This window comes from Delftia sp. PX-1 (genome assembly GCF_055797465.1).
On the sequence record NZ_CP184763.1, the window covers coordinates 2,758,634 to 2,812,859 of the forward strand.

Annotated in this window: 55 protein-coding genes (2 of these 55 cut by a window edge); 31 read left to right on the top strand and 24 right to left on the bottom strand. The window is 68.8% G+C overall.

Features of this window, described 5'->3' with window-relative positions:
- The 4 genes from hemN to ACN20X_RS12785 form a co-directional block, all read left to right on the top strand.
- Positions 1 to 616, top strand: the final stretch of a protein-coding gene (gene hemN / locus ACN20X_RS12770) for an oxygen-independent coproporphyrinogen III oxidase (RefSeq protein WP_016445206.1). The gene continues 767 nt to the left of window position 1, outside the view; the window shows 616 of its 1,383 coding nt (coding positions 768-1,383); the start codon falls outside the window, past its left edge; it ends in the stop codon at positions 614 to 616.
- Between the two features lie 5 nt (positions 617 to 621).
- Entirely contained in the window at positions 622 to 1,347 is a 726-nt protein-coding gene (locus ACN20X_RS12775; RefSeq protein WP_016445207.1) for a sulfite exporter TauE/SafE family protein, read from the top strand.
- 173 nt (positions 1,348 to 1,520) lie between these two features.
- Positions 1,521 to 2,765: an HD-GYP domain-containing protein gene (locus ACN20X_RS12780; protein WP_016453077.1), complete on the top strand. Its 1,245-nt coding sequence runs from the start codon at positions 1,521 to 1,523 to the stop codon at positions 2,763 to 2,765.
- Positions 2,762 to 5,248, top strand: a complete 2,487-nt coding sequence (locus tag ACN20X_RS12785) for a bifunctional diguanylate cyclase/phosphodiesterase (protein WP_016445209.1) — start codon at positions 2,762 to 2,764, stop codon at positions 5,246 to 5,248. Before ACN20X_RS12780 ends, ACN20X_RS12785 begins: the two co-directional genes overlap by 4 nt.
- Here the strand turns inward: ACN20X_RS12785 and ACN20X_RS12790 are convergent.
- The 3 genes from ACN20X_RS12790 to ACN20X_RS12800 form a co-directional block, all read right to left on the bottom strand.
- Positions 5,212 to 6,030, bottom strand: coding sequence for a sulfite exporter TauE/SafE family protein (locus ACN20X_RS12790; protein WP_016445210.1), 819 nt, complete (start codon positions 6,028 to 6,030; stop codon positions 5,212 to 5,214). The genes ACN20X_RS12785 and ACN20X_RS12790 overlap by 37 nt on opposite strands.
- 391 nt (positions 6,031 to 6,421) lie before the next feature.
- On the bottom strand, positions 6,422 to 6,823 hold the full coding sequence (locus ACN20X_RS12795) for a cell division protein ZapA (RefSeq protein WP_016445211.1): 402 nt from the start codon (positions 6,821 to 6,823) through the stop codon (positions 6,422 to 6,424).
- A 32-nt stretch (positions 6,824 to 6,855) separates the two neighbouring features.
- The gene (locus ACN20X_RS12800; RefSeq protein WP_012204637.1) at positions 6,856 to 7,065 is read right to left on the bottom strand and encodes a hypothetical protein; all 210 of its coding nucleotides are present in this window, start codon (positions 7,063 to 7,065) and stop codon (positions 6,856 to 6,858) included.
- A gap of 255 nt (positions 7,066 to 7,320) precedes the next feature.
- On the opposite strand from ACN20X_RS12800, the gene ACN20X_RS12805 reads away from it, so the two are divergent.
- The 17 genes from ACN20X_RS12805 to ACN20X_RS12885 all read left to right on the top strand — a co-directional run bounded on the left by ACN20X_RS12805 (position 7,321) and on the right by ACN20X_RS12885 (position 21,529).
- Positions 7,321 to 8,718 (top strand): cobyrinate a,c-diamide synthase, encoded by a 1,398-nt coding sequence (locus ACN20X_RS12805; protein WP_473210660.1) that lies wholly within the window; start codon positions 7,321 to 7,323, stop codon positions 8,716 to 8,718.
- Positions 8,718 to 9,311, top strand: a complete 594-nt coding sequence (locus tag ACN20X_RS12810) for a bifunctional adenosylcobinamide kinase/adenosylcobinamide-phosphate guanylyltransferase (protein WP_016453073.1) — start codon at positions 8,718 to 8,720, stop codon at positions 9,309 to 9,311. Before ACN20X_RS12805 ends, ACN20X_RS12810 begins: the two co-directional genes overlap by 1 nt.
- Positions 9,308 to 10,186: an ABC transporter substrate-binding protein gene (locus tag ACN20X_RS12815; protein WP_047217632.1), complete on the top strand. Its 879-nt coding sequence runs from the start codon at positions 9,308 to 9,310 to the stop codon at positions 10,184 to 10,186. Before ACN20X_RS12810 ends, ACN20X_RS12815 begins: the two co-directional genes overlap by 4 nt.
- A 41-nt stretch (positions 10,187 to 10,227) precedes the next feature.
- The gene (locus ACN20X_RS12820; RefSeq protein ID WP_016445215.1) at positions 10,228 to 11,211 is read left to right on the top strand and encodes a FecCD family ABC transporter permease; all 984 of its coding nucleotides are present in this window, start codon (positions 10,228 to 10,230) and stop codon (positions 11,209 to 11,211) included.
- Positions 11,208 to 12,011 carry an ABC transporter ATP-binding protein gene (locus ACN20X_RS12825; protein ID WP_473210661.1) on the top strand — a complete coding sequence of 268 codons (804 nt, stop codon included), beginning with the start codon at positions 11,208 to 11,210 and terminating at the stop codon, positions 12,009 to 12,011. The genes ACN20X_RS12820 and ACN20X_RS12825 overlap by 4 nt, the downstream gene beginning before the upstream one ends.
- Positions 12,012 to 12,027: 16 nt before the next feature.
- Positions 12,028 to 12,840: an aminoglycoside phosphotransferase family protein gene (locus tag ACN20X_RS12830; protein ID WP_016445217.1), complete on the top strand. Its 813-nt coding sequence runs from the start codon at positions 12,028 to 12,030 to the stop codon at positions 12,838 to 12,840.
- A gap of 85 nt (positions 12,841 to 12,925) precedes the next feature.
- Positions 12,926 to 13,717 (top strand): phytanoyl-CoA dioxygenase family protein, encoded by a 792-nt coding sequence (locus ACN20X_RS12835; RefSeq protein WP_473210662.1) that lies wholly within the window; start codon positions 12,926 to 12,928, stop codon positions 13,715 to 13,717.
- Between the two features lie 225 nt (positions 13,718 to 13,942).
- Positions 13,943 to 14,188, top strand: coding sequence for a DUF6364 family protein (locus ACN20X_RS12840; RefSeq protein ID WP_016453068.1), 246 nt, complete (start codon positions 13,943 to 13,945; stop codon positions 14,186 to 14,188).
- On the top strand, positions 14,185 to 14,622 hold the full coding sequence (locus ACN20X_RS12845; RefSeq protein WP_133072894.1) for a TA system VapC family ribonuclease toxin: 438 nt from the start codon (positions 14,185 to 14,187) through the stop codon (positions 14,620 to 14,622). The genes ACN20X_RS12840 and ACN20X_RS12845 overlap by 4 nt, the downstream gene beginning before the upstream one ends.
- A 29-nt stretch (positions 14,623 to 14,651) precedes the next feature.
- A complete protein-coding gene (locus ACN20X_RS12850; RefSeq protein ID WP_013803211.1) occupies positions 14,652 to 15,308 on the top strand; it encodes an aspartate/glutamate racemase family protein in 657 nt (218 codons plus the stop codon).
- 63 nt (positions 15,309 to 15,371) lie between these two features.
- Complete coding sequence (cobO, locus tag ACN20X_RS12855) at positions 15,372 to 15,941, top strand: cob(I)yrinic acid a,c-diamide adenosyltransferase (protein WP_013803210.1); 570 nt, start codon at positions 15,372 to 15,374, stop codon at positions 15,939 to 15,941.
- A gap of 39 nt (positions 15,942 to 15,980) precedes the next feature.
- Positions 15,981 to 16,688: a 5,6-dimethylbenzimidazole synthase gene (gene bluB / locus ACN20X_RS12860; protein ID WP_016453065.1), complete on the top strand. Its 708-nt coding sequence runs from the start codon at positions 15,981 to 15,983 to the stop codon at positions 16,686 to 16,688.
- Positions 16,685 to 17,767 (top strand): adenosylcobinamide-phosphate synthase CbiB, encoded by a 1,083-nt coding sequence (gene cbiB, locus ACN20X_RS12865; protein WP_016445223.1) that lies wholly within the window; start codon positions 16,685 to 16,687, stop codon positions 17,765 to 17,767. The genes bluB and cbiB overlap by 4 nt, the downstream gene beginning before the upstream one ends.
- Entirely contained in the window at positions 17,764 to 18,807 is a 1,044-nt protein-coding gene (locus ACN20X_RS12870) for an aminotransferase class I/II-fold pyridoxal phosphate-dependent enzyme (protein WP_473210663.1), read from the top strand. The genes cbiB and ACN20X_RS12870 overlap by 4 nt, the downstream gene beginning before the upstream one ends.
- Entirely contained in the window at positions 18,794 to 20,299 is a 1,506-nt protein-coding gene (locus ACN20X_RS12875) for a cobyric acid synthase (RefSeq protein ID WP_016445225.1), read from the top strand. Before ACN20X_RS12870 ends, ACN20X_RS12875 begins: the two co-directional genes overlap by 14 nt.
- 142 nt (positions 20,300 to 20,441) lie before the next feature.
- Positions 20,442 to 20,873, top strand: a complete 432-nt coding sequence (locus tag ACN20X_RS12880) for a hypothetical protein (RefSeq protein ID WP_016445226.1) — start codon at positions 20,442 to 20,444, stop codon at positions 20,871 to 20,873.
- Positions 20,874 to 21,157: 284 nt separating this feature from the next.
- Positions 21,158 to 21,529, top strand: a complete 372-nt coding sequence (locus tag ACN20X_RS12885; RefSeq protein ID WP_016453062.1) for a hypothetical protein — start codon at positions 21,158 to 21,160, stop codon at positions 21,527 to 21,529.
- Between the two features lie 18 nt (positions 21,530 to 21,547).
- Here ACN20X_RS12885 and ACN20X_RS12890 read toward each other — a convergent pair whose 3' ends face one another.
- From ACN20X_RS12890 to ACN20X_RS12920, 7 genes are all read right to left on the bottom strand, one after another.
- Positions 21,548 to 23,425, bottom strand: a complete 1,878-nt coding sequence (locus ACN20X_RS12890; RefSeq protein ID WP_464181672.1) for a TRAP transporter large permease — start codon at positions 23,423 to 23,425, stop codon at positions 21,548 to 21,550.
- Positions 23,422 to 24,438 (bottom strand): TRAP transporter substrate-binding protein, encoded by a 1,017-nt coding sequence (locus tag ACN20X_RS12895; protein ID WP_047217644.1) that lies wholly within the window; start codon positions 24,436 to 24,438, stop codon positions 23,422 to 23,424. Before ACN20X_RS12895 ends, ACN20X_RS12890 begins: the two co-directional genes overlap by 4 nt.
- A 62-nt stretch (positions 24,439 to 24,500) precedes the next feature.
- Positions 24,501 to 26,177: an acyl-CoA synthetase gene (locus ACN20X_RS12900; protein WP_473210664.1), complete on the bottom strand. Its 1,677-nt coding sequence runs from the start codon at positions 26,175 to 26,177 to the stop codon at positions 24,501 to 24,503.
- Positions 26,174 to 27,340 (bottom strand): acetyl-CoA acetyltransferase, encoded by a 1,167-nt coding sequence (locus ACN20X_RS12905; RefSeq protein ID WP_016453058.1) that lies wholly within the window; start codon positions 27,338 to 27,340, stop codon positions 26,174 to 26,176. Before ACN20X_RS12905 ends, ACN20X_RS12900 begins: the two co-directional genes overlap by 4 nt.
- Before the next feature lie 28 nt (positions 27,341 to 27,368).
- Entirely contained in the window at positions 27,369 to 28,214 is an 846-nt protein-coding gene (locus tag ACN20X_RS12910; protein ID WP_016453057.1) for an SDR family NAD(P)-dependent oxidoreductase, read from the bottom strand.
- Positions 28,211 to 28,639 (bottom strand): PPC domain-containing DNA-binding protein, encoded by a 429-nt coding sequence (locus ACN20X_RS12915; protein ID WP_017406556.1) that lies wholly within the window; start codon positions 28,637 to 28,639, stop codon positions 28,211 to 28,213. The genes ACN20X_RS12910 and ACN20X_RS12915 overlap by 4 nt, the downstream gene beginning before the upstream one ends.
- A complete protein-coding gene (locus ACN20X_RS12920) occupies positions 28,632 to 29,186 on the bottom strand; it encodes a PCC domain-containing protein (protein WP_016453055.1) in 555 nt (184 codons plus the stop codon). The genes ACN20X_RS12915 and ACN20X_RS12920 overlap by 8 nt, the downstream gene beginning before the upstream one ends.
- A gap of 143 nt (positions 29,187 to 29,329) precedes the next feature.
- Between ACN20X_RS12920 and ACN20X_RS12925 the strand changes: the two genes are divergently transcribed.
- On the top strand, positions 29,330 to 30,241 hold the full coding sequence (locus ACN20X_RS12925) for a LysR family transcriptional regulator (protein ID WP_047327144.1): 912 nt from the start codon (positions 29,330 to 29,332) through the stop codon (positions 30,239 to 30,241).
- Here the strand turns inward: ACN20X_RS12925 and otnI are convergent.
- The 9 genes from otnI to ACN20X_RS12970 form a co-directional block, all read right to left on the bottom strand.
- The gene (otnI, locus tag ACN20X_RS12930) at positions 30,201 to 30,998 is read right to left on the bottom strand and encodes a 2-oxo-tetronate isomerase (protein ID WP_016453053.1); all 798 of its coding nucleotides are present in this window, start codon (positions 30,996 to 30,998) and stop codon (positions 30,201 to 30,203) included. The two genes, ACN20X_RS12925 and otnI, sit on opposite strands and share 41 nt — an antisense overlap.
- Positions 30,999 to 31,033: 35 nt before the next feature.
- Complete coding sequence (otnK, locus tag ACN20X_RS12935; protein ID WP_016453052.1) at positions 31,034 to 32,317, bottom strand: 3-oxo-tetronate kinase; 1,284 nt, start codon at positions 32,315 to 32,317, stop codon at positions 31,034 to 31,036.
- Positions 32,314 to 33,234 (bottom strand): L-threonate dehydrogenase, encoded by a 921-nt coding sequence (gene ltnD / locus ACN20X_RS12940; RefSeq protein WP_016453051.1) that lies wholly within the window; start codon positions 33,232 to 33,234, stop codon positions 32,314 to 32,316. The genes otnK and ltnD overlap by 4 nt, the downstream gene beginning before the upstream one ends.
- A complete protein-coding gene (denD, locus tag ACN20X_RS12945; protein WP_310038988.1) occupies positions 33,231 to 34,214 on the bottom strand; it encodes a D-erythronate dehydrogenase in 984 nt (327 codons plus the stop codon). Before denD ends, ltnD begins: the two co-directional genes overlap by 4 nt.
- A gap of 43 nt (positions 34,215 to 34,257) precedes the next feature.
- Positions 34,258 to 35,589 (bottom strand): MFS transporter, encoded by a 1,332-nt coding sequence (locus ACN20X_RS12950; RefSeq protein ID WP_016453049.1) that lies wholly within the window; start codon positions 35,587 to 35,589, stop codon positions 34,258 to 34,260.
- A gap of 114 nt (positions 35,590 to 35,703) precedes the next feature.
- Positions 35,704 to 36,342, bottom strand: coding sequence for a 3-oxo-tetronate 4-phosphate decarboxylase (otnC, locus tag ACN20X_RS12955; RefSeq protein ID WP_016453048.1), 639 nt, complete (start codon positions 36,340 to 36,342; stop codon positions 35,704 to 35,706).
- 146 nt (positions 36,343 to 36,488) lie between these two features.
- Positions 36,489 to 37,256, bottom strand: coding sequence for a FadR/GntR family transcriptional regulator (locus ACN20X_RS12960; protein WP_473210665.1), 768 nt, complete (start codon positions 37,254 to 37,256; stop codon positions 36,489 to 36,491).
- 108 nt (positions 37,257 to 37,364) lie between these two features.
- The gene (locus tag ACN20X_RS12965) at positions 37,365 to 37,991 is read right to left on the bottom strand and encodes a phage tail protein (RefSeq protein ID WP_473210666.1); all 627 of its coding nucleotides are present in this window, start codon (positions 37,989 to 37,991) and stop codon (positions 37,365 to 37,367) included.
- Between the two features lie 35 nt (positions 37,992 to 38,026).
- Positions 38,027 to 38,527, bottom strand: coding sequence for a DUF7151 family protein (locus tag ACN20X_RS12970; RefSeq protein ID WP_034363095.1), 501 nt, complete (start codon positions 38,525 to 38,527; stop codon positions 38,027 to 38,029).
- Positions 38,528 to 39,533: 1,006 nt separating this feature from the next.
- Here ACN20X_RS12970 and cobT point away from each other — a divergent pair.
- On the top strand, positions 39,534 to 40,640 hold the full coding sequence (gene cobT, locus ACN20X_RS12975; RefSeq protein WP_338496999.1) for a nicotinate-nucleotide--dimethylbenzimidazole phosphoribosyltransferase: 1,107 nt from the start codon (positions 39,534 to 39,536) through the stop codon (positions 40,638 to 40,640).
- A gap of 20 nt (positions 40,641 to 40,660) precedes the next feature.
- Here cobT and pdxR read toward each other — a convergent pair whose 3' ends face one another.
- The gene (pdxR, locus tag ACN20X_RS12980; protein ID WP_473210667.1) at positions 40,661 to 42,124 is read right to left on the bottom strand and encodes a MocR-like pyridoxine biosynthesis transcription factor PdxR; all 1,464 of its coding nucleotides are present in this window, start codon (positions 42,122 to 42,124) and stop codon (positions 40,661 to 40,663) included.
- A gap of 105 nt (positions 42,125 to 42,229) precedes the next feature.
- Between pdxR and ACN20X_RS12985 the strand changes: the two genes are divergently transcribed.
- Positions 42,230 to 42,976, top strand: coding sequence for a GNAT family N-acetyltransferase (locus tag ACN20X_RS12985; protein ID WP_473210668.1), 747 nt, complete (start codon positions 42,230 to 42,232; stop codon positions 42,974 to 42,976).
- Here the strand turns inward: ACN20X_RS12985 and ACN20X_RS12990 are convergent.
- Positions 42,952 to 43,857 carry a LysR family transcriptional regulator gene (locus tag ACN20X_RS12990; protein ID WP_473210810.1) on the bottom strand — a complete coding sequence of 302 codons (906 nt, stop codon included), beginning with the start codon at positions 43,855 to 43,857 and terminating at the stop codon, positions 42,952 to 42,954. The genes ACN20X_RS12985 and ACN20X_RS12990 overlap by 25 nt on opposite strands.
- Positions 43,858 to 44,000: 143 nt before the next feature.
- Here ACN20X_RS12990 and ACN20X_RS12995 point away from each other — a divergent pair, with 143 nt between their 5' ends.
- A complete protein-coding gene (locus ACN20X_RS12995; protein WP_473210669.1) occupies positions 44,001 to 45,008 on the top strand; it encodes a tripartite tricarboxylate transporter substrate binding protein in 1,008 nt (335 codons plus the stop codon).
- 12 nt (positions 45,009 to 45,020) lie between these two features.
- Here the strand turns inward: ACN20X_RS12995 and ACN20X_RS13000 are convergent, their stop codons facing one another.
- On the bottom strand, positions 45,021 to 45,791 hold the full coding sequence (locus tag ACN20X_RS13000; protein WP_046988006.1) for a helix-turn-helix transcriptional regulator: 771 nt from the start codon (positions 45,789 to 45,791) through the stop codon (positions 45,021 to 45,023).
- 187 nt (positions 45,792 to 45,978) lie between these two features.
- On the opposite strand from ACN20X_RS13000, the gene ACN20X_RS13005 reads away from it, so the two are divergent.
- Both ACN20X_RS13005 and ACN20X_RS13010 read left to right on the top strand, forming a co-directional pair.
- The gene (locus tag ACN20X_RS13005; protein WP_473210670.1) at positions 45,979 to 46,467 is read left to right on the top strand and encodes a DUF3237 domain-containing protein; all 489 of its coding nucleotides are present in this window, start codon (positions 45,979 to 45,981) and stop codon (positions 46,465 to 46,467) included.
- Between the two features lie 46 nt (positions 46,468 to 46,513).
- Positions 46,514 to 47,521: a Bug family tripartite tricarboxylate transporter substrate binding protein gene (locus ACN20X_RS13010; protein ID WP_154834716.1), complete on the top strand. Its 1,008-nt coding sequence runs from the start codon at positions 46,514 to 46,516 to the stop codon at positions 47,519 to 47,521.
- 3 nt (positions 47,522 to 47,524) lie between these two features.
- Here the strand turns inward: ACN20X_RS13010 and nth are convergent, their stop codons facing one another.
- Positions 47,525 to 48,178 carry an endonuclease III gene (gene nth / locus ACN20X_RS13015; RefSeq protein WP_016445245.1) on the bottom strand — a complete coding sequence of 218 codons (654 nt, stop codon included), beginning with the start codon at positions 48,176 to 48,178 and terminating at the stop codon, positions 47,525 to 47,527.
- A 210-nt stretch (positions 48,179 to 48,388) separates the two neighbouring features.
- Here nth and ACN20X_RS13020 point away from each other — a divergent pair, with 210 nt between their 5' ends.
- On the top strand, positions 48,389 to 49,459 hold the full coding sequence (locus ACN20X_RS13020) for a PDDEXK nuclease domain-containing protein (protein ID WP_016445246.1): 1,071 nt from the start codon (positions 48,389 to 48,391) through the stop codon (positions 49,457 to 49,459).
- A gap of 62 nt (positions 49,460 to 49,521) precedes the next feature.
- On the opposite strand, the gene ACN20X_RS13025 is transcribed toward ACN20X_RS13020, so the two are convergent.
- Complete coding sequence (locus ACN20X_RS13025) at positions 49,522 to 50,430, bottom strand: LysR family transcriptional regulator (RefSeq protein WP_016445247.1); 909 nt, start codon at positions 50,428 to 50,430, stop codon at positions 49,522 to 49,524.
- Positions 50,431 to 50,546: 116 nt separating this feature from the next.
- On the opposite strand from ACN20X_RS13025, the gene ACN20X_RS13030 reads away from it, so the two are divergent.
- The 3 genes from ACN20X_RS13030 to ACN20X_RS13040 form a co-directional block, all read left to right on the top strand.
- Positions 50,547 to 52,034 carry an amidase gene (locus ACN20X_RS13030; RefSeq protein ID WP_016445248.1) on the top strand — a complete coding sequence of 496 codons (1,488 nt, stop codon included), beginning with the start codon at positions 50,547 to 50,549 and terminating at the stop codon, positions 52,032 to 52,034.
- A 73-nt stretch (positions 52,035 to 52,107) separates the two neighbouring features.
- Positions 52,108 to 53,094 (top strand): Bug family tripartite tricarboxylate transporter substrate binding protein, encoded by a 987-nt coding sequence (locus tag ACN20X_RS13035; RefSeq protein ID WP_473210671.1) that lies wholly within the window; start codon positions 52,108 to 52,110, stop codon positions 53,092 to 53,094.
- A 179-nt stretch (positions 53,095 to 53,273) separates the two neighbouring features.
- On the top strand, positions 53,274 to 54,226 hold the 5' portion of the coding sequence (locus ACN20X_RS13040; protein WP_016445250.1) for an aminotransferase-like domain-containing protein. The gene runs 244 nt beyond the window's last position; only the first 953 of its 1,197 coding nucleotides appear in the window; its start codon is at positions 53,274 to 53,276; its stop codon lies beyond the right edge, outside the window.

A 54,226-nucleotide genomic window follows, 5' to 3' on the forward strand; every position in this document is an offset into this window, starting at 1 on the left:
GCGCATCGCGGCCGAGGACCTGCCCCAGGGCGCCGACAAGCTGGCCATGCTCTCGCGCTCCATCGCGGCCTTCATGGACGGCGGCTATGTCTACGTGGGCATGGACCACTTCGCCTTGCCCGAGGACGCGCTGGCCGTGGCCAAGCGCCAGGGCCGGCTGCATCGCAACTTCCAGGGCTACAGCACCCAGCCCGACTGCGACCTGATTGCGCTGGGCGTGTCGGCCATCGGCAAGGTGGGGGCCAGCTACAGCCAGAACGCCAAGACGCTGGAGGAGTACTACGACGCCATCGACGCCGGCCACCTGCCCGTGGTGCGCGGCCTGGCACTGTCGCGCGATGATCTGGTGCGGCGCGCCGTCATCATGGCCATCATGTGCCAGGGCGCCGTGCTGTTCGAGCCCATGGAGCAGGCCTGGCTGCTGGGCTTTCGCGAGTACTTCGCCCCCGAGCTGGCGGCGCTTCAGGACCTGCAGGCCAAGGGGCTGGTGCAGATCAGCGACGAGGGATTCCAGGTCACACCCATGGGCTGGTACTTCGTGCGTGGCGTGGCCATGCTGTTTGACCGATATCTGCAGGCCGACAAGAACCGGGCGCGGTTTTCGAGGATCATCTAGGCCCCATGCTGTTGTCGCTGCTCTGGACCGCTTTGATCATGGGGCTCGTCGGCGGGCCCCATTGCCTTGCCATGTGCGCCGCGCCCTGCGGCGTGGTCACGGGCGGGGCGGGGCAGGGCACGGTACAGGGTGGTGGGCAGGTGGTCGCCGTCCATGGACTGCAAAGCCGGCTGTGGCTGCGCACGGCGCTGTTCCATAGCGGGCGGCTGGCCGGCTATGCCAGCCTGGGCGCTGCCTCGGCGCTGGCCATGGAAAGCCTGTCCTGGCTCACCAGCCAGACCACGGCGCTGCAGCCGTTCTGGACGCTGACCCATGTCGCCGTGATGGCCTGGGGCCTGGCCATGATGGTGCAGGCCCGCCAGCCCGCCTGGCTGGAGTCTGCGGGCCGCGCCGCCTGGCGGCGCGTGCAGCCCTGGGTGTCCGCCCCTGGCGGCACGCTGGCGGCGGGCTATGCCTGGGCGCTTATGCCCTGCGGACTGCTGTATTCGGCCGTGCTGGTCGCCGCGCTCAGCGGTGGCCCCTTGCAGGGCGCATCGGCCATGGCGGCCTTTGGCGTGGGCAGCGGGCTGTGGCTGGTGGCCGGCCCCTGGCTGTGGCGGCTGGGCCGCCAGCGCCTGAACGGCTTGCGTGCCGAATGGGGCACGCGGCTGGCCGGCCTGATGCTGGTGGGCGTGGCCGTGTGGGCGCTGTGGATGGACCTGATCTACAAGCCCAGTCTCTGGTGCCGATGAACAACAGCGGGGGACAGACTTGGTCCTGAGGGTCGCGGATTGCCTGCAAGGCCCTCAGAACTGGAGATAATGCCCGAATCATCGGCTTACATTTGCCGATTCCTTCAGCCTCGGGGCCGTTGCCGCGCGTGAACCATTCCGTCCTCATCGATATCCGAGACCTCCGTCCGGGCATGTTTGTCCAGCTCGATGTTGGATGGCTAAACCATCCCTTTCCGGTCAGCAGCTTCAAGATCACCTCCAGCGCACAGATCCAGACCCTGAAATCCCTGGGCCTGGAGGCGGTGCGCTGCGTTCCGCACAAAAGCGACGCCTGGCCGGCCGAGGTGCGCACTCCGCCGCCGCAGCCGCTGCCCGCTGTGGCGGCCGCTGCAGCCGAGCCCGCCGAGGAACCCTCACCCGCAGCGCCGCTGCTGCTGTCTGTGCCCAACTGGCGCGGCCGGCTGGAGGACTGCAATGCGCGCTTTCAGAAGGTGGAGCGTGGCTATGTGGCCATCGAAACCACCCTTGCCAGCGCGCCCGAGCAGGCGCGCATGCCCACCGAAGCCCTGGTCGACGGCTGCCTGGCCGAACTGGCCGGCCCGCAGGACGTGGCGATTCACCTCCTGTCCGATGGCGTGGGCAGCAACCAGAGCGTGCATGCCGTCAACGTGACCGTGCTCGGCCTGCTGCTGGGCCGCGCCCTGGGCCTGGAGGCTGCGCTGCTGCGCGACCTGGGCCTGGCGGCGCTGCTGCACGATGCCGGCAAGCCGGTGGCCGGCGCCGAAGGCATGCACGGCCTGGCCCTGGAGTCTTCCGTGCCCGACGCGCTGCGCGACCGCTACGAGCGCCATGTGGGTGAATCGGTGGCCATCGCCATGCGCATGGGCCTGTCGGCCCAGGTCACCACCGCCATCGCACAGCACCATGAGTGGGCCGACGGCACGGGATTCCCGCTGAGCCTGGTGGCCGAGGACATGGAGCTCACGGGCCAGATCCTGGCCCTGGTCAACACCTATGACCGCCTGTGCAATCCCGGCGATGCGCAGACGCCGCACACGCCGCACGAGGCGCTGTCCATGCTGTTCAGCCGGCTGCGCGACAAGTTCGCCGCGCCCGTGCTCAATGGCTTCATCCGCATGATGGGCGTGTTCCCGCCGGGCTCGGTGGTGGAGCTGACCGATGGGCGCCATGCCATGGTCATGTCCGTCAATGCATCACGGCCGCTCAAGCCTTCGGTGATGGTCCATGACGCCAGCGTGCCGGCCGCCCAGGCGCCCGTGCTGGCGCTGGAGCTGTTTCCCGCGCTGGGCATACGCCGGGGCGTGGCTCCTGCGCAGTTGCCGCGCGACGCGCTGGACTATCTGTCGCCGCGCCGGCGTGTCTGCTATTACTTTGAACGGGCGGTGGAATTGGATCCGCCGAAGGTGGCGTCTTGAACAAGCAAGCGCTCAACCGCGCCTGGCCCCGCCTGCTCGATGCACTGCAGGAGGCGCTGTGGCTGATCGATGCCCGCAGCCTGAAGGTGCTGCGCGCCAACGCCGCCAGCGAATCCGTCACCGGCTATGAGACCGATGCCGCCGTGGGACTGCCCGTGCAGGTGCTGGCCGCCACGCCGCAGCAGCAGGCGTTCTGGAGCGACCCCTTCAACTGGCAGGCCGGCGCCCAGTTCATTTCCGAGGTGCGCCGTGCCGACGGCCAGCTGGCGCCCGTGGAGATGCGCGTGCGCGCGCTCGACGGCGAGGTGCTCCTGGTCAGCATGCTGGACCGGCGCGAGCAGGCGCTGCACGAGGCCGAATTCGAAAGCCTGCTGGGCGAGTTGCGCGCCACGCTGGAGTCGGCGGCCGACGCCATCCTGGTGTGCGATCCCGATGGCCGTATCCGCGCCTTCAACCACCGATTCGCCACGCTCTGGGGCATTCCCGAGGCGTTGCTGGTGCGCCGCAACGACGCGGCCATCCTCGATCACCTGGCCGGCCAGGTGCGCGATGCCGAGTCCTACGCGCAGCAGTTGAAGCTGCTGTCGGCCCAGCCCCTGATGGAAGCGTCCGACGTACTGGACCTGCGCGACGGCCGCATCCTGGAGCGCCGCGCCGTGCCCCAGCTGCGCCGGGGCCTGCCCATGGGGCGCATTTTCTCCTTCCGCGACATCACGGCCGAGGCCCAGACCCAGGCGGGCCTGGAACTGGCTGCGCGGGTCTTCGAGTCCAGCCTGGACGGCATCTTCATCGCCGATGACCACATGGACGTGGCACGCACCAACCCGGCCTGCGAACGCTTGCTGGGCGGCATGCCCGTGCAGGGCCGCACGGTGGAATCGCTGTTCGAAGCCACCGAAGACCCATCCGACACGCTGGGCGACCTGGCCCGCATACAGTGGCATCAAGGCGGCTTCTGGGAGGGCGACCTTTGGCTGCGCCAGGCCGGCGGTGCGCGCTGCGCCGTGCGCCTGTCCTGGGTGCCGCTGCGCAATGCGCAGGGCGACGTGGTGCAGAGCATCGGCTTCATGCGCGACCTCACCCAGCAGCGCGTGGCACAGCAGCGCATCGAACAGCTGGCCTACAGCGACGCGCTCACCGGCCTGCCCAACCGGCTCAATCTCACGGAGCGCGTGGATGCGGCCATCGAGGCCGCACGCGCAGGCGGCACGGTGTTCAGCATCCTGTTCATCGACCTGGACCGCTTCAAGATCATCAACGACTCGCTGGGCCACCAGTTCGGCGACCGAGTGCTCAAGCTGGTCGCGCAGCGCCTGAGCGACTGCATGCGGCCGGTAGACATCCTGTGCCGCCTGGGCGGCGACGAGTTCGTGCTCTACCTGCACGGCTGCAACGCCGAGCTGGCTGCCGCGGTGGCCAGGCGCATCCTGCAGGAGATGGAGCGGCCCTTCCTGCTCGACGGCCTGGGTTTTTCCGTGCAGTGCAGCATCGGCGTGGCCCAGTACCCGGCCGACGGCCTCACGCTGGACGAGCTGATCCGCCAGGCCGACACGGCCATGTACCGCGTCAAGGAGCGGGGCCGGGGCCATTTCAGCTTCTACCAGCCGCAAATGAGCGCGGGCCTGCTGTCGCGCATGAAGCTGGAGCATGCCATGCGCCAGGCGCTGGAGCATGGCCGCATGGCCGTGTACTTCCAGCCCCAGGTGCACATCGACAGCGACCGCATCGTCGCGGCCGAGGCGCTGCTGCGCTGGACCGACCCCGAATTCGGCGTGGTCTCGCCCGGTGTCTTCATCCCGCTGGCCGAGGAGTCGGGCTACATCGTCACGCTGGGCGCCTGGGTCATGGAGCAGGCGGTGCAGGAGGCTGCGCGCTGGCAGAAGCAGGGCATGCCGATCAAGGTGTCGGTCAATGTCTCGGCGCTGGAATTTCGCCAGTCGGGCTTTGTCGAGCGCGTGACCGAGCTGCTGCGCCGCTACGGCCTGGAGCCCCATCTGCTGGAGCTGGAGCTGACCGAAAGCATCCTGCTGCAGGATGCACAGGACATGGCGCTGCGCGTATGCCAGATCGCCGATCTGGGTGTGGGCATGGTGATTGATGACTTCGGCACCGGCTACTCCAACCTGGCCTACCTGAAGAAGCTGCCCATCTCCAAGATCAAGATCGACCAGAGCTTCGTGCGCGGCCTGCCCAGCGACGAGGGCGACCAGGCCATCGTCGGCGCCATCATCAGCCTGGGTCTGGCGCTGGGCGTGGAGATCGTGGCCGAGGGCGTGGAAACGCACGAGCAACTGACGGCCATCCACCGCATGCAGGGCCACTACTTCCAGGGCTTTCTGTGCGCGCCGGGCCTGCCGCGCGAGCAATTCGGCGAATGCCTGCAGGCCCAGCGCGCCGGCATCGGCGCCATCGCCTACCGGCAGAGAATGGCCCAGGTGGCAAGCGCTCAGCTGCCCGCGCTCAAGCCCTTCCAGAGCATGTAGGCCGCCAAGCCGAACAGCAGCGTGGCGAAGATCCGCTTGAGCTGGGCCACGGGCAGCCGGTGCGCGGCCCGCGCGCCCAGCGGTGCGGTCAGCACGCTGCAGCAGGCCAGTGCCAGCAGGGCCGGCAGCCACAGGTAGCCCAGCGAGTATTCGGGGCGCCCCGCGTCACCCGCGCCTGTGAAGATCAGGCCTGCCGCATTCACCACGGCAATCGGAAAGCCCAGCGCCGCGCTGGTGCCCACGGCCATGTGCATGGGCACCGAGCAGCGCATCATGAAGGGCACGCTGATGAAGGCCCCGCCTGCCCCCACCAGCCCCGAGATGAAGCCCAGGCCCGTACCCGCGCCGTACAGCCCCAGCGGCCCCGGCAGGGCGCGCGTGGCCGTGGGCTGGCTGTTGCTGCGCAGCATGCGCAGCGCCATGTAGCCGATGAACACGCCAAAGAACAGCGCCAGGTACTTGCCGCGCAGCAGTGCGAAGACTCCCAGGCTGGCCAGCAGCCCGCCCGTGATGATGCCCGGCGCCAGGCTGCGCACGATGTCCCAGCGCACGGCGCCGCGACCGTGGTGGGCGCGCAGGCTGGAGATCGAGGTGAACACGATGGTGGCCATGGCCGTGGCGATCGCCATCTTCACGGACAGGTCCGGGCCGACCCCGCGCTTGTCGAGAAAGTAGGTCAGAAACGGCACAAGCACCATGCCGCCGCCCACTCCCAGCAGGCCGGCCAGGAAACCGGAGCACAGGCCCAGCAGGGCCAGTTCGAGAAACAGCAGATCAGGCATGCGGCGGCAGATCGGTAGTGAAGGGGCGGGCAACAAAAAACCCGGCGCACCGTGGAGGTGCGCCGGGTTGGAATCAGGTGTCTGCAAAGACCACCGGGCCGTCATCCTGAACCGGGGTTCAGGGGGGCAAGGGCAGCCAGACGTTGGGTTCATCTGACGCGAGACGATCACGCTCGAATGGCAATGTACCAAGCCCGGGCTCATAGAGCATTGGTCCAAGGAACTATAAAGCCCGGCGGGTTTGCAGACGCCTCCATTCTAAGGCCGTTGATCAGGCCCGCGATCAAGTTCTTTGAACGGCATGGGCTTTTCATTGACATGGGCGATGCAATGAAAACAGCCTCCGAAGAGGCTGTCGTGCGGGGCAAGGAAAGGCAGCGGCGGCCCAGGCTCAGATCAGCCGCGCATCGCCCTCCAGGGCCTGGTCCAGGCGCAGCACCAGTTGCTCGGCAAGGGCCTGCTGGCGCGCACGCTCGGCCAGTTCCTCGGGGCTGGGCTCGGGCGGCTGGGATGGGGCGTTGTGCTGGGAAGCGGCCTCGTCATGCAGGGACTGCATCTCGGCCTGGGCCGTGGCCATGGCGCTTTCCTGGGCTTCGCGGTCCAGCACGTCGAAGGCCATGTTCAGCGCGGACAGCACGGCCACGCGCTCGCGGGAGCGGACCTTGCCGCTGTCGCGGATGCGGGTCATGGCCGTGTCCACACGGCGCACGGCTTCGAGCAGACGCTCTTCCTGGCCATCGGGGCAGGTCAGCACATAGCTTTGCTGCAGGATTTGCACTTCGATCTGCTTCATGGGCGTTCGGGGCGTCGGCGGTTGCGAAGGGGTCAGGCCCCCTGGTTGGAGGGCAGGCGCTCGATCAGGGCATCGACGCGGGCCCGGGCGGCGTTGAGCCGCGAGCGCAGCGAATCACGCTCCTGGGTCAGGGCCGCCACCTGCTCGGCGAGCAGCGCATTGGTGCGTTGCAGTTCCTCGTGGCGAACCAGCAGGCGCTCCACGCGCTCTGCAATGTGGTCGAGGGAAGTCTGGGAGGTCATAGACGCTGAGATTGTAGGACGTGCGAACGAAGTGAGCACATTCCGTGGAAGTATCCGAGGAAACCTGGTAACAGGCAGGCGTACACGGCTTGACGTCAGCGCCTTGCTCGGGTATTGGAGAGCGAGCGCCAGACTGTCTCACAAAATCGTAGCGCCATCTGTAGGACTCGTCTGCTTCGGCGGGATGTATTGCGTAAGCATTGGTTGCGGCCGCGGTGCGGGCGCGCACTACAATGCGCCGCGCGGAGCGAACACATGAACATTGACCTTGGCCAGGGCGGGGCACGCTGCCCGGCGCTGCTGATCACTTCCACGGCTTCGGGCCAGGGCAAGACCACGCTGACGGCTGCGCTGGCGCGGCTGCATGCGCGCCAGGGCCGGCGCGTGCGCGTGTTCAAGTGCGGCCCCGACTTCCTGGATCCGCACTGGCATGAACTGGCCAGCGGCGCGTCCGTGCACAGCGTAGATCTGTGGATGACGGGCGAGTCCGACATGCGTGCACGCCTGCACGCAGCCGCCTGCGAGGCCGATCTCATCCTGGTGGAAGGCGTCATGGGGCTGTTCGACGGCACGCCCTGCGCGGCCGATGTGGCCGAGCGGCTGGGCCTGGCGGTACTGGCCGTCATCGACGCCTCGGGCATGGCCGGCACCTTTGGCGCGCTGACCCATGGCCTGCAGCACTATCGGCCGGGCCTGCGCTGGGCCGGCCTGCTGGCCAACCGCGTGGGCAGCGCCCACCATGCCGATCTGCTGCGTGCCGGCCTGCGCGATCCCTCGCTGTGGCTGGGCGCGCTGGCGCGCGTGCAGGGCAAAGGCGCCGCCTCGCTGCTGCCCGAAAGACACCTGGGCCTGGTCGCCGCACATGAACTGGACGATGCGCTGGTGCGCCTGGACGTGGCCGCCGATGCGCTGCAGGCTACGCCGCTGGGCCAGTTGCCCTGGCAGGCCGGGCCGGGGCAGGGCGCCAGCTGGCAGGACTGGTCCGTGGATTTTGAGCTGCCTGCCGAACGCACCGAGCAGGTGCAGCCCTGGCTGGCGGGCCGCACCGTGGCCGTGGCGCGCGATGCGGCCTTCAGCTTCATCTATGCGGCCAACCTCGACTGCCTGCGTGCCATGGGCGCGCGGCTGGCGTTTTTCTCGCCGCTGGCCGGCGAGCGCCTGCCGGATTGCGATGCGCTGTGGCTGCCCGGCGGCTATCCCGAGCTGCACCTGGATGCTCTGGCCGCCAATGCCGCGCTGCGCGGGGACGTCGCCGGCCACGTGGCTGGCGGCCGTCCGGTCTGGGCTGAGTGCGGCGGTATGCTGGCGCTGTGCGAGCGACTGACCGACACCGCGGGCCGGACCACGGACCTCTGGGGCCTGTTGCCCGGCCATGCCTGCATGCAGCCGCGCCTGGCCGGACTGGGCATGCTGCAGCTGCCCACGCCCTGGGGCCTGCTGCGCGGGCACACCTTTCACTACAGCCGGCTGGAGACTTCCATGACCGAGGCCGGGCGCAGCAGCCGTCCGGGACAGGACGCCCATCCCGACCGGGGCGAGGCGCTGTACCGCCACGGCAGCGTGCATGCCAGCTATTTCCATGCCTGGTTTGCCTCGCAGCCGCGTGCCGTGGCCGCGCTGCTGGGCGCCGACATTCCCCCGGGGACCGCGTGATGACCGAGCCCATCTCCACCGTTTCGCTTCCCCGCAGCCAGCTCATTGTGGGCGGCCAGAAAAGCGGCAAGTCGCGCCGCGCCGAATTGCTGGCGCGCGCCTGGCTCGATGGCGCACCGGACCGCGAGGCCGCGCTGATCGCCACCGGCCAGCCCTGGGACGACGAAATGCGCGAGCGCATCGCCCGCCACCGGCGCGACCGCGCCGAGCGCGTGCCCGGCATGACCACGCTTGAGGAGCCGCTGGACCTGGCCGCCATGCTTGCGCGGCACAGCACGCCGCAGCGCCTGCTGGTGGTGGACTGCCTGACGCTGTGGCTGACCAACTGGATGATGCCGGCCCAGCCTTCCGAGGAACTGGCGCGTGGATGGTCGGGCCAATGCGCGGCCTTTCTTGACGCCTTGGAGGGCGCGCCCGGCCCGGTGATCCTGGTCGGCAACGAGATCGGCCTGGGCGTGATTCCGCTGGGATCGCAGGTGCGCGCCTTCGTCGATGCGCTGGGCGTGCTCAACCAGCGTGCGGCGCAAAGCTGCGAAACCGTCACGCTGATGTGCGCCGGCCTGCCGTTGGCGCTCAAGGGCCCGCAGCCGTGAGGCCATGGTGTCCCGCCCTGTGGGGCCTGGCGTTGGCACTGGCGCTGTCTGCGGCGCAGGCTGCCATCCGGGTCACGGACGGGCGGGGCGTTCCGGTGGAGCTGCCACAGCCGCCGCAGCGCATCGTCAGCCTGCTGCCCTCGCTGACCGAAAGCGTGTGCGCGCTGGGCGGCTGCCAGCGCCTGGTCGGCGTGGACCGCTATTCGAACTGGCCGGCCCATGTGAAGACCCTGCCCGTGGTGGGCGGCGGAATCGATCCCAACATCGAGGCCATCGTCGCGCTCAAGCCCGATCTGGTGCTGGTGTCCATGGCCTCGCGCTCGGTGGCGCGGCTGCAGGCATTGGGCCTCAAGGTCGTGGCGCTGGAGCCGCGCACCCATGCCGATGCGCAGGCCGTGCTGCGCACCGTGGGCCAGTTGCTGGACCTGCCGCCCGAGCAGGGTGCCGACCGGGTCTGGGCCGCCATCGAGGCGCGCATGCAGGAGGTGGGGCGCAGCATGGCGCCCGCGCTGCGCGGGCAGACCGTGTATTTCGAGGTCAACCGTGGCCCCTTTGCCGCAGGCGAGTCCTCGTTCATCGGCGAGACCCTGGCACGCCTGGGCATGCGCAACATCGTGGGCGCGCAGCTGGGGCCGTTCCCGCGCATCAACCCTGAATTCGTGGTGCGCGCCGACCCGGACTTCATCCTGGGCGGCGACCGCAGCCTGGGCACTTCGGGCGAGCCCTATCCGGGCTGGGGCCGCATGCGCGCCATGCAGGCCGGGCGCGTCTGCCGCTTTGAACCGGCCGAGCTGGACGTGCTGGTGCGCGCCGGACCACGCATGGCCGAGGGCGCCGCGCTGATGGCGCGCTGCCTGAACGGGGCCGCACGGTGAGGCAGGCCCGCAGGCACCACAGCGGCCTGGCTGCGCCGTGGATGGCGCTGGCCCTGCTGGCCGTGAGTGCCCTGCTCATGCTGCTGGGTGCGGGCGTGGGCAGCACGGGCTGGGAAAGCGTGTGGGCCGCGCGCAGCGATCCGCTGTCCTGGCAGATCGTCACCGAGATCCGGCTGCCGCGCACGGCGGGCGCCTGGCTGGCCGGCGGCCTGCTGGGGCTGGCCGGGGCCATTGCCCAGGGCGTGTTCCGCAACCCGCTGGCCGATCCCTATCTGCTGGGCAGCGCCTCGGGCGCCTCGCTGGGCGTTGCATTGAGCATGGCGGCGCTGGGCGCCTCGCCCTTTGCACTGGCGGGCCTGGCGCGCCTGGGTGTCACGGGTGCGGCCTTTGCGGGCGCGGCCCTGGCCGTGCTGCTGACCCTGGTGCTGGCCCAGGGCGTGCACAACACCATGCGCCTGCTGCTGGCCGGTGTGGTGGTGGGGGTGGTGCTGGGCGCGGCCGCATCGCTGGTGCTGCTGATGAACCCGGACATCATGCAGGCCATGCAGGCCTTCATGCTGGGCAGCACCTCCTTCATCGGCTGGGGCGCCTGCGCGCTGATGCTGGCCGTGCTGCTGGCCACCGCCCTGGGCGCCTGGTGCCTGGGCCGCGTGCTCGACGGCCTGTCCCTGGGCGAGGCCACGGCCCACAGCCTGGGCCTGCCGCTGGCGCCGCTGCGCATGGTGCTCATCTTGCTGCTGGCGCTGGCCACGGGCACGGCCGTGGCGCAGACCGGGCTCATCGCCTTCGTCGGCCTGGCCGCGCCGCATCTGGTGCGCTCCATGGTGCGGTCCATGCACCGCTGGCTGCTGGTGCTCAGCGCCGGCATGGGCGCCGTGCTGCTGCTGGCCGCCGACCTGCTGGCGCGCTGGCTCATCGCCCCGCAGGAGCTGCCCGTGGGCGCGCTCACGGCCTTGCTGGGCGGCAGCTACCTGCTGTGGCTCGTGCACCGCCGCCACGCCCTGCGCGGCGGGGAGGGCGCATGACGGCACTGGCCCCCGCCTTGCAAGCGCGCGCCCTGAAGGTTCGCCTGGGCGATCGACAGGTCCTGGGCGGCCTGAGCCTGGCCCTGCCCGCCGGCCGCTGGACCGCCATCGTCGGCCCCAATGGCGCAGGCAAATCCACGCTGCTGCGCGCCCTTGCAGGCATGGAATCCGGCCCTGGCGTGCAAGGCGAGGTGGAGCTCCTGGGCCGCCCGCTGCGGCAATGGAGTGCGCGCGAACGGGCCTGCTCGCTGGCCTGGCTGGGCCAGAACCAGCCCGTGGCCGGCGACATGCGGGTCCAGGACGTGGTCATGCTGGGCCGCCTGCCGCACCAGGGCTGGCTGGCGGCGCCCAGCCAGGCAGACCATGCCGCTGTGGAGCAGGCGCTGCGCCAGACCCAGGGCTGGGACTGGCGCATGCGCAGCGTGGGCAGTCTCTCGGGCGGGGAGCGCCAGCGCGTGCTGCTGGCGCGCGCCCTGGCCGTGCAGGCCCGTGTGCTGCTGATGGACGAACCCCTGGCCAACCTCGACCCGCCGCACCAGGCCGACTGGCTCGAATGCGTGCAGGCCCTGGTCGCCCAGGGCCGCACCGTGGTCAGCGTGCTGCATGAGATATCGATGGCCTTGCAGGCCCAGGACCTGGTCATTCTCGACAAGGGGCAAGTGGTGCACCAGGGGGCCTGCGCCGACGCGCCCACGCATGCGGCGCTGGAGGCCGTGTTCGAGCACCGGCTGCGCATCCGCGCCATCGACGGGCAGTGGCTGGCCCTGCCACGGCTGCGGGGGCAAGCCGCAGCTCCCTGATTGCCTGTTGGAAAAAATGTCTCTCCATGCGCCGTATCTGAGCCGCTGGGCTCTGACCATCGATGGCCAGCCCCTGTCCACGCCGCGCGGTGTGTTGCTGCCCGTGCGCCAGGGCGGCACGCCCGCCATGCTCAAGATTGCGCTGGAGCCCGAAGAGATGGCCGGCGCTCGCTTGATGGCCTGGTGGAATGGCGACGGCGCTGCACCTGTGCTGGCCCAGGAAGGGCCGGCCCTGCTGATGCTGCGCGCCACAGGACCCGAATCGCTGGTGGAGATGGCCCGTGGCGCGCGCGATGAAGAGGCCACGCGCATCCTGTGCACGGCCGCCGCGCGCCTGCACTTGCACCAGCACCTGCCGAGCGCCCGGCCTTTGCCGTCTTTGGTGCCGCTGGCGCAATGGTTCCAGGCACTGCTGGTGAAGACCGATGAACCCGCCAGCCTGCTCGGCCTGTGCGCCACCACGGCGCGTGAGCTGCTGGCCGCACCGCGCGACGTGGCCGTGCTGCATGGCGATCTTCACCACGGCAATGTGCTGGACTTCGGCCCCCTGGGCTGGCTGGCCATCGACCCCAAGGGCCTGCATGGCGAGCGCGGCTTCGACTACGCCAACATCCTGAGCAATCCCGACCCCGCCAGCGCACTGGCGCCGGGGCGCTTTGCGCGCCGCATGGCCACCATTGCCGAAGTCTCGGGCATAGAGCAAAGGCGCCTGTTGCAATGGGTGCTGGCCTGGTCGGGGCTGTCTGCCGTCTGGAGCATGGAAGACGGTGACGATCCTGGCGCTGCGATGGCTGTGGCGCAAATGGCGGCTTCGGCATTGGCATGCTGAATTTTCAGACTGCGATACATCTCTTCTTCTGCCCCAACAGGGTGAAATAGCGCTTCACGGAAAAAGAGGGTGGAGGAATTTTTCGATGCTTGCCGATGCACTGGAGATGTTTGAGCAGCAGGGATTTGTCATCTGGCCAAGACCCATGGAGAAGGGCCTTCTCGACAGCTTGGTGGCATCTGTTGAAGCCATCCAGCGCCATGCGCAGGCCAGAACACTGGATCCGGCGCTGGACGAGCTGTTGGTGTACGAGAAAGATCTGCCGGCCAGCAAGCGCGCCGGCTTGGATGGTGCCCTTACCGGAAACTCGATCTTCATTGTTGGAGATCCCGCCCGCTTTGATGAAGTCTTCGCAGAGACACTTCACGATGCCGCGCTTGTCTCGGCGGCAACGACGCTTCTTGGCGTGGACGAGGCAGTGGTCCATTTCATGAACGTGACCATCAAGAATCCCGGATTCGGACGGTCAATCTCCTGGCACCGCGATTATCCCAATGGGTATTTCTGCACCAGGGATTCCAGCTTTGTCCGTCTGATGATCTGCCTGGATGGCATGTCGGTGGAGAGCGGTGCCACCTGCTTTGATGCGGGCACTCATCGCATCTCCGACCAGGAGGCGCAGCAGCAGAAGGTGAGTGGCACCTGGCCCACTCCCGATCCGGCCGACACCGTCACCGTGCAGTGTGACCCAGGCCAGATCGTGGCGATCCACCCGAAGGTGCTTCATGGCGGAGGCATGAATACCGGCTCTGGAATGCGGCGCAACGTCATCCTGCAGATTGGCACTCTGGGTGCAGAGCCCATGACACACGCCGAAGAATCTCTGACCGGCATCGTCATCGGCGCGAAAGGCTGCAGGGAACACCTGAATCGCTGAAGGCGTATCGGGGACGAGGCCAAGGCCATCGTGGACCGCGTGGTGAGGGGCATGATGCCTTCGCCCATCCTTCGCTCATCCCTCGTCCAAGGGCATCTGAAGGGCGCAGGCCGGCCTGGTTGTCCTGCCAGCGGAATTTTTCTAACATACAGAAATCTGTACGAAAGATCTTTGCAAAGGATCTGTGCGAGAAATCTGTACGAAATTCCTGCTCTGGGGGCCGTCATGAAGACCACGCTTGACCTCAACGATGCATTGCTGACCGAAGCAAAGACCTATGCGGCACAGCAGCACACCAGCCTGACGCGCCTGATCGAGGAGGGCCTGCAATTGCGCTTGCGCAAGGCCCAGGCGCCTGCCCGGCGCGTGCGCCTTCCCGTCTACCACGGCAAGGGCGGACTGGCACCGGGGCTGGACGCACTGAGCAACCGCGCGCTGCTGGATGCCGCCGGTCAGCAGGATCAACCATGACGCCCGATGTCAACCTGCTGATTGCGGCATCGCGCAGCGACCACCCCCATCATTCGGTGGCCCGCGACTGGCTGGAGCAGGCCATGGCCGATGCCAGCCAGGGCGTGCTGCTGAAATTGCAGCCCATGGTGGTGGCGAACTTTCTGCGCCTGGTCACGCATCCGAAGATCTTCGTCAACCCGACTCCTATGGTCGAGGCTTTGCGCTTCGTTGACGCATTGCTGGCATCGCCCGGCGTCGAGCAGGCCGTGCTGGGTGCCGAATGGCCGGCGTTAAGGCAACTGTGCGCCGACAAGGCGCTTTCCGCCAATGACGTACCGGACGCTTGGCTGGCCGCTGCCGCCATCCACCAGGGCGAGCATGTGGTCAGCTTCGATGCCGATTTCAAGCGCCTGCTGCCGCGCTCCCAGTTCACCCGGCTGGCGCCCCAATAATTCCTTTCCTTTTCAGATTCCCCCAATCCATGACCCGCATCGCCCTCATCCACGCCCTCAGCCATTCCGTCGCTCCCATCAACGAAGCCTTTGCGCGCGACTGGCCCGAGGCGGTACGCATGAACCTGCTGGACGACAGCCTCTCGGCCGACCTGGCGCGCAACGGGCGCGGGCTGGACGCCGCCATGCACGAGCGCTTCCAGCGCCTGGCGCAGTACGCCGTGGACACGGGCGCGCAGGGGATCTTGTTCACCTGCTCGGCCTTTGGCCCCTGCATCGAGGCCGTGGCCGCGCGCCATGCGCCGCTGCCCGTGCTCAAGCCCAACGAGGCCATGATCGAGGAGGCCGTGCAGGGCCAGCAGGGGGCCTTGGGTTTGATCTCCAGCTTCGCGCCCACGCTGCAGTCCATGCCGCCGGAGTTTCCGGCCGGCATCGAACTCGTGCCCGCCCTGGCCGATGGCGCCATGGACGCGCTCAACCGCGGCGACACCGCCACGCATGACCGCCTGGTGGTCGAGCAGGCCAGGGCCCTGGCCGCACGCGGCTGCACGCGCATTGCGCTGGCCCAGTTCAGCATGGCGCGTGCCCGCGCCGCCTGCGAGGCCGCCACGGGCCTGCCCGTGCTCACCACGGTGGACAGCGCCGTGCGTGCCCTGCAGCGCCGGCTGGGCGTGCGCCTCGGTTAAAGTGGCGCTCCGCTGCGGCGCATGCCCGCCGCAGCGTGTGCAACTTTTGAGGACGACAGACCCATGCAGATTGAACAGGCCCCGACGGAAAAGCCCTATGAAAAGCCCGAAGGCGAACGCCGTGGCCTGGTGCTGGTGAACACCGGCGACGGCAAGGGCAAGAGCACGGCGGCCTTCGGCCTGGCCCTGCGCGCGCATGGCCGGGGCAAGTCCGTCAAGATCTTCCAGTTCATGAAGGTGCCCACCGCGCGCTTTGGCGAGCACCGCATGTTCGAGCAGCTGGGCATGCCCATCGAGGGACTGGGCGACGGCTTCAGCTGGAAGAGCCAGGACCATGAACGCTCTGCCCAGATCGCACGCGAAGGCTGGGAGCGCGCCCGCACGGCCATTCTCTCGGGCGATCACTTCCTGGTCGTGCTCGACGAAATCACCTATCCGCTGATCTACGGCTGGCTGCCGCTGGAGCCCGTGCTGCAGGCCCTGGCCGACCGCCCGCGCCATGTGCACGTCATGCTCACGGGCCGGCGCTGCCCCGAGGAAATCATTGCCGTGGCCGATACGGTCACGCGCATGGAACTGGTCAAGCACGCCTTCCAGGCCGGCATTCCCGCCCAGCGTGGTATTGAGGACTGATGCCGCCCGCAGGCCCGGCCTGCGGCGGACAATGGCGGCATGAGCAGCGAAACGCATTCCCGGGCGCCAGAGACCATTCCCGCCCAACCCTTTGCCGAGGCCGATCGGGCAGCCGTCTACCGCGCGATCCATGAGCGGCGCGACATGCGCCATTTCTGCGGAGGCGAGGTCGCGCCCGATGTTCTGCTGCGCCTGCTGCGCGCCGCCCACCATGCGCCCAGCGTCGGCTTCATGCAGCCCTGGCGCTTCATCCGCGTGCGCGATGCGCAGTTGCGCCAGGGCATACACGCCGTGGTCGAGCAGGAGCGCCTGCAGACCGCCCGCGCCCTGGGCGAGCGCGAGGAAGACTTCATGCAGCTCAAGGTCCAGGGTGTGCTGGATGCGGCCGAGGTGCTGGTCGTGGCCATGCCGCCCGGGCGCGATGCCCATGTCTTCGGTCGCCGCACCTTGCCCGAGATGGATGTGGCCTCGGCCGCCTGTGCCATCCAGAACCTGTGGCTGGCCGCGCGTGCCGAGGGGCTGGGGCTGGGCTGGGTCTCGCTGTTCGATCCCGAGGTGCTGGCTGCGCTACTGCAAATGCCCGTGGGCAGCCGGCCGCTGGCCGTGCTGTGCCTGGGCCCCGTGTCCGCCTATTACGCAGAGCCCATGCTGCAGCAGCAGAAATGGGCCAGCCGTGCGCCGCTGCAGGACATGCTCTACGACGACCTGTGGGGCCAGCGCGCCGCCGGGGCGCCGCCGCAGGCATGAGCGACAGCCATTTCTGGCAACTGTCGGGCGCCGCGTTCAGTCCGCTGTGGTGGAGCTGGCAGGCGCTGTCGCAGCCTGTGCCCGACCCCTGGGCCCGCCACGCCCTGGCTGCCGCGCTGGCCGTGCCCGTGGCCCTGCTGATCGACCGGCTCTGGGGCGAGCCGCCCGTGTGGATGCACCCCGTGGTCGCCATGGGCCGGCTGCTGGCTGCGGTTGGGCGAAGAATTGCCCCACGCGAAGAACATGTGCGCGACTGGCCACGCTTTGCGCTGGGCGCAGTCGCCTGGTGCCTGCTGGCGCTGCTGTTCTTCGCCATCTACGCGTTCATCCAGTGGCTGCTGCCGCCCATGCCCTGGTGGCTGGAGGCGCTGGTGCTGGGGGTGCTGCTCAAGCCCTTGCTGTCCTGGCGCATGCTGCGCGACGAGGTGCTGGCCGTGGAAGCCGCACTGCAGCAATCCCTGCCTGCAGGCCGCGAGCGCCTGACCTGGCTGGTCAGCCGGGACACGGCGCAGTTGGACGCAGGCCAGGTGCGCGAAAGCGCCATCGAAACCCTGGCCGAGAACCTCAGCGACTCCGTGCTGGCGCCGCTGTTCTGGTTTGCCGTGGCCGGCCTGCCGGGCGCGGCCCTCTACCGCTTTGCCAACACGGCCGATGCCATGTGGGGCTATCCGGGCTGGCGCGGGCAGGGCGATGACCGGCGCCACTGGCAATGGGCCGGTAAATGGACGGCGCGTGCCGATGACCTGCTCAACTGGATACCGGCGCGCCTGACCGCCTTGCTGCTAGCCTTGTCCGGCCTGGCCGCTGGCCGACGTCCGGGCTGGAGTGCGCTGCGCCAGGACGCGTGCATCACCCCGTCGCCCAACGGCGGCTGGCCCATGGGCGCCATGGCAAGGCTGCTGGGTGTGCGCCTGGGCAAGCCCGGCGTCTACGTGCTCAACCCCGCAGGCTGCGTGCCGCAGGCGGCCGAGCTGCAGCAGGCCGTGGCGCATGCGGGCCGCGTGGTCGCCATGCTGGTGGCTGCAGGGCTGGCCGCCGCCCTGGTCATTGCATGGGCGATGGCAGGAAAGACACCATGAAACCGATCCCAGTCACCCACGGCGGCACGGATGCGCTGGGCGTGCCCGCGCACGATTTCTCCACCAACCGCAATGCCTGCGGACCTTGCCCGCAGGCGCTGGATGCGCTGTCCCAGGCACATGCAGCCCAGTACCCGGACCCGCACTACACGGCGTTGCGCGCACGGCTGGCGGACCTTCATGGCGTGCAGGCCGAGCGCATCGTCATCGCGGCCAGTGCCAGCGACTTCATCCACCGAATCACCATGCATGCGGTGCGAGAGGGCGCGGCCGTCGCCAGCCTGCCGGCACACCACTATGGCGACTACGCCCACGCGGCGCAGGTCTGGCGCCTGCCCCTGGCCGCGCGCGACGGCATCACCGAGGCCGGCCCCGGCCTGCACTGGGCCTGCGCGCCATCGAGCCCGCTGGGCCAGCCCGAAGATGTCTGGCCCCTGTGGAGCGAGCCCGCACCGCCCGGCACCTGGCGCGTGATCGACTGCGCCTATGCGCCCCTCAGACTGGAACCGGGCATGGAACCCGCCGTGCCCTCCCTGGTGCACGATGCCTGGCAGATGTGGACTCCCAACAAGGCCCTTGGCATGACCGGCGTGCGCGCGGCCTACGCCATTGCGCCCGAAGCCGTGCCGCACGACGAGATCGATGCCTTGCGTGCCCTGTCACCCTCCTGGCCCGTGGGCGCCCATGGCGAGGCCATGCTCACGGCCTGGACCGCACCGGCCACCCGGCAATGGCTGGCGCAAAGCCTGCAACGGCTGCGCGATTGGAAGGCGCAACAGATCGATCTGGTGCAGCGCCTGGGCTGGCAGGTGCTGCCCGGCTCGCAGGCCAATTACTTTGTGGCGCGCTGGCCGCAGGCACGGCAGGGCGACGCCATGCAGACGCGTCTGGCCCAGCTGCGCGCGCAGGGCATCAAGCTGCGCGACTGCGACAGCTTCGGCTTGCCCGGCTGCGTGCGCATGGGCGTGCTGGCGCCTGCATCCCAGAACGCCTTGCTGGCTGCCTGGCAGCCAATGGAGAAACACCATGCAATCGAGTGAACCCGCCGCCGTGAACCTGCCCTTGCCCGAGCCCGGCCAGCGCCCCGCGCTGTGCGTGATGGTGCTGGGCACCAGCAGCGGTGCCGGCAAGAGCTGGGTGGCCACCGCGCTGTGCGCCTGGTACCGCGCCCAGGGCTACAAGGTGGCGCCCTTCAAGGCGCAGAACATGAGCAACAACGCGCGCGTGGTCTGCGCGCCGGGCGGTGCCTGGGGCGAGATCGGCACGGCACAGTACCTGCAGGCCCTGGCCGCAGGCTGCGCGCCCGATGTGCGCATGAACCCGCTGCTGCTCAAGCCCGAGGCCGACATGCGCAGCCAGGTCGTGCTGCTGGGCCGGGTCAGCGAGGAACTCTCGGCCTTGCCCTGGCGCGGCCGCAGCGCCCGCGTGTGGCCGCAGATCGCCGAGGCGCTGGACAGCCTGCGTGCCGACAACGACGTGGTCGTCATCGAGGGCGCAGGCTCGCCGGCCGAGATCAACCTGCATGCCAGCGACGTCGTCAACATGCGCGTGGCGCGCCACTGCGGCGCGCATTGCCTGCTGGTATCCGACATCGACCGCGGCGGCGCCTTCGCCCACCTCTACGGCACCTGGGCGCTGCTGCCTCCGGAAGAACAGGCGCTGATCCGCGGCTTCGTGCTCAACAAATTCCGGGGCGACGCCAGCCTGTTGGCGCCCGCCCCACAGATGCTGCAGGAGCGCACCGGCGTGCCCACCGTGGCCACCATCCCCATGCAGTTCCAGCATGGCCTGCCGGAGGAGGATGGCGTCTTTGACGACCGTGGCTCTGGAGGCGGGGCGGGGCGCGCCGTGCACACCACCATCGCCATCGTCGCCTACCCGCGCATCAGCAACCTCGACGAATTCCAGCCCCTGCTGCAGGTGCCGGGCCTGCGCGTGGTCTGGGCGCGCACGCCGGCCCAGCTGGCCGGCGCGGACTGGATCATCCTGCCGGGCTCCAAGGCCACGGCTGCCGATCTTGCCTGGATGCGGTCCCAGGGCCTGGATGCTGCCGTCGCCGCCCATGCGGCGGCAGGCCGGCAGGTGCTGGGCATCTGCGGCGGCCTGCAGATGCTGGGCGAGGCGCTGATCGACCTGTACGGCGTGGACGGCAACGCAGCCGGCCTGGGCCTGCTGCCGCTGACGACCCTGTTCGCGCCCGACAAGACCGTGCTGCCCGCCAGCGTGCAGCTGCCGCCGCTGCCAGGGGCTTTGGCGGCGCTGTCCGGCGTGCAGGCCCGGGTCTATGAAATCCACCATGGCCAGACCAGCGTGCGCCCCGACATGGTGGCCGCTGGCAGTGCCGTGGCCGAGCCCGTGCCGGGCCTGCTGTGGCACAGCCCTGACGGCCGCATCGCCGGCTGCTATTGGCACGGCCTGTTCGAGAACGCGGACGTGCTGCGCGCCCTGTGGGGTGCCGAGGTTCCCACGCTGGACAGCGTCTTCGCGCGCATGGCCGACGGCGTTCAGCGCTGGTTTGCCACCCAGGCTTGACCCAGGTCGGCCACCGCTTGCGCGTTGCGCGGCAACATGTAGGCCATGGACTGCATGCGCAGCCGTGCTGTACCGATAAATGGGGAGCTGGAAAACACGCATGCTTGGGCCTTGACTTTTTCACGAGGAATGGAGTGAAGCTATGAAGAATCCATGGATCCGTCCCCTGCAGCTGTGTATTGGCGCTGCCGTCCTGGGCATGGCCGGCCTGGCCACCGCCCAGCCCGGCCCCGGGCCTGATGGCACGCCGCCTCCGCCCCCCGCCGCGGAAAAGGCCAAGCCCCATCACCACCACAAGAAGCACGCCGAGCACAAGGGGCCCGCCAAGCGCGGCTATGACCGCCGCGACCCTGCCCAGCACGAGGCCGCCGCCGTCCAGGAGCAATCGCGCCGAGGCGGCGTCCAGTCGGGCGACAACTTCCAGCGCAATGCCGTGGCCCGCTGCGATGTCTTCAAGAACGAAGGCGACCGCCGCTCCTGCGTGGAGCGCGTCAAGGACGGCCAGGTCAGTGGCTCGGTCGAAGGCGGCGGCGTGCTGCGCGAGTACACGGAACAGGTTCCTGTAAGGCAATAACAGCGCTGGCTGTTGTTCACCTGAGAAAACCCGCCGGGCCACGAAGCCGGCGGGTTTTTTTGCGGGCGAATGCAGGCTCCCGCGTCAGCAGCCGGTGGTGTCGTCCGTGCTGCAGGCAGCCGGTATCGAACCTCGACCGCAGAGACCTGGCCCGCCACCACGCCCCTGTCCACCGGATTTGACCTGGGTCATACAAACCCATTCCACCCGCCCCGGACCGGCGCGCACCGGCAAGGCATTTCTATGATGGCGCCGTACTTCCCATATGGAAAAGGATTCAACCCATGCAAGCCTTCCGGATAGTGGTCATTGGTGCGGGGCAGACCGGCACTCCCTTGCTGCAGCAGTTGCTGGACGCGCCCTTCGTGCAGTTGCTCGGGGTGGCCGACCTGGACCTGGACCAGCCCGGCATCGCACTGGCACGCGCGCGCGGCGTGCCGGTCACCACACGGTTCATGGATCTAGTGGATGCAGCGGTGGACATCATGATCGACGTGACCGGCTCCCTGCAGGTGCGCGAATCGCTGCGCAGCAAGATGGTGGAGACCGGCAACACGCACACGCTGATCATGCATGAGGCGATTGCGCTGCTGATGATGTCGCTGTCGGCCGGCCGGCTGGTGACCAGCAAGCACAGCGATCTGGAGTATTCCTGAACGCAGGCGGCCGCGCCTCTACAGAAATCCGATCGACAGCCAGGGCACGGCCGCCACCGCCACCGTACCCAGCAACAGCGCCAGCAGGTAGCCCACGATGGGCCGCAAGCCCTTGTCCGGGTGGATCTGGCCTATGGCGCAGGCTGCGTAGTAGCCCACGCCCAGTGGTGGGGCGAACAGGCCCAGGCCCATGGCGAGCACGACGACGATGGCGTAGTGCACTTCATGGATGCCCAGGTCGCGTGCGATGGGAAACAGCAGCGGGCCGAACAGCACGATGGCGGGTATGCCTTCCAACACCGATCCGAGGATGACGAAGATCAGTAGCGAGACCGCGAGAAACGCGGGTGCCCCGCCGGGCAGGGCGGCCATCGCCTCCGCCAGCGAGCGCGAGAAGCCCGATTGGGTCAGGCCCCAGGCCATGGCCGTGGCAGTGCCGATGATGAGCAGGATGGCGCCCGACAGCGATGCCGTGGCCACGAGCATGGGCCCCAGGCGGCGCCAGTCGAACTGGCGGTAGATCAGCAGACCCGCAATGGCCGCGTAGGCAATGCCCAGGGTCGAGACTTCGGTGGCCGTGGCCACGCCCTCGACCACGGCCGCGCGGATCACGAAGGGCAGCGCCAGTGCCGGCAGGGCGATGAAGCCTAGCCGCGCGATCTGCGACCAGGGCTGGCGCTGTGTCTGCGGCGGCTGGTCATGGCGCGAGCGCCACCAGACGACCACACACAGCGACAGGCCCAGGGCCAGCGCCGGCAGCAGTCCGCCCGTGAACAGCGCTGCAATGGACACGCCCGTGACCGAGCCGATGGTGATCAGCACCAGGCTGGGCGGCACGGTTTCCGTCTGCGCGCCCGTGGCTGACAGCAGGGCCACCAGATCGCCTTCGTCCGCGCCGCGCTTGCGCATTTCGGGGAACAGGGCCGGAGCCACGGCCGCCATGTCGGCCGCCTTGGAGCCCGAGATGCCCGAGACCAGGTACATGGCCCCCACAAGCACATAGGACAGGCCGCCGCGCACATGGCCGAGCAGGCCCGCGAGAAAAGCCACCATGGCGCGCGCCATGCCCGTCATCTCGATCAGCAGCCCCAGGAAGACGAACAGCGGAACGGCCAGCAGGATGAGGTGGGACATGCCTTCGTCCATGCGCCCGACGATCACGGGCAGGGCGGTGTCCGTGGCTAGGGCCAGATAGCCGAGCGTGCCCAGGCCGAAGGCAAAGGCAATGGGCACGCCGCCGAACACGCAGGCCGCGACCACGCCGACGAAGAAGACCAGCAGGTTCAGGCGCCCCAGGTCCTCGAAGAGGCCGAAGATGCCGTTTGCCAGCACGAACGCCGCCATGACGGCGGCCACCACGGCCAGTGCCTTCCAGGCCGCCGCCTTTTCGCCGCTGCGCACCAAGCGCAGCACCGAGAAAACAGCCATCAGCACGATGCCGGCGGGCAGTGCCGCAGCGCGCCAGATGTTGGAGATTTCCAGCGCGGGCGTGGTGATGAAGCGCTCGTCCGCTGCCCATTCCCATGCGGGCCAGGCAACCAAGGCGAGAAAGGCCAGCGTGGCACAGGTGCCGATGGCATCGAACAGGGCTCGGCGCGCAGGCGACAGGCGCGAGAGCAGGGCCGTCATGCGCATGTGCTCGGCGCGCCGCAGTGCGATCACGGCACCCAGCATGGCCAGCCAGATGAAGAGCATGGAGGCCAGTTCATCCGCCCAGACCAGTGGCTGGTGGAAGACAAAGCGTGCCACCACTCCCGCAAACAGCACGCCGATATCGGCCAGCACCAGCAGGCCCGCCGCGCAAGCCACGGCCGCGCCCATCCAGCGGTCGATGCGGTCCCACGCGGTCCAGGCATCGTGCGGGGTATGGGCGGGCTTGTCCTGGGGCGCAGTCATGCCAGCGCCCCGACGCTGCGCTCGAGGATGGCCCAGGCCTGGTCACCGTGCTTGCGCTTCCATTCGGCGTAGAAGCCGGCCTTGCGCAACCGCTCACGGAAGGCGGCGGTGTCGGCAGTGTTGAAGGCCAGGCCCTTGGCGGCCAGCTCCTTTTGCAGGCCGGCGTTGAGCTCGGCGACATCGTCGCGTTCGCGCAGGCCTGCGGCATTGATGTGTCGCGCCACGATGTCGCGCAGGTCTGGGGGCAGTCTTTCCCAGGCGCGGCGGTTGGCCAGGAACCAGAAACCGTCCCACATGTGGTTGGTGAGCGAGCAGTACTTCTGCACCTCGTAGAGCTTGGCCGTGGAGATGATGGCCAGCGGGTTCTCCTGCCCGTCCACGATCTTCGTCTGCAGCGAGGAATAGACCTCGGCAAAGTTGATGGACGCGGGCGCGCTGTCCAGCGCCTTGAACATCGAGGTCCACAGCGGAGAGACGGGCACGCGGATCTTGAAGCCCTGCAGGTCGGCGGGACCCGCGATGGGGCGCGTGGAGGAGGTGATCTGCCGGAAACCGTTGTCCCAGATGCGCTCCATGGCCACCAGGTTGGCCTGGGCGATGCGTGCGCGGATATGGGCGCCCAGCTCGCCGTCCATGGCCTTCCAGACACTGTCATAGCCGTCGAATGCAAAGCCCACGCCGCTGATGGAGGCTGCCGGCACCAGGGTGGACAGGATCAGGCCCGACAGCGTGAAGAACTCCACGCCGCCCGAGCGCAACTGGCCCAGCACATCGGTGTCCGAGCCGAGCTGCCCATTGGAGAAGACCTGGATGTCCACCCGTCCACCGGTCTCGGCCAGGATGGCCTGCGACATCTGCAGGGCCCGGATGTTCATGGGGTGCGTGGCGGGCAGGTTGTTGGCGTACTTGTAGCGGAATTCGGCCTTGCTGGCGAAGGCGCTGCGCTGTGAAAGGGCCAGTGGAAGGGCGCAGGCTGCGGCACCGTGCAGCACGTGGCGTCGGGAAAGGGTCATGGCTTGTCTCCTGAGTGTTGTCTTTGTGTCGTTCGGGCGCAAGCGGCGCGCGGGGGGGCGCATCACGGGGTCGGGGCGGCCTGCTCCTTTCCCTGCGTCATGTTCTGCAGCAGGCGTTCGCGGATTTCCTTCTTGACCACCTTGCCGTAGCCCGAGCGGGGCAGGGCGTCCCAGAAGTGGAACTGGCGCGGCCAGCGGTAGCGCGCGCAGCGGCCCTCCAGGTGCGCCAGCAGCGCCTCGGCCGTGAGGTCTCCAGCGGTGGCATCGGCACCCTCCTGCGCGACCACCACGGCCACGCCGATCTCGCCCCAGGTGGCGTCGGGCATGCCGAGCACGGCGACCTCGGCCACGGCGGGATGGGTCAGCAGCGCCTCCTCGACTTCGCGCGGATAGACGTTGGAGCCGCCCGAGATGTACATGTCCGATTCCCGCCCCGTGATGTAGAGCAGGCCCCGCTCGTCCAGCCGCCCGAGATCGCCCGTGTGGAACCAGCCGCCCCGAAAGGCCTGGGCCGTGGCCTCGGGGTTGTCGTGGTAGCCCGCAAAGACGGCGGGGCCGCGGCAGCATATCTCGCCGATGGCGCCCGTGGGAACGGGCTGCAACCGGTGGTCGAGGATGGCGACCTCCATGCCCGTGCGCGGGCGCCCGCAGGTTCCGATCAATGTGTCGGCGGTGCCGGTGCTGCCGTCGCTGTGCCCGTCGTCCAGTGCGTGCATGGAGGGCGTCAGCACGGTGATGCAGCCCGTCACCTCGCCCAGGCCGAAGTACTGCACCAGCACCGGGCCCAGCTTGTGCAATGCGCGCTGCTGGTCGGCGTGGTACATGGGCGCGCCCGCATAGACCACGTAGCGCAGCGATCCGTGGTCGAAGCGGTCCACCGCGGGGTCTTCCACCAGCAGCTTGACGATGGTGGGCACGGTGAAGAGATTGGTGACCCGGTGCCGCTGCACCAGCTCCCAGACCTCGGCAGGGTCCAGCCGGTCGGCGGTGGGCAGCACTGTGGCCGCACCGCGCGCCACGTTGAGCAGGGCATGTATGCCTGCGCCGTGCGACAGCGGTGCCACGGCAATGGAGCAGTCGCGCTCGTCCGTGCCCGGGATCAGGTCGGCAAGGTGGTTGGTCACCACGAAGGCCATCTGTCCATGGGTGAGCATCGCGGCCTTGGGCCGGCCTGTGGTGCCGGAGGTGTAGAAGAACCACAGCGGCGTATCGGCATGCACATGGGCTGTAGATGCGGGAGCGCCTGCGTTGTCATGCAGCAATTGCTCGTAGTCCTGCTCGCCCTGGCTTTCGCGAGGCCGGCCGATGGTGATCACATGCCGCAGCCGTGGCGAGGCGGCGCGCACGGCGTCCACATGGCCGGCGAAGCCCTCTTCGGCCAGCATGGCGGTGGCGCCGCTGGCGTGGCCCAGCCAAGCCACTTCGGATGGTGTAAGCCGGAAGTTGACCGGCACCCAGACGGCGCCGAGCCGGAAGGCGGCCCAGCAGCTTTCAAACAGGGCAATGCCGTTGCGAGACTGCACCAGCAGGCGGTCACCGGCCTGCATGCCCAGCGCGCGCAGGCCTTGGACCAGCGCATTGACGCGCGCATCGATCTGCACCCAGGTCCAGCGGCGGTCGCCCTGGATCAGGCCGGGCCTGTCGGGAAACAGGGCGGCCGTCTGCGACAGCAGCAGCGACAGGTTGGCTGCCTGGGGCGCGGGGGCTGCAGCGATGTCCGCAGGTGCAAGCCTGTTCATGCGGCCTCCAGCACGCTCAGGTAGTTGGCCACGGCCGCACCACCCATGTTGAAGACGGCGCCCAGCCGGGGCGCGGGCAGTTGCATGGCCCCGGCCGAGCCTGACAGCTGCATGGCCGCCATCACATGCTGGGAAACGCCTGTCGCGCCTATGGGATGGCCGCGCGACTTGAGTCCTCCCGACGGGTTGACCGGCAGCCACCCGTCGCGGCATGTGCTGCCGTCGAGGATGGCGCGCGCGCCTTGGCCATGTGGCGCCAGGCCCATGGCCTCGTATTCCAGCAGTTCGGCCATGGTGAAGCAGTCATGTGTTTCCACGAAGCCCAGGTCGGCCAGCGTGGCGCCTGCGTCGGCCAGCCCGCGCTGCCACGCCAGGGCGGCGCCTTCGAAGCGCGTGGGGTCCCGCCGCGACAGGGGCAGGAGGTCGTTGACCTGGGTGCGCGAGCGCCAGCGCACGGGCGCCACGCTGGCATTGCCGCAGGCCTGGCGCGAGATGACCAGGGCGGCCGCGCCGTCGGAGACCAGCGAGCAGTCCGAGCGCTTGAGCGGGCCTGCGACGAAGGGGTTCCTGTCCGAGGCGTGGCGGCAGAAGTCCAGGCCCAGGTCACGCCGCATGTGGGCGAAGGGGTTGTGCACGCCGTTGGCATGGTTCTTGGCCGCGATGGCTGCCAGTGCATCGCTCTGGTCGCCGAAGCGTTCGAAATAGCGGGTGGCGATCTGCCCGAACACGCCTGCGAAGCCCGCCGGTGTGGCAGCTTCCTCCTTCACGTAGGAGCAGCGCAGCAGGATCTCGGCAATTTTCTGCCCAGGCTGGGCGTTCATGATCTCGAAGCCCACCACCAGCGCGCAACGTATGCGGCCGGACTGCACGGCGTCGAGCGCAGCCCAGATGGCAGCCGAGCCGGTGGCGCAGGCGTTCTCGCTGCGCGTGGCGGGCACATGGCGCAGTTCAGGCACGGCCAGGGCCACCAGGCTGGCGCTGAAATCCTGGGGCAGAAGGCCGCCATTGAAGTGGCCGACGAAGATGCCGTCGATGTCCCGGGGCTCCAGGCCGGCGGTTTGCAGTGCCGGGTCGATGGCGTCACGCAGCAGTTGCTCGGCATCGGCTGCGGCATGCTTTCCGAAGGGCGTGTGGCCCCAGCCGATGATGCGGGGTGGGTTCATGGCGTGGCTCCTGTGGTGCGGGCGGTGTTCAGGACTGCGCGGACTGCACGGTTGCCGGTGCCTCGGCCAGCCGGCGGCGCAGCGTGGGCAGACCCACGCCTGCGGCATCGAAGCCGCCGTCGACGGCCAGCACCTGGCCGTTGATGAAGCTGGCCGTATCGCTGCACAGAAAGCCCACGGCCTCTGCCATTTCCTGTGGTGTGCCATAGCGGCCCAGCGGGATGGCGTCGTGGTAGTCGGAGCGTATGGCGACGCTGTGCACGAGCTTGGCCATCTCGGTCTCCACCGGCCCCGGTGCGATCACGTTGACGCGCACGCCCAGATTGCCCAGTTCCACCGCATGCTGGCGCGTCATGTGGATGAGGGCGGCCTTGCTCGTGCCATAGGCCACGCGCAGCGTGCTGGCCCGCAGGCCCGAGATGGAGGCGATGTTGACGATGGCTCCGCCGCTGCCGCCGTGGCCTTCGTTGCGAGCCATCCGGGCACCGAAGGCCTGCGTGCAGAGAAAGGCGCCGTCGAGGTTGGTGGCCATGACCGTGCGCCATTCCTCGAACGATGTCTCCAGCACGGGCTTGAAGACCGCCACGCCGGCGTTGTTGACCAGCGCATCCACGCGGCCCCAGCGCGCCATGACGGCGGTGGCGGCCTCGTCCACCCGCTGCGGGTCCGAGACGTCGCAATGCTGGCACAGCAGCCGGGCCGGGCAGTCCATATCCTGCGCCGTGCGCTCCAGCGTTTCACTGTCGATGTCCAGCAGCGCTACGCGCCAGCCCCGCTGTAGAAACCATTCGCCGATGGACCGGCCTATGCCGCGCGCCCCTCCAGTGACCACGGCGACGCGTGCGGGGGATGGATGGGAATCTCGTTGGTTCATGGACAGGCTCCTGGATCCGGGGTCAAGGCAGAAGGGGTTTGGGGAAGCCACTCTTCGAGGGTCAGCTCGAAGGTGATGCAGACGGGGTTGGCTCCGGCCACGAAGGGGCCGCCATGCACCTGGCCGGTGGTGTCGGCGACCACGCCGCTCAGGCAGGCACGCAGCGAGCCGTCGTCCTGGCAGCGCACCTCGCCGGCGAGGCTGACCACCTCGATGGCCGGCCCGCGCAGCAACAGGCAACCGCCGTCGGCGCGCGCCAGGCAGGCATCGACCAGGCTGCCCAGGGCGCCGCGCACGAAGGCGTTGCGAAAGCCCTGCAGCGCGCAGAGCTTTTCCACGCTCAGCACCAGATCTTCGTTGGGGGCAATGCGTGCGTAGGCGACGCGGCCCATGCGGCCTGACTCGACCATGCGGGCCTCAGCCATGGCAGACCTGCGCGGCGGCCGGACGCATCAGGGACATGCGCGTTTCAGGGTCGTAGGCGATGCGCAGTCCGAACCCGTCCAGCGAGGTCGCCAGGGCGCTGACGGGCGCATTGACGATGCGGCAGCGCTGCGTGAGCACATGGCCGCCGAGCAGGTGGCCCTGTGCGCTGGAGAAGACGGCATGGCAGTGCACAGCCGGATGCCCTGTTTCGGCGCAGCCGAGCGTGGCGTTGCCGAACAGCAGCCTGGCGGACTGCAGTGTCGCGGGCGGGCCGTAGGTGGCCACGACATGGCCGCTGCGATCGGGTGGCGCCACGCAGAAATCCAGGTCTTCGAGATCGCCTTCCAGCAAGGTCAGCGAGGCACTCTCGACGCTGGCCGATGACAGTGCGCCGACGATGGCGTCGAACAGCGTCAGCCCGGGCGCCAGGGCCAGCCGCATGTGGCGCGCAGCGGGCGCTTGCCGGTGATCCAGTCGCACGGCGCTGCAGGGGCCGGGATGTATGAGGGTGCGTGGCCTGGGCAGGCCCGCGAGGCGCTCTGGCATGTTTGTCTCCTGCTGCTGCTTTGTATTCAGCTTGTGTTGTCCTGGGCGCGGGATGGTGCGTACAGGCCTGCAGCGCAGTCTAGGGATCTGGTTCAATGCAAGGAAATTTGCAATTCATATGTATCGATTTGCGGAGGCTATGAATGGACATGCGACATCTGCGGTGCTTCGTGGCCGTGGTCGAGGAGATGCACTTCGGTCGTGCGGCCGAGCGCCTGCACCTGACCCAGCCCCCCGTGAGCCTGGCCATCAAGGAGCTGGAGGAGGAGCTGGGCGTGACGCTGCTGGAGCGCACGTCGCGGCGCATCGTGCTTACGAAAGCCGGGGAGGATGCGTTGCGCGACGCCCGTGCCGTGCTGGCCGCTGCCGACACCATGCGGCGCCGCGCACGCGAGACCTCGCAGGGGCTCATGGGCTCCATGTCCATCGGGTTCATCAGCCTGCCGGCCTACTCCTTCCTGCCGGAAACGCTGAGGCGCTTTGGCGAGGACTATCCGCAGGTCCGGCTATCGCTGCAGGAGGGCACGACCGACCAGATTGCACATGACATCGAGAGCGGGCGGCTGGATATCGGCCTGGTATTTCGCACGCCGGACCTGCCCGCGTCACTGGACTCTGTGCTGGTGCGCAGCGAGCCGCTGGTGGTGGCCTTGCCCGAGTCCCACCCGCTGGCCCGCAACCGGCGCATCGCGCTGGAGAAACTGGCCCAGGAGCGTTTCCTGGGCTTCGAGCGCCACCAGGGGCCGTTGATGTTCGATGCCATCGTCTCCACCTGCATGCGCCACGGCTTCAGCCCCCGGCTGTTCGCGGCGCGGCAGATGCACACCATCGTCAGCCTGGTCTCTGGCGGTTTGGGCGTGGCGCTGGTGCCCGCCTGTGTGCAGGCCCTGCACCGTGAAGGCGTGGTCTACCGGCCCTTGCTGGGGGAAAGGACGGCCGTGGAGACGGTCGCCGTCTGGCGGCGTGCCGATGATTCGCCGCTGGTGCGTGCGCTGCGGGGGTATCTGCCCGGATCTACAGCCACTCCTTCATCCACCCCAGCCCCTCGCTGGTAGCGTGCGCGGCCGCGCCGCGCGCGGGGCGGTATTCGCAGCCTATCCAGCCGTCGTAGCCCAGCTGGTCCAGCAGGTGGAACAGGTAGGGGTAGTTGACCTCTCCCACGTCGGGTTCGTGGCGTTCGGGCACGCCTGCGATCTGCAGGTGGCCCACGCGGCCCGTGGGCAGGTACTGGCGGATCTTCATGGCGAGGTCTCCCTCGACGATCTGGCAGTGGTAGAGGTCCATCTGGACCTGGACATTGGGTTCGGCAATGTCGGTCAGCAGGGCGTGGGCCTGGTCCTGGCGGCTCAGGAAGAAGCCGGGCATGTCGCGGCCATTGATGGGCTCCAGCAGGATGGCGATGCCGTGGGGCGCGGCCAGCCGTGCGGCGTGGCGCACGTTGGCGATGTAGGTGGCGCGCAGGATGTCATCGCTGGCGCCTGCGGGCTTGAGCCCGGCCATGACGTGGATGCGCGGGCAGCCCAGGGCCCGGGCATAGGCGATGGCGCGTTCCATGCCCTGGGCGAATTCCGTCTCGCGCCCGGGGATGCAGGCAAGACCGCGCTCGCCCGCGTTCCAGTCGCCGGGCGGGGCGTTGAACAGTACCTGCCGCAGGCCGTGGTCCTGCAGGCGGCGGGCCAGTTGCTCGGGCGCGAAGTCGTAGGGGAACAGGTATTCGACGGCCTGGAAGCCGTCGCGCGCGGCGGCCTCGAAGCGGTCAAGAAAATCCAGGTCGTTGTAGAGCATGGACAGGTTGGCGGCGAAGCGGGGCATGAAGGCTTTCCTGAAAACGGATGCTGAGTGTGGCATCAGGCGCGCTGCAACGCGCCGAAGGCCTTGGTGAAGAAGTCCGTGGTGCCGAAGTTGCCGGACTTGAGCGTGAGGTGCAGCCCCTGCGGCGCCAGGGGCGAGGCGGCATGGCACCAGGGCACGCCAGGGTCGATCTGCGGCCCTATGCGCATTTGCTCGATGCCCAGCGCCTGCACGCAGGCGCCCGAGGTTTCGCCACCGGCCACGACGAGCTGGCGCACGCCCATCTCGACCAGCCCCCGGGCGATGGCGGCGATGGTCTGTTCGACCAGTGCGCCGGCCTGCTCCACGCCCAGGCGGCCCTGCACGGCCTTGACGGCCGCGGATTCGGCCGTGGAGTAGATCAGCACCGGGCCGCTGGCGATGTGCTGGCGGGCCCAGGCCAGGGCCTTGCCGGCTTCGTCCTCGCCGGCGGCGATGCGCAGCGGCTCCAGCGCCAGGGCAGGGCGGCCCGAGGCGATGAAGTGCGCCACCTGCGCATTGGTGGCCACCGAGCAACTGCCCGAGACGACCGCCTGCAGGCCGGTGGCGGTTGGCAGGGCAGCGGCCTGGGCCGAGGGCTGTATGCCGAAGTTCGCGGGCAGGCCGATGGCCACGCCCGAGCCGGCCGTGACAAGCGGCATGCCGGCCAGCGCCGGGCCCAGGCGCAGCAGGTCGTCGTTGGAGACGGCATCGACGATGGCCATGCCCACGCCCTCGGCCTGGAGTGCGGCGATACGCGCGCGGATGGCGGCCTCGCCCTGCGCGACGGCCACATGGTCGATCAGGCCCACCTTGCGCCGCGTCTGCGCCTGCAGCACGCGCACCAGGTTGGCATCGGTCATGGGCGTGAGAGGATGGTTGCGCATGCCGCTGTCGCTGAGCAGCACATCGCCCACGAACAGGTGGCCCTTGAAGACGGTGCGCTGGTTGTCGGGGAAGGCCGGCGTGGCAATGGTGAATTCGCAACCCAGCGCGTCCATCAGCGCATCGGCCACGGGGCCGATATTGCCCTGCGGCGTGCTGTCGAAGGTGGAGCAGTATTTGAAGTAGATCTGCGGAGCCCGGCCATCGGGGCCCTGGCCTCGCAGCCACTGCAGTGCCTGCAGCGACTGGGCGACGGCGTCGGCCGGCGCGATGGTGCGCGACTTGAGCGCGACCACGACGGCGTCCACGCCCTCGTCCACCGGGCCGGCGGGTACGCCAATGCTTTGCACCACGCGCATGCCTGCGCGCACCAGGTTGTTCGCCAGATCGGTGGCGCCCGTGAAGTCGTCGGCTATGCAGCCCAGAAGAAGGGTCATGGGGATTCCGATGGAGCCTGGGGCAGGGTGATGCCCGGGAATATCTTGATGACGGCGCTGTCGTCCTCGCGGCCATGGCCGGCGGTGGATGCCTGCATGAACATCTGGTGGGCCGTGGAGGCCAGGGGCAGCGGGAATTTGCTGTGGCGCGCGGTGTCCAGCACCAGGCCCAGGTCCTTGACGAAGATGTCCACGGCCGACAGCGGGGTGTAGTCGCCGTCCAGCACGTGGGCCATGCGGTTCTCGAACATCCAGCTGTTGCCGGCGCTGTGGGTGATGACCTCGTAGAGCGCGGCGGCATCGACGCCTTCGCGCAGGCCCAGGGCCATGGCCTCGGCCGCTGCGGCAATGTGCACGCCGGCCAGCAGCTGGTTGATGATCTTCACCTTGCTGCCCGCGCCCGCGCTGTGGCCCAGGCGGTAGACCTTGGCGGCCATGGCATCGAGCACGCCTTCGCAGGCGGCATAGGCCTCGGGGCGGCCTGCCGTCATCATGGTCATCTGGCCCGACGCGGCCTTGGCCGCGCCGCCGGAGACGGGCGCGTCGATGTAGTGCACGCCCTGCGCCTGCAGCCTGGCCTCCAGCGCTACGGACCAGTTGGGGTCCACGGTGGAGCACATGACGAAGACGGAGCCGGGCTGCAGCGCGGGGGCGATGCCGCCTTCGCCGAACAGCACGGCCTCGGTCTGCCGGGCGTTGACGACCACGCTGACGATGATGCGGCAAGCGGCGGCCATGTCGGCCAGCGTGGCGCAGGCCGTGCCACCTTCGGCAGCGAAGGCGGCTGCGGCCTCGGGGCGGATGTCGTGGACATGCACGTGGTGGCCGGCGCGGCGCAGGCTTTGCGCCATGCCGGCGCCCATGGCGCCCAGGCCGATCACGCCGACGGCGCGGGGTGTGGCGGTGGTGTGGTTCATGGCTGGCGTCGGGGTGTCAGGTCATCGGCGATGTAGGCGCGCACGATGGCCGCAAAGTTCTCGTCGCCGCGCAGGCCCAGCCGGTCGGCGCGCGTGGTATCCCAGCGGCCGGGCCAGCTGCCGACGATGCGCTCGACCTTGTCGTCGGGCTGCCAGCTCACGCGGTTGGCTACTTCGTCGCCAGCCACTTCACGCAGCGCGCGCACCATGTTGCCCGCGCTGACGGACACGCCAGGCAGGTTGATGGGGCGGCGGTCGGCGACGGCGCTGGCATCGAGCTCGCAGCCTGCGACCAGGGCCTCGACGGCGCGGCGCGGCGACAGCAGCCACAGGCGCGTGGTGGCACCCACGGGGCAGTTGGCCGCCTCGCCGTTGAGGGGCTCGCGGATGATGCCGCTGGCAAACGACGAGGCGGCCGCATTGGGCCGCCCCGGGCGCACGCTGATCGTGGGCAGGCGCAGCACGCGGCCATCGACAAAGCCGCGCCGCGTGTAGTCGGCCAGCAGCAGCTCGGCAATGGCTTTTTGCGTGCCGTAGGAGGACTGCGGGTTCAGGGCCGTGCCGTCCAGCACGGTGTCGGGCAGGTCGCCCCCGTAGACGGCCACCGAGCTGGTGAAGACCACGCGCGGCATGTGGCCCACGGCGCGGCAGGTCTCCAGCAGGGCGCGCGAGGCATCGAGGTTGATGCGCATGCCCAGGTCGAAGTCGGCCTCGGCCTGGCCGCTGACCACGGCGGCCAGATGGAAGATCACGGCCGTGTCCTGGTCTATGGCGCCGCGCAGCACCTGCGGGTCGGCAATGTCGCCCACCAGGGAGCGCACGCGCGTGTCGTCAATGGCGTGGGTGGCCACCACGTCGAGCAGGTCGATCTGGTGGATGGGCCAGCGAATGCCGGCCAGCGTCAGCGCACCCTGTTCGAGCAGCTTGCGGGCCAGGCGCTGGCCCAGGAATCCGGCGCCGCCGGTGATCAGTACTTTCATGTGTCTTGGGGCTTGGAGCTTGAAGGATGGGAAGAAGGGCCGGTCAGCGGTTGACCATCTTTGCGGGGGTGAGCCAGACCGCGAGGGCGCCCACCACGAGCACCCCCGCCAGCACGAACATGCCGGCCTGCGTGGACTGGGTCAGGTCCTTGAGGTAGCCGATCATGTAAGGGCTGGCGAAGCCCGCGAGGTTGCCGACCGAGTTGACGATGGCAATGCCCGCCGCCGCTGCCGTGCCCGACAGGAAGGCCGTGGGCAGCGACCAGAACAGCGGCGCGCAGGTCAGCACGCCGGCTGCGGCCAGCGACAGGAAGATCAGGGAAAGAACGGTGTTGTCGGCGAAGAAGGCCGTCATCGCAAAGCCCACGGCGCCCATCAGCGCGGGCACGATCAGGTGCCAGCGGCGCTCGCGGCGCCTGTCGGCGCTGTGGCCCATGAGGTTCATCACCACGATGGCGCACAGGAAGGGGATGGCACTGAGCAGGCCGATGTTCAGCGCGCCCGTGACGCCCGTGGACTTGATCAGCGTGGGCATCCAGAAGGTCAGCCCGTACTGGCCGGCGACGAAGGCGAAGTAGATCAGGCACATCCACCAGACGCGGCGGTCGGCGAAAACGGCCTTGAGCGAATGCTTCTGGGCACCTGAGTGCCGCTGGTCCAGCTCGATCTCGCGCGCCAGCAGCTGCTTTTCGGAGGCCGTCAGCCACTTGGCGCTGGAGATGCCGTTGTCCAGATAGAAGATGGTCACCACGCCGATCACCAGGGCGGGGATGGCCTCGATCAGGAACATCCACTGCCAGCCGTGCAGGCCATGGTCGCCGTGGAAGGCCTGCATGATCCAGCCCGACAGCGGGTTGCCGAAGATGCCGGCCACGGGGATGGCCGACATGAACAGCGCCACGATCTTGGCGCGCCGGTGGGCCGGGTACCAGTAGGTCAGGTACAGGATCACGCCGGGGTAGAAGCCCGCCTCGGCCAGGCCCAGCAGAAAGCGCAGGATGTAGAAGCCCGTGGGCGTTTCCACATACATGAACATGGCCGACAGAATGCCCCAGGTGATCATGATGCGGGCGATCCAGACGCGCGCGCCCAGGCGGTGCATGAGCAGGTTGCTGGGCACCTCGAAGAGGAAGTAGCCGATGAAGAACACGCCTGCGCCCAGGCCGAACACGGTCTCGCTGAAGCCCAGGTCCTGGGACATCTGCAGCTTGGCAAAGCCCACGTTCACGCGGTCCAGGTAGGCGATCACATAGCACAGCATCAGGAACGGCACGAGGCGCCAGAACACCTTGGCGTAGGCGCGCGCCGTCTCTGCAGAGTCGGCCTGGGCAGGGTGGGCCCCGGCCTGGCCGGATGCGATATCCGTTGTCGTCATTTCAAGTCTCCCTTGGGTTCGACGCTTGATTCGCCGCTTGGTGCGCCGCCTGGCGGCTGCGCGGCTGTGGATGGGCTGGGTGGTGGAATGCTGCCGTGGGCGCCGCTGTGCAAATCAGTAGCGCGCCCCGAAGGTGGTGCGCAGCTCGTCGATGGCGGCCGCGTCCAGGGGCTGCGGCCGGGGATGGGTCATGAGCCAGAGCCTTGCGGTTTCCTCCAGCTCTTCCAGCACATGGCTGGCCTGCTCCACCGAGCGTTCCCAGACCACGGGGCCCAGGCGCTCGAACAGGGCGCCGCGCACCTGGCCGGCCAGCGCGGCCACCTCGGCGGCGGCCTGCGGATCGCCGGGCCGGCGGTAGCGGATCAGCGGGATGCGGCCCACCTTCATGACCTGGTAGGGGGTGATGGGCGGCAGTACCTCGTCCTCGCGCCAGACGCCGGACAGCGTCAGCGCCACCAGATGCGTGGAATGCGTGTGGATGACGGCGCGCGCGTCGCCGTCATTGCCGTAGATGCCCCGATGCAGGACCAGGGTCTTGGAAGGCTTGGCGCCGCTGACCCAATGCCCGCCGGCATCGACCTTGGACAGCTCTGCCGGGTCGAGCCGGCCCAGGCAGGCGTCGGTGGGGGTGATCAGCCAGCCGTCATGCAGGCGCGCGCTGATGTTGCCGGCAGCGCCGACGGTGTAGCCGCGCTGGTAGAGGCTGGCGCCGGTCGCGCAGATCTGCTCGCGGATGCGGGATTCGTCGCTCATGGGTGAACGCCCAGGCAAAGGCCGGGTGTGCCTGGTGCAAAAAGAGATGTGACTGATATTGTCATCAGGTCATCATACAAATTTTGCGCAAAAACCCAAACAAGGTGAAAACCCTTGGCCATGCGCCAAGGGGTGGTTTCGGAGGTTCAGGGCTTGGCGGCCAGGATGTCGCGGGCCAGGCGTTCGCCGTCCTGCTCCCAGAAGCTGGCGTCGGCGCGGTGGATGCGGTCTATGGCGTTGCCCATGTGCGTGGCGGCGGCCTTGCGCGCGGCCTTGGGGTCGCCGGCCTCGATGGCCAGCACGATGCTGTGGTGCTCGCGTTCCACGGCCTTGCCGAAGTCCTCGCGCCGCGCCTCGTTGGCGCGCGTGATGCGCATGGCGCCGCGCAGGAACTGCGACAGGTAGTCCAGCGTGCTGATCAGGAAGGGATTGCCCGAAGCCTGGGCGATGGCGCGGTGAAACGCCATGTCTTCCTCCACGCCGTCACGGCCCAGCCGCACGGCCTCGGCCAGGGTGCTCTCCGCATCGTGGATGCGCTGCATATCCTCTTCGCTGCGCCGCCGCGCCGCGAGTTCGGCCACCTCGGTCTCCAGTGCGCGGCGCACCTCGGTGATCTGGATCAGCGCATTCCTGCCAGCCGCCGGCAGGCCTTCGAAGTCCAGTGGCTCTATGCCTGCCGCCTTCACGAACACGCCGCTGCCCTGGCGCGATTCCACCAGGTTGCGCGACTTGAGCTGGGACACCGCCTCGCGCACGACGGTGCGGCTGACCTCGAGCTGCTGCACGAGCTCGGCCTCGGTCGGCAGCTTCTGCCCCGGCTGCAGGTTGCCGGCGCGGATGCGCGCCTCCAGCTGCCGGGCAACCTGGTCCGCAAGCTTGAGACCGGGCTGGATGGCAGAGAAGGAAACCGTCATGGAGGTGGGGGCTGGGGAGACACGTGTGGCAGTGATTGTCTCAGAACGGCCAGGGCTTCAGCGCCGGGGAGTGTGGTGACGCCTGGGCGCTGTCTTTCGGCCAAGCCTTCAGTCCCGGGGAGGAAAGATCCCGTTCAGGACAATGCACCATTGCATGCTCAGGAATGGATCGCGTATGGGAACAGGTTGGTTGTTCCCTGTGACTCCGACCGACGTGGTACTGCTCAGCGAGGTATCGGCTGTACCGCCCTCCCGGTAGATGCCTGCGTTCTGGGCTTGAGCCAGCATCCTGTTTGGGCCCGGCGTGGAATGGGTTGCCCCTTGGGTGCTGGCGGGCATGTTCGAGACGGTATGCGTGTGCGCGGGCAACTGGGACGGTGTGAGTGTCAGCTGTTCTCTGCCGCCGGCCTCTCCCAAGACGAAGGAGGAAAGTCCGGGCGCGCCGCCTGTGCCGATGGGAACGCGTCCGCGCAGGTCGGGAAGCTGGAAGGTGTTGACGCCATTGCCGCCATACGTCGTGCCAAGTATCGAAAACAAGGCGGCGTTCTGGTTGATGGGAAGGGTCTGACCCGCCGCTGGAGCCGTGTTGCTGGGGCAGAAGTTGCCGCTGAACAGAAAGAGCTCTCCTATGTAGGCTTCAGCCGCGGCATGGGCCGTCGGAATGAGGGGGGTGGAAAAGGCGAAGGCCAGCGCGAGGGCGGTTTTGCGCAGGAAGGGAGTGGAAGGCAGGGGCATGGCGAAATCCTGTGGGTCTGTGCACAAAGGCTGTATCAACGGGCGAGCATGAAGCAGATGCGGTCCAGCGTCTCCTGTTCAGGGTCCACCCAGCCGGGGGTCAGAACGATGCCGGCGAACGGGTCCCCCGTTGCCGCGATGGCCACGGCCCGGCCCTTGTTGGTGCGACTGTCCAGCAGCAGGGTGTAGCTGCCCGGGGCTACGGCGGGGTTGAAGGCGATCGTGAAGGGGCCGCTCGCGCCATTGCGTGCTGCTGCATAGCCTGCACCACTGCGGATAACGGCCTTGGTGGCGTCGCCCGGATCGGGTGCAACGCAGCCGTGGCGCACTTCGGCCAGACCTGTGACACCACCCATGCCCGTCGGTCCCATGGGACCCTGCGGGCCCACCGAGCCTTGGAGGCCGTTGCATACATAGCTGGTGCTGGTGATCTCTGCTGCATCCAGTACGCCGTTGCGGTTGGTATCCAGGCCCTGGCTGATGCGCTGACCGCCCGTGGCGCAGGTGGCGCCAGCAGCTTCTACCTGGGTCACCATCAGGGATTCCCGGCCATCGGTGCCCGCCGGGCCGACCGCTCCCGGGCTACCTGGCGCGCCTGCCGCGCCTGTAGTGCCGGCAGGTCCGGTGGCACCGGCAGGGCCGGTAGCGCCCGTGGCTCCCGTAGCGCCGGCAGGTCCGGTGGCACCGACGGAGCCCGTGGCTCCGGCAGCGCCTGCCGGCCCCGTTACTCCGGCAAGCCCTGTGGCGCCGGTGGGCCCCGCAGAGCCTGTGGCACCGGCGGGGCCTGTGGCGCCGGTAGCACCTGCCGGTCCTGTAGCGCCGGTAGGGCCTGCGTCGCCTCTGGGTCCTTGCGCGCCCTGCGTGGAGGCGGGATCGCAACGGCCCAGACTGCCGCTGGCGTCATGGCATACGTGGCTGGTGGATGTGGCGGGTGTGCCTGGCAGCCCGGGCAGTTGCACCTCTCCCGTGGGCTGTACGCGCAGCGCCGGGGTGTTGGGTGTGGAGTAGATGATCACGCCGCCACCCGCGGGGGGCGTGAGGCTGATGTCCGCCGCCCCGGCAGGACCGGTAAGCAGGGCGAGGACGGCGGTGGTGGCAAGGGCCACCGGACCGGCCGAAGTGGGGGGCAGTAGCCGACGGACAAAAAGAGGGGAAGGCATTTGACGGATGGCTCCTGTCGGCTAGGCCTCCGGCAGGGGCGCGGTACTTGGCGGCGCTGCCAGGGCTGTCCGGGTGTGCGAGGTGACCTGGCCTGATGTTGCGCAGGTCCAGGGCAAGGTAATGGGTAAGGTGGCTGGATTGGTACCGATTCTGCGAAATTGTGGATTTTTGCAAAATCACTGAAACTTGGTAAATTGAAATTGACTATTTGCCAGGACTGTGGTTTTCCAGTGCAGCCTGGTAATGGTCCGTTGCTGCTTGCATGGGCGCAATGCAGGTTTGCTGCTGTTGCAAGCCGCGTCTGCAGGATTCTTGCGGGCCTGCGCGGCGCGCGATACTTGCGCTTTTGCCATCTGCCTTACCGGGCCGAGCCCTTTTTCCATGCGAACCCCCACTACCGACTCTGCGGCCGCCGTGCCCGCCATCGCCTCGCTGGCCGATGCCGCCTTCACCCAGCGCGTGCAGCACGCCATAGACCACAAGACCAAGCCTTTGGGCGCGCTGGGGCGGCTGGAGCAGCTGGCGCTGCGCATTGCCTGCATCCTGGGTCAGGACAGGCCGGTGCTGCAGCAGCCGCAGATGCTGGTGTTTGCGGCCGACCATGGGCTGGCTGCGCGCGGCGTGTCGGCCTATCCGGTGGATGTGACCTGGCAGATGGTCGAGAACTTCATGGCCGGCGGCGCCGCCGTCAGCGTGCTGGCACGCCAGCATGGGCTGGCGCTGAACGTGGTGGACTGCGGCGTGGCGCGCGACTTTCCCGCGCGCGAGCAGGACCCCGACGACAAGCTTCCCCAGCCCGGCCAGCCGCGCCTGTGGCGCCGCAAGCTGGGCTACGGCACGCGCGACTGCAGCCAGGGCCCGGCCATGACGGCCACCGAATGTGCCATGGCCCTGCGCAACGGCGCGGCCCTGGTGCGCCAGCTGCCGGGCAATGCGCTGCTGCTGGGCGAGATGGGCATTGGCAATACCTCCAGCGCATCCTTGCTGCTGGCGCGGCTGTGCGGCGAACCGCTGGCCGAGGTCACGGGTGCGGGCACCGGCCTGGATGCAGCCGGGCTGGCCCGCAAGATCGGGGTGCTGCAGGAGGTGCTGCAGCTGCACGCCCAGGCCACGCAACCGCTGGACGCGCTGGCGGCCATGGGCGGCTTCGAGGTCGCCGCCATGGTGGGCGCCGTGCTGCAGGCCGCCGCCGAGCGGCGCGTCATCGTGGTCGATGGCTTCATCACCACGGCCGCCGTGCTGGTGGCCAGCCGCCTGCAGCCGGCCGTGCTGGAGCGCTGCGTTTTCTCGCACCGCTCGGGCGAGCCCGGCCATGTGCGCATGCTGGCCCACCTGGGTGCCGAGCCGCTGCTGGACTGGCAACTGCGCCTGGGCGAAGGCTCGGGCGCGGCCCTGGCCTGGCCGCTGCTGGTGTCGGCCTGCGCCATGCTGGGCGAGATGGCCAGCTTTGCGCAGGCCGGGGTGAGCACGCGCTCGGAACAGGCATAGCCGCTGGAGCCGCGCCGCGGCTAGCGCGATAACGCAGCTGCCGCCAGCTTGCCCAGCCGCCTGACCAGCGCGCCGAAGCGCGCGGCATCGGTGTTGCCATAGCCGATCACCAGGCCGTTGTCCTGGGGCAGCGGTGCCAGGGCGAAGGACGAGAGGGCGCCCGGGTTCATGCCGGCGCGCCGCGCCTGCTCCACGATGGCACTGTCGGACAGGTCCGGCGGCAGCCGCACGGTCAGATGCAGGCCGCCGTGGCCGCCCAGCACCTCATGCTCCACGCCCAGTTGCGTGGCAAGCGCCTCGCGCAGGGCCGCCTGGCGCTCGCGGTACAGGCGCCGCATGCGGCCCAGGTGGCGCGAGAACTGGCCGCTTTCCATGAAGTCCGCCATGGCCAGCTGCTCCAGTCGATGGCCGCCGCGCAGCATCTCCTGCACGGCGGATGCCGCGCTGGTGGCCAGGGCCTGCGGCAGCACCACAAAGCCCAGGCGCAGTGCCGGGAACATGGTCTTGCTGAAGGTGCCCACATAGAGCACGGGCGCGTCCGGCACCTGGCCCTGCATGGCGGCGATGGGCGTGCCCTGGTGGCGGAATTCGCTGTCGTAGTCGTCCTCGATGATCCAGGCCCCCGCGCGGCGCGCGCGCTCCAGCAGGTCCAGCCGGCGCGCCACCGACAGCACGGCGCCCGTGGGATATTGGTGCGACGGCGTGATCTGGATCAGCCGTGGAGGATGGCTGTCCCACAGGCCGGGGGCAATGGCTGCGCCGTCCGCATCCACGCGCAGTGTGCTGACGCACAGGTCTCCCCCCGCAAAGGCCGACTTGGCGCCCCGGTAGCCGGGCTCTTCCAGCCAGGCATGGTCTCCCGGGTTGGTGAGCAGTTGCACGCACAGGTCCAGCGCACCCTGGGCGCCTTCGGTGACGATGATGCGCGAGGCATCGCAGCGCACGCCGCGCGAGATGCGCAGGTGCTGCGCAATGGCCTGGCGCAGTGCGGGCTCGCCTGCAGAATCGCCATAGTCCAGCGTGGCGCTGGCGGGAAGGCGCAATGCGCGGTCCTGCGATCGGCGCCAGGCGGGCAGGGGGAACCTGTCCAGGGCGGGCGTGCCCGGCGTCAGGGGCAGGCTGCGGTCAATGGCATGACGCGTGGGCACGATGCGGTCCAGGCGCCGGGCCGTGCGGGGTGCGCAAGGGGGCGCGGCGGCGGCCTCGGCGGCTGCCGTGGAATGGGTGGATACAGCCGCCACGCGCGTGCCCTGCCGGTCGGCGACCACATAGCCTTCGGCCGCCAGTTGCTCGTAGGCGATGAGCACGGTGTTGCGCGAGACTCCCAGATCCTCCGACAGGGTGCGCGAGGCCGGCAGGCGGTCGCCGGCCGGCAGCCGGCCCGCCAGGATGGCCTGCTTCAGGCGCTGGATCAGCTGGTGCTGGCGGGGAGCCGCTCCAGGGCCGGATTGCAAGGGACTGGTCAGCAGGTCGGAAGCGTGCATGCAATGGACGGCGTGGCACCATGAAATAAGGGGGATATGGTGCTTTCAATGATGCCACGCTGGCGCTATCGTGGCCCTGCCAAATGACCTGACCAGGAATCTCCCATGCCCCCCGCACTCAATGCCCACTCCCAACCCGTAGGCCACGACCTGCCCGGATGGACCCCGCGCCAGCGCCCGCCCCGCACGCCCATGCAAGGCCGCTACTGCCGGCTGGAGCCGCTGTCCGCCGCGCGCCATGCAGCCGATCTGTTCGATGCCTTCAGCCAGGCGCCGGACGCCAGCGACTGGACATACATGTCGGTGGGCCCCTTCGCCGACGCCCAGGCCTATCTGCGCTTTGCCGAGGCCGCCCAGGCCAGCGAAGACCCGCTGCACCACGCCGTCATCGACCTGGCCACGGGCCGTGCCATCGGCTCGCTGGCGCTGATGCGCGTGGACACGGCCAGCGGCGTGATGGAAGTGGGCTTTGTCTGCTACTCGCGCCAGCTCAAGCGCACGCGTGCGGCCACCGAGGCGCAGTTCCTGCTGATGCAGCGCGCCTTCGACGAGCTGGGCTACCGCCGCTACGAGTGGAAGTGCGACAGCCTGAATGCGCCGTCGCGTGCCGCAGCGGCGCGCCTGGGCTTCCGGTTCGAGGGGGTGTTCCGCCAGGCCGTGGTCTACAAGGGCCGCAGCCGCGACACGGCCTGGTTCTCCATCATCGACAGCGAATGGCCGGCGCTGCGCGCGGCCTACCAGCGCTGGCTGGAGCCCGGCAACTTCGATGCGCAGGGCGGGCAGCTGCGTTCGCTGTCCAGCCTGATGGAGCAGGGTGCGCCGCAGGCTCAGGAGACGGCAGGCGCGGCGTAGTAGGCCTGCAGCACCTCGATCAGGGCCTGCGCATGGCGCGGCAGCCGGCCCTGGTCGCGCACGAGGATGCGGCGCTCGCGCACGCTCCAGGCATCGGTCAGCTCGATCAGTGCCAGCCGCATGCTGTCGCTGTTGCGCCGTGCGGCGCTCTCGGGAACGATGCCGATTCCCACGCCCGCGCCGATCATGCGGCACATGGCGTCGAAGCTGGACAGCTGAATGCGCAGCTTCATGGGCTTGCCCAGGCGCTCGGTCACACCCGCCAGAAAGGTCTGCAGCGTGCTGCCCTGCTGCATGCCGATGGCGTCCTCGTCCAGCGTCTCGGCAAACGCAATGCGCTTGCGCCGCGCAAAGCCGTGGCCGCGCGGCGTGGCCAGCACCAGCCGGTCGGTGCTGAAGTGGATGGTCTGCAGGCCCAGCGTATCCACCTGGCCGGCCACGATGCCCAGGTCGGCCCGGCCGTCGAGCACGCCGCGCGCGATCTCGGCGTTGGGCCGCTCCTGCAGGTCCACGTTCACGCGCGGGTGGTCGGCAAGAAAGGCGGGCAGGATCTCGGGAAGAAAGTCGGTCACGGCCGTGGTGTTGGCAAACACCCGCACATGGCCGCGCAGGCCGGCGCCGTACTCCTGCAGGTCGTGGCGCAACTGCTCGGACTGCAGCAGCATGCCGCGCGCGTGGTGCAGGAAGGCTTCGCCGGCCGGCGTGGGCCGCACGCCTCGCGCCTCGCGGTACAGCAGGGGCATGCCCGCCTGCTCCTCCAGCGCCTTGATGCGCAGGCTGGCTGCGGCCAGGGACAGGTGCTGCCTTTGCGAGGCGCGCGTGAGGCTGCCCAGTTCGGCGGCATGCACGAACAGGCGCAGGTCCGTCAGGTCGAAGTGCATGAGGGGCATGAAGGGCGAAGAGGGCATGGGCGGGGTCAAGGCTTTGTCAATTCCGAAGGCCGGGTCAGGAAATGCGCGATTGTGCGCTGGCCCGGCACGGGCAACCATGCGGGCTTGCGACAAGAACAAATGGAGACATGACCATGCCGGATTCTTCCTTTCCCCTGCCGTCGAGCCTTTTGCACCGCCGAAGCCTGGTGGCCGCCGCACTCGCCTTGCCACTGCTGGGCCATGCCCAGGCCTGGCCCGCGCGGCCCATCGTGATGATCGTCCCGCAGGCGCCCGGCGGCACCAATGACATCGTGGGCCGGCTGGTCAGCCAGAAGCTGGCCGAGATGCTGGGCGCCAGCGTGGTGGTCGAGAACCGGCCCGGTGCGGGCGGCAACATCGGCACCCAGGCCGTGGCCAAGGCGCCGCGCGACGGGCATACCCTGCTGATGACCATCAGCAGCAGCCAGGCCATCAACCCCGCGCTGTACCGCAAGCCGGGTTTCGATCCGGTGAAGGACTTCCGGCCCATCGGCCTGATCGGCTCCGTGCCCAATGTGCTGCTGGCCCATCCCGGCTTTGCGGCCAAATCCGTGCCCGAGCTGATCGCCATGTCCCGGGGCCGGCCCGACGAGTTCCGCTATGCCTCGGCCGGCAACGGCACGCTCAACCATCTGCTGGGCGAGATGCTCAACAGCATGGCGGGCATCCAGCTGCAGCACGTGCCCTACAAGGGCGTGGCGCCCGCGCTCAACGATGTGCTGGGCGGGCAGGTGCCGCTGCTGTTCGGCAGCCTGCCGTCAACGCTGCCCCATATCCAGGCCGGCCGGCTGCGCGCGCTGGCCGTGAGCGGCGCGGCGCGATCGCCGCTGCTGCCCGATGTGCCCACCATTGGCGAGACCGTGCCCGGCTACAACGGCACGCTGTGGGTGGGGCTGTTTGCTCCTGAAGGCGTGCCCGCGCCGGTGCTGGCGCAGTTGCAGGACGGCATGGCCCGCGCGCTGGCGGCCGGCGATCTGCGCGGCAAGCTCGAAGCCTCCGGCGTGGAGCTGGCCGGCCCGGCCGACAAGCCCGTGTCACCGGACCGGATGGCGGCCCTGCTGCGCGAGGACATCGCCAAGTGGGCGCGCATTGTGAAGGACTCCGGCGCCTCGCTGGACTGAGCCCCGGCCCCTTCAGCCCTGCGGCTCCATGGCCAGCGCGAACAGCTCGCTGCGAAAGTGGATGCCCAGCCGTGCAAATGCGCGGTTACGGTAGGTCTTGACGGTGGGCAGGCTCAGGCACAGGTCGCAGGCAATGCCCTCGTGCGTCATGCCCTGCAGCAGCCGGGCGCAGACATCGAGTTCGCGCGGCGTAAGGCCGGGCTGTGCCTGCAGCAGGCGCATGCGCAGGGCGGGCAATGTCTGGCGCTGTCTGGGCTGGGGGGCTGGGGACGCCGATGCCGCAGCCACGGCAGGCTGCGCCTGCGTCAGCGCGATGTGCTTGTGCGCCAGGGCCAGCAGCACGGGCGCCATGCTCTCGAAGCAGCCGATCTGCGCATCGCCCAGTGCCCTCTGGTGCTGGTGGCGGTAGAAGTTGACGGCAAACACACCGCCGTCGTCCTGGTGCTCGACGATGGATACGCGCTCGGCCATGCCGTGCGCGTCGTAGACCAGGGCGCGGTGCTCGCCTTCCACCTCCTGGGCCGTGATGTGGCACAGCGCCGTGCTGCGTGCCGGCGCTGTGCCGCCGTGCTTCCACGTGCTGTCGCGCAGATGGGGGCCTGAGAGATAGGCGCGCCAGCACTCGCGTGTGGTGTCGCGCGCCTCGCTGCTGGCCGACAGGAACAGCTGCGGCCGGCTGCGCTGCCCCGTGCGGTAGACCGACCAGGAGGCGACAGGCAGCAGTGCGTTCATGGCCTGCAGCACCTGCAGGGCGAAGCCCGGCCCACCCAGGCTGGACACCATCTGGCCCAGCGCATGGCTGGACGCCTGGCCGGGCAAGGCGCTGGCGTCAAGGGCGGGGGAGGGGCAGGTCCAGTGTCTCAAGGGATGGCAGGGGCGGGCAGGGCGCTGTCATCTTCCGGGATGACGGCCTGCCCGGGCAATGGTGCTTATGCTAGGTCCCGATCCCATTCACCGGAGCCCCAGAACCATGCCAGATGACGTGCCGCAGCTTGCGGCCTTGCCCGATCCGCGCTTTCGCTTCTTCGCCGACCTGAGCGTGCAGGTGGGGCCGCCGCAGGAGGTCGGTGCCACCGTCCACGGGGGACGCCGGCTGATCCCCATCCTGGGCGGCACGGCCCGGGGCGACGGCTGGAGCGCGCGCGTGCTGCCCGGAGGCGCGGACTTCCAGCGCATCGTGCACGGCGGGCTGGCCGAACTCGACGCGCGCTATGTGCTGGAGACCGATGCCGGCGACCTGATCTATGTCTGCAACCAGGCCCTGCGCAGCGGCGACCCGGCGCACATGGCCAAGCTGGCACGTGGCGAGCCCGTGGACCCCGCGCACATCTACTTCCGCTGCGCGCCCCGCATGGAGACGGCCAGCCGTGCGCTGGCCTGGATCAACGAGCGCCTGTTCTTCGGCACCGGCGCGCGCCATCCCGACCGCGTGCAGATGCGCTTTCACGAGCTGCTCTGAGGGGGCCTTCCCCGCTTCGATACCTACAACACAGGAGACACAACACATGAACAACCCTGCATCCAAGGCGCGCCGCGCCGCCGTGGCCTGCACTCTTGCCGCCGTGCTGGCCACCGGCCTGGCTCCCTGGGCCGCGGCCAGCGCCCAGCCTGCTTTTCCGAGCAAGCCCGTGCGCCTGCTCGTCGGCTTTCCTGCGGGAACGGGGCCGGACATCGTGGCACGCCTGCTTGCGCAAAAGCTGTCCGAGCAATGGGGCAACCTGGGCGTGGTCGTGGACAACAAGCCGGGCGCTGGCGGCCTCATCGCCGCCAGCGAGGCGGCACGCGCCGTGCCTGACGGCTACACGCTGATGCTGGGCGAGACCGGCCAGCTCAGCATTGCCCCCAACACCTACCAGCGCCTGCCCTACGATCCGCAAAAGGACTTTGTGCCCGTCAGCCAGGTCGTCACCTCCGACTTCGTGCTGCTGGTCAATCCGCAGAAAGTGCCGGCCCGCAATGTGCCCGACTTCGTGGCCTGGGCGCGCCAGCGCAAGGAGCTGTTCATCGCCACCTTCGGCGCCGGCACGCCAGGCCACTTCGGCGCCTTCATGTTCGGCAATGCCGTGCAGCTCAGGCCCGAGCCCGTGCACTACAAGAACACCAACGATGCCCTGGGCGGCCTGTTCAGCGGCGACGTGCAGGCCGTCTTCGCCACGGCGGCCCTGGCCGCGCCCCAGGTCAAGGCCGGCAAGCTCACGGCCCTGGGCAGCACGGGCGCCACGCGCACCCCGTCCATGCCCGATCTGCCGACCATCGGGGAGCAGGGCTATCCGTCGCTGGAGTTCAATTCCTGGTTCGGCGTGGTCGCGCCCGCCAAGACACCGCCCGAGATCGTGGCCAGGCTGCAGGCCGACATCGTGCGCGCCCTGCAGCAGCCCGACAGCCGCAGCCGGCTGGAAGAGGCCGGTTTCCGCGTGACGGGCACCACGGGCGACGAACTCGCCCGCATCATGCGCGCCGACACGGTCACCTGGGGCAAGGCCGTGGCGGCCACGGGCTTCAAGGCCGATTGAAGCTCAGCGCTTGCCCGCAGCCGGCGCAGGCGTCTTGGGCGAGTAGTCGCAGTACGGCGCCACCACGCACTCCCAGCAGCGTGGCTTGCGGGCCTGGCAGACGTAGCGGCCCAGCAGGATGAGCCAGTGGTGCGAGTCCACGGCATAGGCCGGCGGCACGCGCTTCATGAGCTGCATTTCCACGGCCAGCGGCGTCTTGCCCGGCGCCAGGCCCGTGCGGTTGCCCACGCGGAAGATGTGCGTGTCCACGGCCATGGTGGGCTGGCCAAAGGCGACGTTCAGCACCACGTTGGCCGTCTTGCGGCCCACGCCGGGCAGGGCTTCCAGCTCCTCGCGCGTGCGCGGCACCTGGCCGCCGTGGCGCTCGACCAGGATCTGGCAGGTCTGCATCAGGTGTTTGGCCTTGCTGCGGTACAGGCCGATGGTCTTGATGTATCCCTCCAGCCCTTCAAGTCCCAGGTCCAGGATGGCCTGGGGCGTATTGGCCACGGGAAACAGCTTGCGCGTGGCCTTGTTCACGCCCACGTCCGTGGCCTGGGCCGAGAGCAGCACGGCAGACAGAAGCTCGAACACGTTGGTGTATTCCAGCTCGGTCTGGGGCGAGGGGTTGGCGGCCTTGAGTGTGGCGAAGAAGGGTTCGATGCTGGTGGTTTTCATTGTGGGAAGCGCGTGTCCATCGATGTGGCGAGCATTGTCGTGCAAGTGTGATTTCTAGGACTGTTCTGGTTTTTGATGTCTGCGAGGGCCAGATCGTCTGGTTATGCGGTTGCGGCGTTGACGTGCCGGGGCCGCATGGCAATAGTGGGCCGGATCGATTCCGCCGACACCACACATACAGACAACACGCCACCAGGAGGGGGCGACCGCATGGCCACTCGCAAGATATCCGTTTCTCCCGCGATCGCGGCGGCGCAGACCCTGCTGGGTGATGTCCGCGACCTGATCGAGGCCGCGCGGCTTCGGGTGGCTTCCACCATCAACAGCGAAATGACCCTGCTGTACTGGCATATCGGCCAGCACATCCATGACTGCGAATCCGAGGTGCGGCAGGCCGGCTGCAGCGACAAGGTCCTGCCCTCCCTGGCCGGGCATCTGGTCCAGGGCTATGGCGGCAGTTTCTCGGAAAAGAACCTGTGGCGCATGGTGCAGTTCTCCACCACCTTTCCTGATGAGCCCCTGGTCATCTCGCCCACGCGGCAGTTGAGCTGGGCGCATTTCATCGCGCTGATTCCGCTCAAGGACGCCCTGCAGCGCGAGTACTACGCCAGCATGGCGAGCATTGAGCGCTGGAGCGCCCGCACGCTGCGCAGCCGCATCGATTCCCGGCTGTACGAGCGCACCGTGCTGTCCTTCGATGCGGACACGCTGGTCGCGCAGGAGCCCACGCAGCGAGCCACCGAGCGCATGTCGCCAGCGCTGTTCATGCGAGACCCCTACATCCTCGACTTCCTGGGGCTGCACGATGCCTGGCAGGAGGGCGACCTGCAGGCGGCCGTCATCCGCGAGATGGAGGCCTTTTTCCTGAAGTCGGGCATGGGCTTCAGCCTGGTGGCGCGACAAAGGCACATGCAGATGGATGACCAGGATTTCCAGCTTGACCTGCTGTTCTACCACCGCAGGCTGCGGCGGCTGGTGGCGGTGGAGCTGAAGGTGGGCGAATTCGCGGCCGAGGACAAGGATCGGATGGAGCACTACCTGCGCTGGCTGGATCGGCATGAGCATGAGCCGGGCGAGGATGCGCCGCTGGGCATCATGCTGTGCTCGGGCAACAGCTCGGAGCAGATCGAGCTGCTGGAGCTGGGCCGCGGCGGCGTCCAGATGGCCGAGTATCTGCCCGGCCTGCCTGCTCGCCATGTGCTGGCCCAGCGGCTGCGGGAGGCCACGCGCCGGGCGCAGTGGCACTGGGCACAGTGCCACCTGGAAGTCGGGCAGGGCTGAGCACGGGCCCCGGCCTGCAGTCCATCCCTTCCGTCTTTCTCTGCTTTTTCTACTTCGTCTTCTTACCCGGGAGGCAGCAGCTCCCGCAGATGCTCCACGAAGGCCCGCACTCCCTTGGACAGCGTGCGGCCTGCCAGCGTCTGCAGCTCGATGGCGCGTGCATTCATGCCGCGTTCGCGTATGGGCACCGCATGCAGTTCGCCACGGCGCACACGCTCGCGCATGGTGACCTCACCACCCAATGACAGGCCGCCGCCATGCAGCACGAAGTGCACCAGGGTCTCGAACTGGCCGCTGACCAGGGCAGGCTCGAACACCAGGCGCCGGTGGCTGCAGGCAATGTCGAACAGCTGGCGCGCGGTGTTGGCGTCCTCGGGCAGGGCAATGGCATGGGGATGCATCTGGGCCAGGGTGATGCTGGCATGCCGGGCCAGTGCGTGGTCGGGCCGCATGATGGCGACCACGGGCGAGACCTGGCGGTGCCAGACCTCGATATCGCGTGCCGCCGCACGGCTGTAGGTCAGGCCGACATCGGCCTCGCCGCCCAGCACGGCCTGGGTCACGGCGGCAGGTGCTTCCACGCGCAGGTGGAACTGCATGCCCGGGTACTGTTCACGAAACAGCGCCATGGCGCGCGGCAGGAATTCGATGGCAAAGCCGCCCGAGCTGCACACGCGCACCACGCCCCGGCGCAGGCCCTGCAGGGCCTCGATATCCGAGACCACGCGGTCGGCCTCCAGCGCACCGCGGCGCGCGTGGGCGGCCAGCAGCTCGCCTGCCGGGCTGGGCGCCATGCCGCGCGGGCGGCGCTCGAACAGCGGCACGCCCAGCATCTCTTCCAGACCGGCGACCTGGCGGCTCACGGCCGAGGGCGAGACGTTGAGCCGCGCGGCGGCATCGCTGACCGAGCCGCTGCGCACCACTTCGAGAAAGTAGCGCAGGGCCGTGTCCTGAAGGCGGTTGGAAAGCATATGGCTCCCATTTATGGTTTGCGGAAAACGCAACGATAAGCCGAGAAAATGGCGATTGTCGAAATATTTGCGCCTGCTTATGCTGACTTCGTTCTGTCACAAAAACGAGGAAATCCATGGAGTCAAGCACAAGCGCCGCTGCGCTGCAGCCGGGTCTGGCAACCGGGGGTGGTGCCGTGGTGGAGATGTCGGCCGTCGCGCTGTCCAAGGCCATCCACGGCCGCGAGCTGTCCTGCCTGGAAGTGCTGGATGCCTACTGCGCGCAGATCGACCGGCTCAACCCCGTGGTCAATGCGCTGGTGGCTCCGCTGGACCGGGACTGGCTGCGCGGCCGCTCCCGCGAGCTGGATACGCTGCTGGCGCGCGGCCAGAGCCTGGGGCCGCTGCACGGCTTTCCGCAGGCGCCCAAGGACATCATGCCGGCCGCAGGCATGGTCACTACCAAGGGATCGCCGATCTTCGCGAACCAGCTGTCGCAGGCCGATTGCGTGGTGTTCGAGCGCATGCGCGCAGGCGGTGCGCTCTTCGTGGCACGCAGCAATTCGCCCGAGTTCGGCCTGGGCGGCCATACCTACAACCCGGTCTACGGGACCACGCGCAATGCCTTCGATCCTTCGCGATCGGCAGGCGGCAGCAGCGGCGGGGCGGGCGTGGCCGTGGCGCTGCGCATGCTGCCCGTGGCCGATGGCTCGGACATGATGGGCTCGCTGCGCACGCCGGCCGCCTTCAACCATGTCTATGGACTGCGCACCTCGGTGGGCTGCGTGCCGCATGGCCCCTCGGAAGAGGTGTTCTTCCAGCAGTTCAGCGTCGCCGGCCCCATGGCGCGCGACATCCCCGACCTGGCCCTGCTGCTGTCCGTGCAGGCAGGCTTTGATGCGCGCCTGCCGCTGACCCGCCGCAGCGAGCCGCCCCAGGACTGGACCGCGCAGCTGCAGCGCGACTGCAAGGGCCTGCGCATCGGCTGGCTGGGGGACCTGGGCGGGCACCTGCCCACCGAGCCTGGCCTGCTGCAGACCTGCCGGGCGGCGCTGCAGCATTTCACGGCCGCAGGCTGCACGGTGGAGGAGGCCGTGCCGCAGTTCGATTTCGAGCGGCTGTGGCGCGCCTGGATCGACCTGCGCAGCTTCAGCGTGGCCGGCGCCAACGCCGCCTTGTACAACGATCCGGCCAAACGCGCCCTGCTCAAGCCCGAGGCCGTCTGGGAAATCGAGCGCGGTCTGGCGCTGCCGGCCATGGCCGTCTATGACGCGGCGCGCGTGCGCTCGGCCTGGTATGAAACATTGCGCCGCCTGTTCGACAGCTACGACTTTCTGGTGCTGCCCTCCGCCCAGGTCTTTCCCTTCGACGCAGCGCTGGACTGGCCTCACGCCGTGGACGGCCGCGAGATGGACACCTACCACCGCTGGATGCAGACCGTGGTGCCTGCCACCATGGCCGGCCTTCCGGCACTGGCCGCGCCTGCGGGCTTCGGGCCGCAGGGCTTGCCTGCCGGGCTGCAGATCATCGGCCCGGCGCAGGCCGACCTGGCCGTGCTGCAGATCGGCCATGCCTATGACCAGGCCAGCGGCTTGTCGCGCGTGCGCAGCCCGCTGCTCGACTGAAGACTGACGACTGAATTGCCGCATTGAGCTGTTCCCAGGTTCCCGTTCCCTCGTTCCCCAGGAGATCCGTGCCATGGCCTTGTCCCGTTCCCGTTTTCTGTCGTGCCTGATGGCCGGCGCCGCTGCGCTTGCCTTGCCCTTGGCGCATGCCCAGGCCCAGTCCTACCCGGATCGCCCGATCAAGCTGGTCGTGCCCTTTGCGCCCGGCGGCGCCACCGACATCCTGGGCCGCCTGCTGGCCACATCGCTGGGAGAGCGCCTGGGCCAGCCCGTGGTGGTGGAAAACCGTCCCGGCGCGGGCACCGTGGTGGCGGGCGCGCTGGTGGCCAAGGCGCCGCCCGATGGCTACACGCTGCTGCTGGGCGCCAGCACCACGCTGACGCTGAACCCCGTGATCCGCAACCCGCTGCCCTACGATCCGCTGCGCAGCTTCACGCCGCTGGGCCTGGTGGCCGACATGGGGCTGGTGCTGGTGGCGCACAACGAAACGCCTGCACGCACCCTGCCTGAACTCGTGGCCCTGGCCAAGGCCGATCCGGACAAGCTGTCCTACGGCTCCTTCGGCACGGGGTCGTCGGTGCACTTCGGTGGCGAAATGCTCAAGACCGCCACGGGCATGCGCATGGTGCACGTGCCCTTCAACGGCAGCTCGCCCAGCCTGACCGCGCTGATGGGCGGCCAGGTGCAGGTGGCCGTGGACACGGTGGTGGCCACCACGCCGCTGATCAAGGCCGGCAAGATCCGTCCCATCGCAGCCCTGGGCCCGCAGCGCCTGGCCCTGCTGCCCCAGGTGCCCACCGTGGCCGAAAGCGGCTACCCCGGCTTTGCCATGGACACCTGGTTTGCCTTCCTCGCCCCGGCCGGCCTGCTCGCTCCCATCCAGAAGAAGCTGGAAAAGGCGCTGGCTGACACCATGGCCGAGCCGGCCATGAAGAAGAAGCTGGTGGACATCGGCCTGTCGCCCGCATGGGGTCCGGGCAGCGCGCTGCAGGAGCGCATCGAGCGCGAACTGCCGCAGATGCGCGCCGTGGCCGCCAGGGCCGACATCAAGGTGGATTGAACGCAGCTGCCTTCCGGGAGAGAGGGGGCAGAGATGGCGTCGTCCCCCTTGGGGGGCGCCGTGCAACGGGAAGGCGCGAAGCGACTCAGGGGACTTCTAATCGTGCAGGAAAGCTGCGGCAGGATTGGCGACAATGCAGGCTTCGCCTTTTCATCGCATCGACAACGAGAATCCTGCCCATGCAATTCGCCGACCGTCTGAACAACGTAGAAACCTCCGCCATCCGCGAGCTGTTCAAGCTGCTGGGCAAGCCCGGCATCATCAGCTTCGCGGGTGGTTTTCCGGACAGCGCCATGTTCGACGTGGCCGGCATCAGCGCCGCCTCCCAGGCAGCGCTGCAGCAGGAGCCGGGCGCCGCGCTGCAGTACGGCGCCACCGAGGGCTACCAGCCGCTGCGCGAGCAGATCGCCGCTTTCATGGCCGGCAAGGGCGTGCGTGAGCTGGCCCCCGAGCAACTGGTGGTCACCACGGGCAGCCAGCAGGCGCTGGACCTGCTGGGCAAGACCATGATCAACCCCGGCGACAAGGTCATCGTGGAAGGCCCGACCTTCCTGGCCACCATCCAGTGCTTTCGCCTGTACGGCGCGCAAGTCATCAGCGCGCCCATCGATGCCGAAGGCGCCCAGGTCGATGCGCTGGAAAAGCTCATTGCCGAGCACCGCCCCAAGCTGGTCTACCTGATCCCCACCTTCGGCAATCCCAGCGGCGCCATGCTGAGCCTGGAGCGCCGCAAGAAGGTGCTGGAGCTGGCCGTCAAGTACCAGACCCTGGTGGTGGAAGACGATCCCTACGGCGACCTGTATTTTGGCGAGGCGCCACCTCCCAGCCTGCTGGCCCTGTCCAGCCAGGTGCCCGGCAGCCGCGACTGGCTGGCCCATTGCGGCTCGCTGAGCAAGGTGCTCAGCCCCGGCCTGCGCATCGGCTGGCTGGTGGCCCCGCCCGAGCTGCTGGCCCGCGCCGTGATGTGCAAGCAGTTCAGCGACGCCCACACCAGCACCTTTGCCCAGGCCACGGCCGCGCAGTACCTGAAGTCCGGCGCCATGCCCGCCACGCTGGCCCATGTGCGCGAGGTCTATGCGCGCCGCGCCAAGGCCATGGGCGATGCGTTGCGCGAGCACCTCGGCGATGCCGT

Excerpts from the sequence above, each read along its gene's own strand:
- ACN20X_RS12805 (WP_473210660.1), top strand. The coding sequence starts at position 7,321 with ATGAACATTGACCTTGGCCAGGGCGGGGCACGCTGCCCGGCGCTGCTG.
- ACN20X_RS13005 (WP_473210670.1), top strand. The coding sequence starts at position 45,979 with ATGCCAGATGACGTGCCGCAGCTTGCGGCCTTGCCCGATCCGCGCTTT.
- ACN20X_RS12895 (WP_047217644.1), bottom strand. The coding sequence starts at position 24,438 with ATGACCCTTTCCCGACGCCACGTGCTGCACGGTGCCGCAGCCTGCGCC.
- ACN20X_RS12820 (WP_016445215.1), top strand. The coding sequence starts at position 10,228 with ATGGCGCTGGCCCTGCTGGCCGTGAGTGCCCTGCTCATGCTGCTGGGT.
- ACN20X_RS12960 (WP_473210665.1), bottom strand. The coding sequence starts at position 37,256 with ATGACGGTTTCCTTCTCTGCCATCCAGCCCGGTCTCAAGCTTGCGGAC.
- ACN20X_RS12775 (WP_016445207.1), top strand. The coding sequence starts at position 622 with ATGCTGTTGTCGCTGCTCTGGACCGCTTTGATCATGGGGCTCGTCGGC.
- ACN20X_RS13020 (WP_016445246.1), top strand. The coding sequence starts at position 48,389 with ATGGCCACTCGCAAGATATCCGTTTCTCCCGCGATCGCGGCGGCGCAG.
- cbiB (WP_016445223.1), top strand. The coding sequence starts at position 16,685 with ATGAGCGACAGCCATTTCTGGCAACTGTCGGGCGCCGCGTTCAGTCCG.
- ACN20X_RS12780 (WP_016453077.1), top strand. The coding sequence starts at position 1,521 with ATGTTTGTCCAGCTCGATGTTGGATGGCTAAACCATCCCTTTCCGGTC.
- ACN20X_RS12885 (WP_016453062.1), top strand. The coding sequence starts at position 21,158 with ATGCAAGCCTTCCGGATAGTGGTCATTGGTGCGGGGCAGACCGGCACT.
- nth (WP_016445245.1), bottom strand. The coding sequence starts at position 48,178 with ATGAAAACCACCAGCATCGAACCCTTCTTCGCCACACTCAAGGCCGCC.
- ACN20X_RS12840 (WP_016453068.1), top strand. The coding sequence starts at position 13,943 with ATGAAGACCACGCTTGACCTCAACGATGCATTGCTGACCGAAGCAAAG.
- ACN20X_RS13010 (WP_154834716.1), top strand. The coding sequence starts at position 46,514 with ATGAACAACCCTGCATCCAAGGCGCGCCGCGCCGCCGTGGCCTGCACT.
- otnI (WP_016453053.1), bottom strand. The coding sequence starts at position 30,998 with ATGCCCCGCTTCGCCGCCAACCTGTCCATGCTCTACAACGACCTGGAT.
- ACN20X_RS12920 (WP_016453055.1), bottom strand. The coding sequence starts at position 29,186 with ATGCCAGAGCGCCTCGCGGGCCTGCCCAGGCCACGCACCCTCATACAT.
- otnC (WP_016453048.1), bottom strand. The coding sequence starts at position 36,342 with ATGAGCGACGAATCCCGCATCCGCGAGCAGATCTGCGCGACCGGCGCC.
- ACN20X_RS12880 (WP_016445226.1), top strand. The coding sequence starts at position 20,442 with ATGAAGAATCCATGGATCCGTCCCCTGCAGCTGTGTATTGGCGCTGCC.
- ACN20X_RS13025 (WP_016445247.1), bottom strand. The coding sequence starts at position 50,430 with ATGCTTTCCAACCGCCTTCAGGACACGGCCCTGCGCTACTTTCTCGAA.
- ACN20X_RS12875 (WP_016445225.1), top strand. The coding sequence starts at position 18,794 with ATGCAATCGAGTGAACCCGCCGCCGTGAACCTGCCCTTGCCCGAGCCC.
- ACN20X_RS12795 (WP_016445211.1), bottom strand. The coding sequence starts at position 6,823 with ATGAAGCAGATCGAAGTGCAAATCCTGCAGCAAAGCTATGTGCTGACC.
- ACN20X_RS12985 (WP_473210668.1), top strand. The coding sequence starts at position 42,230 with ATGCCCCCCGCACTCAATGCCCACTCCCAACCCGTAGGCCACGACCTG.
- ACN20X_RS12970 (WP_034363095.1), bottom strand. The coding sequence starts at position 38,527 with ATGGTGACCCAGGTAGAAGCTGCTGGCGCCACCTGCGCCACGGGCGGT.
- ACN20X_RS12915 (WP_017406556.1), bottom strand. The coding sequence starts at position 28,639 with ATGGCTGAGGCCCGCATGGTCGAGTCAGGCCGCATGGGCCGCGTCGCC.
- ACN20X_RS12990 (WP_473210810.1), bottom strand. The coding sequence starts at position 43,857 with ATGCACTTCGACCTGACGGACCTGCGCCTGTTCGTGCATGCCGCCGAA.
- ACN20X_RS12965 (WP_473210666.1), bottom strand. The coding sequence starts at position 37,991 with ATGCCCCTGCCTTCCACTCCCTTCCTGCGCAAAACCGCCCTCGCGCTG.
- ACN20X_RS12830 (WP_016445217.1), top strand. The coding sequence starts at position 12,028 with ATGTCTCTCCATGCGCCGTATCTGAGCCGCTGGGCTCTGACCATCGAT.
- pdxR (WP_473210667.1), bottom strand. The coding sequence starts at position 42,124 with ATGCACGCTTCCGACCTGCTGACCAGTCCCTTGCAATCCGGCCCTGGA.
- ACN20X_RS12850 (WP_013803211.1), top strand. The coding sequence starts at position 14,652 with ATGACCCGCATCGCCCTCATCCACGCCCTCAGCCATTCCGTCGCTCCC.
- ltnD (WP_016453051.1), bottom strand. The coding sequence starts at position 33,234 with ATGAACCACACCACCGCCACACCCCGCGCCGTCGGCGTGATCGGCCTG.
- ACN20X_RS12800 (WP_012204637.1), bottom strand. The coding sequence starts at position 7,065 with ATGACCTCCCAGACTTCCCTCGACCACATTGCAGAGCGCGTGGAGCGC.
- ACN20X_RS12890 (WP_464181672.1), bottom strand. The coding sequence starts at position 23,425 with ATGACTGCGCCCCAGGACAAGCCCGCCCATACCCCGCACGATGCCTGG.
- otnK (WP_016453052.1), bottom strand. The coding sequence starts at position 32,317 with ATGACCCTTCTTCTGGGCTGCATAGCCGACGACTTCACGGGCGCCACC.
- ACN20X_RS12825 (WP_473210661.1), top strand. The coding sequence starts at position 11,208 with ATGACGGCACTGGCCCCCGCCTTGCAAGCGCGCGCCCTGAAGGTTCGC.
- ACN20X_RS12905 (WP_016453058.1), bottom strand. The coding sequence starts at position 27,340 with ATGAACCCACCCCGCATCATCGGCTGGGGCCACACGCCCTTCGGAAAG.
- denD (WP_310038988.1), bottom strand. The coding sequence starts at position 34,214 with ATGAAAGTACTGATCACCGGCGGCGCCGGATTCCTGGGCCAGCGCCTG.
- ACN20X_RS12835 (WP_473210662.1), top strand. The coding sequence starts at position 12,926 with ATGCTTGCCGATGCACTGGAGATGTTTGAGCAGCAGGGATTTGTCATC.
- ACN20X_RS12995 (WP_473210669.1), top strand. The coding sequence starts at position 44,001 with ATGCCGGATTCTTCCTTTCCCCTGCCGTCGAGCCTTTTGCACCGCCGA.
- ACN20X_RS12900 (WP_473210664.1), bottom strand. The coding sequence starts at position 26,177 with ATGAACAGGCTTGCACCTGCGGACATCGCTGCAGCCCCCGCGCCCCAG.
- ACN20X_RS12910 (WP_016453057.1), bottom strand. The coding sequence starts at position 28,214 with ATGAACCAACGAGATTCCCATCCATCCCCCGCACGCGTCGCCGTGGTC.
- ACN20X_RS13035 (WP_473210671.1), top strand. The coding sequence starts at position 52,108 with ATGGCCTTGTCCCGTTCCCGTTTTCTGTCGTGCCTGATGGCCGGCGCC.
- ACN20X_RS12790 (WP_016445210.1), bottom strand. The coding sequence starts at position 6,030 with ATGCCTGATCTGCTGTTTCTCGAACTGGCCCTGCTGGGCCTGTGCTCC.
- ACN20X_RS12870 (WP_473210663.1), top strand. The coding sequence starts at position 17,764 with ATGAAACCGATCCCAGTCACCCACGGCGGCACGGATGCGCTGGGCGTG.
- cobT (WP_338496999.1), top strand. The coding sequence starts at position 39,534 with ATGCGAACCCCCACTACCGACTCTGCGGCCGCCGTGCCCGCCATCGCC.
- bluB (WP_016453065.1), top strand. The coding sequence starts at position 15,981 with ATGAGCAGCGAAACGCATTCCCGGGCGCCAGAGACCATTCCCGCCCAA.
- ACN20X_RS13030 (WP_016445248.1), top strand. The coding sequence starts at position 50,547 with ATGGAGTCAAGCACAAGCGCCGCTGCGCTGCAGCCGGGTCTGGCAACC.
- ACN20X_RS12925 (WP_047327144.1), top strand. The coding sequence starts at position 29,330 with ATGGACATGCGACATCTGCGGTGCTTCGTGGCCGTGGTCGAGGAGATG.
- ACN20X_RS12845 (WP_133072894.1), top strand. The coding sequence starts at position 14,185 with ATGACGCCCGATGTCAACCTGCTGATTGCGGCATCGCGCAGCGACCAC.
- ACN20X_RS12950 (WP_016453049.1), bottom strand. The coding sequence starts at position 35,589 with ATGACGACAACGGATATCGCATCCGGCCAGGCCGGGGCCCACCCTGCC.
- ACN20X_RS12810 (WP_016453073.1), top strand. The coding sequence starts at position 8,718 with ATGACCGAGCCCATCTCCACCGTTTCGCTTCCCCGCAGCCAGCTCATT.
- cobO (WP_013803210.1), top strand. The coding sequence starts at position 15,372 with ATGCAGATTGAACAGGCCCCGACGGAAAAGCCCTATGAAAAGCCCGAA.
- ACN20X_RS13000 (WP_046988006.1), bottom strand. The coding sequence starts at position 45,791 with ATGGTGTCCAGCCTGGGTGGGCCGGGCTTCGCCCTGCAGGTGCTGCAG.